Genomic DNA, 54,803 nt, shown 5'->3' with positions numbered 1-54,803 from the left:
TCGCCGCACTAGGAGCGGCTCAGCCGCCGACGTGCGCGGCGAGCGCCGCCTCGACGTCCGCCGCGCCGGCCGCGTCGGCGGCCCAGGCCGCGTATCCGTCGGGGCGGACCAGCACGGTCGTACGGCGGTCGCTCGCCCAGTGCGCCACGGCCAGCCGGTCCGCACGGCCGGGTCCCGCCTCGTACGGCTCCGGGGTGATCAGCACGAACCGGCCGCCGCGCAGGGCCTCGTAGAGGCGGCCGCCACCGGCCAGGGCGACGTCCGGTACCCGGGTGCCGGTGAGGCGGTGGGCGCCGCGCGGTGCCGGGTAGCGGTAGCCGATGCCCGTGACCTGGCCCGCGACCTTGCGCCGGGCGGGGCCGACGGCGTTCAGGAACGTGGTGAGCGCGGCGCGGGCCGCGAGGGTCCAGGGGCGTTTGGCCATGGCGAGGCGGACGATCCCGCCGCTGCTGCGCAGCACCGACCTGCCCACGGGGTGCCGCTCGGCCTGGTAGCTGTCGAGCAGCGCGGGCTCGGCGTGACCGGTGACGACGGCGGCGAGCTTCCAGCTCAGGTTGGCCGCGTCCTGCAGGCCGGTGTTCATGCCCTGGCCGCCGGCCGGGGTGTGCACATGCGCGGCGTCGCCCGCCAGGAAGACCCGCCCGACCCGGTAGGCGGTCGCCTGCCGTTCGTCACTGTGGAAGCGGGACATCCAGCGGGCGTCGTGCATCCCGAAGTCCCGGCCGAGGGCGAGTCGGGTGATCTCCTGGACCTCCGCCAGGTCCAGCGGCTCGGTGTCGGGGACGTTGCGGCCGCGGTGCCAGCCGATCACCCGGTGGTAGCCGTCGCCGAACGGCGCGAGGAAGGCGAAGGCGTCGCCGACGGCGTTGACGGTGAGCAGGGTCGGCGGCTTCTCGGCGAGCCGGACGTCGGCGAGGACCACGGACCGGATCACCGACCTGCCCGGGAAGGGCAGCCCGATCGCGTCCCGTACGGCACTGCGCATGCCGTCGGCGCCGACGACGTACGCCGCCCGCAGGTTCTCCGTACGCCCCTCGGGCCCGCGCACCTCGACGGTCACCCCGTCGGCGTCCTGCGTGAGCCCCGTCAGCTCGGTCTCGTGGCGGAAGCCGGCCCCCGCCTCGACCGCGCGGCGCTCCAGGACCTTCTCGACCTCGTACTGCGGGAGGACGAGGAGGTGGTTGAACCGGGAGGGAAGGGCGGCGAGGTCGACGGTGAGCCGGCCGAAGAGGTTGAGACGGTCGAGGGGTTGGCCGGACTTCTCGAGCTCGTCGGCGAGAGCGCGGGCGTCGAGCTGTTCCAGGGTGCGCGCGTGCAGGACGAAGGCGCGGGAGAGGTTGCTGATCCTGTGGGGGCGCTTTTCGAGGACGGTGACCGGGACGCCGGCGGCGGCGAGGTCGCCGGCGAGGAGCAGGCCGGTGGGGCCGGAGCCGACGACGATGACGGTTCCGGGCGTGCCGGTGCCGTCGGCGCTGTTGGTAGTGCTGGTGGTGCTGGTGGTGGGGCTGATGCCGTTGTTGCCAGTGGTGCCGGTGGTGCCGGTCATGACGGCCTCCTGGATGCCAACGCCTGTTGGCCAACAACTGTTGGTCAACGCTTGTTGGCAAGCCTAGAACCGGGCAGGCGTGACGGTCAACACTTGTTGGCCTACACGCGTTGGCCTACGCTCGTTGGCATGACTGGCACGACCGGCATGACCGGCAGCACGAAGACGGAACAGGCCCGCCGCTCCGACGCCACCCGTAGCGCCATCCTCCACGCGGCCCGCGAGCGGTTCGCCGCCGACGGCTATGAGCGGGCCACCATCCGGGCGATCGCCAAGGACGCGCGCATCGACCCGTCCATGGTGATGCGCTACTACGGCAGCAAGGAGGGTCTCTTCGCCGCGGCCGTCGCGCTGGACCTGCGGCTGCCCGATCTGACGAGGGTGCCCCGGGAGGAGGTCGGGCGGGCACTGGTGGGCCACTTCCTGGACCTGTGGGAGGAGAACGAGGAGCTGACGGCCGTCCTCCGGGTCGGCGCCACCAACCAGGCCGGGGCCGAGCGGATGCAGGGCATCTTCCGGGACCAGCTGCTGCCGCTGGCCGAACAGGTGTGTCCCGATCCCGAGCAGGTCCCGGCGCGGGCCGCGCTGTGCGCCGCGCAGCTGCTCGGGCTGGCCCTGACCCGCTATGTGCTGCGGCTGCCGGCGGCGCGGGAACTGACCCGCGAGGAACTGCTGGCGTGGCTCGGGCCGACCGTACGGCGGTATCTGACCGCGCCGAATCCCTGAGCCGTACAGAACCTCTGAGCCGTACCGAACCCCGGAAAGGGGCCCGAAAGACACAACGCCGAGGGCGCCGGCCTCACCCGGGTACGGCGTCGCGCGCGTACCGGCGGGAGGACGGGCGCCCCCGGCGACAGAACCGGTGTCCGGTCAGGCCTTGGCCTTGGCCTTGGCCCCGGACTTCGCGCCGGACGAGGGCTTGATGGTCCTGACCGTGGACTTGTCCAGCGCCATCACCAGGCCGGCGATGACCACGAACAGCGCGATCGGGAGCAGCACGTAGAGGCCCAGCGTCTGCATGACGTTCAGGCCGGGGCCGGGGTCGTCGCCGTCGTCGCGGGTCAGCGCGAGCGCGGGGGACGACATGAGCAGCATCATCAGCGTCGTACCAGCGGCCAGGGCGCCGGCGCGCAGGGCGTTCTTCTTGTCCACGATCTCAAGTTAGCGAACGCTTCCGAAGGCCGCGCGCCCGGGGTCCCGTACGGGGGGCTCACACGACTCTGGCCTGCTCGAACACTTGGAGCAGTGCCCTCAGCCGAGGGGAGGACGTCAGTTCCTCCAGCGGCACCGGCCTGCCCTCGGGGTCCGCGAGGGGCAGCCGCCAGTTCGGGTACTGGTCCCAGGTCCCCGGCAGGTTCTGCGGGCGGCGGTCGCCGACGCCGTCCGGGAGCCAGACGCCGATCAGCCGGGCCGGGGTGCGCAGCAGGAAGCGGTGGACGGCGCGGATCTCCTCCTCCTCGTCGCTGCCCGGCGGTCCGGCGGCCGCCAGGTCCAGCAGGCCGAGGCTGCCGAGCAGGGCGAGCCACTCGGCGGTGTCGGCCGTGGCCTCGGCGCGTTCCTCGGTCGCGGAGCGGGTGAGCAGGCCGAGCCGGTCGCGCAGGTCGACGTGGTCGCCGGTGAGCCGGGCGGCCGTGGGCGGCAGGTCATGGGTGGTGGCGGTGGCCAGGCAGTCGGCGCGCCAGCGCTCGGGCGGCAGCGGGCGTCCGTCGCCCTCCCAGTCGCGTTCGAACCACAGCACCGAGGTGCCGAGCACCCCGCGCCGCTGCAGCGTCTCGCGCACACCGGGCTCGACGGTGCCGAGGTCCTCGCCGATGACGACGGCCCCGGCGCGGGTGGCCTCCAGGGCGAGGATCGCGAGCATGGCGTCGGCGTCGTACCGGACGTAGGTGCCCCCGGTGGGCGGGCTGCCCTGCGGGACCCACCACAGCCGGAACAGACCCATGACGTGGTCGATGCGCAGGGCGCCGGCGGAGCGGAACAGGGCGCGCAGGAGCTCGCGGTAGGGGGCGTACCCGGTGGCGGCGAGCCGGTCGGGGCGCCAGGGCGGCAGGCCCCAGTCCTGGCCGCGGGCGTTGAAGGCGTCTGGTGGGGCTCCGACGGACATGCCGGCGGCGAACACGTCCTGCTGGGCCCAGGCGTCGGCGCCGACGGGGTGCACGCCGACGGCGAGGTCGTGCACGATCCCGACCGGCATGCCGGCCTCGCGGGCGGCGCGCTGGGCGGCGCGGAGCTGGCCGTCGGTGAGCCAGGCCAGGCGGGCGTGGAACTCGACGCGGTCGGCGAGCTCGGCGCGGGCACGCGCGGTCGCGGCCGAGCGGGGATCCCGCAGGCCCGGCGGCCACCGCTGCCAGTCGGAGCCGTGGATCTCTGCGAGGGCGTACCAGGTGGCGTGGTCGTCGAGGGCCTGGCCGTGGGCGGCGCGGAAGTCGTCGTAGGCGGCCCGGCGGCCGGGGCCGAGGGGGACGGCCAGGACCAGGTCCAGCGCCGCGCGCTTGAGTTCCCACACCGCGTCCCGGTCGATGAGGGCGCCCTTGTCGAGGACGGCGGCGCGCAGCCGCTCGGCCCGCTCCAGCAGGGCGCTCAGCCGCTCGCGGTCCGCGACGTAGGCGTACTCGGGGATGTCCTCGATCCGCAGGTGGACGGGGTCGGGGAAGCGGCGGGAGGACGGGCGGTAGGGGGAGGGGTCGGAGGGGGCGCCGGGTACGGCCGCGTGCAGCGGGTTGACCTGGACGAATCCGGCGCCGGCGGTGCGTCCGGCCCAGCCGGCCAACTCGGCGAGGTCGGCGAGGTCGCCCATGCCCCAGGAGCGGCGGGAGAGCAGGGAGTACAGCTGGACGAGGAGGCCGTAGGAGCGGCCGGGCGGGGCGGGCAGCCGGTCGGGGGCGACGACGAGGTGGGCGTGGCCGGTGCGGCCGTCGGGTGCGAGGGCGGTCACCCGGTGCACGCCGAGCGGCAGTTCCGCGGCGGTGTCCCGCTCCTGGCCGTCCTCGGTCTCGACGCGCAGGCGGGTGCCGGGCGGCAGCGCGGCGAGGGCGGCGGGGCCCTGCGGGTCGCCGGCCCAGTGCACGAGCGTCGGCGGCAGCAGGCGCTCGCGCAGCTCGCGTTCCTGTGCGGTGAGGGCGGTGCGTACGGCGGCGGGGCCGGTCGCGTCGACGCCGAGGGCGGCCAGGGCGGCGGCCACGGCGGAGGCGGGGACCGGGACGTCGCGGCCGGGGGCGGGGCTGTAGGAGGTGGCGACCCCGTGCAGCCCGGCGAGCCGGGCCAGGTCCGCGTCCGCGAGGTCCTCGAACGCCGCGGTCATCTACGACCTCGCGCCGAAGTCACCGGACTCGTACGACTGTGCGCCGAAGGCGTCCGACTCGCTGGTCAGCGGGGTGGCCTCGGCGAGCGGCGGCTCGCTGGTGAGGGGCTCGGCGTCGGGCAGGGGCGGTTCGCTGGTCAGCGGGGCCTGGGCGCAGGCGCTCTCGGCGCTGAACACGCTCAGCGGCGTGTCGCCGGTCGGGGCGGACGGGTCCGCCCCGGGTTTCCACTGGTCCGGGATCGAGAGCGGAGCCGGTGCGGCCACGGGGGCCTCCTTCTGGGTGGCGGTCGGATGCTGCGGTTTTGAACGGATTACGGCAGGCCTACCCCGTGACGGCGCGGGCACTCCCGACACCTGCTCGAACACGAGACGACGGGTGGTGCGCGCCCCCTGGCCTCTGACCTCGCGCCGGGTGCGGCCGGGCAGCGGGCGCGGGCCGGGGCTGCTGTTCGTGTGCTCCTGCCGGTGCTGTGGGCCGTGGCGAACACCTCCGGCACCGGTCGCGGGCGCATGCCGTTGACGGTCTTCGCGCTGGTCCTCGTGGTCGGTGCGGGCGCGGTGTGGCCGGCCGGGGGCACGGCCGGCGCGGTCGGGCGGCTGCCGGCGGGGGGGCGGCGGGCGCTCCTGGCTGTGCTGCGCGGGGACTCGCTCGGCGCGGGCATGACCTTCTGCACGACGGGCATCGGTCTGACGGCCGCCGCGATCCTCGTCGCCCTCGCGATCGCCCTCTACGGCCTCGCCGGCCGGGGGTACACCGCGCTGCTGGTTCCGGTGGGCGTGTACGCCTGCTGTCCGCCGGCGGCGGCCGCCTCGATGCCCCCACTGTGGCGTTCGGCGCGTCCGGGGGAGCTGCGGTACGCGTGAGCCGGACGGCTCCGGGGGCACGGTGGGCTCCCGGAGCCGGTTCGCGTCCTCGGCGCGGCCGGTACGCGAAGGCCCGGATCGCCGTCAGGCAGAAATGCCGTCGATCCGGGCCATGGCGTCGTCCGCGCCGTACGGCTGCAAGTAGGGCAGCCAGCGCGGGTCCCTGTGCCCGGTGCCGATGATGCGCCAGGCGAGCCCGCTCGGCGGCGCCGGTTTGTGGCGCAGGCGCCACCCCAGTTCGACGAGGTGACGGTCGGCCTTCACGTGGTTGCAGCGGCGGCAGGAGGCCACCACGTTGTCCCAGACGTGCTTGCCCCCGCGACTGCGCGGGATGACGTGGTCGACGCTGGTTGCGACGCCACCGCAGTACATGCACCGGCCCCCGTCGCGCGCGAAGAGCGCACGTCGGGTGAGGGGAACGGGCCCCCGATAGGGAACCCGGACGAATCGCTTGAGCCGGACCACGCTGGGTGCGGGGACTGTGACGGTTGCGCTGTGCATATAGGCGCCGGATTCCTCGAGGGAGACGGCCTTGTTCTCCAGGACGAGGACGAGCGCGCGGCGGAGCGGTACGACGCCGAGCGGCTCGTACGACGCGTTGAGGACCAGGACATGCGGCACGGGTGCCTCCTTGGGCGTCGGCGGCGCGTGGCTCGCGCCGGGACGATCTGCAGTCAGTCTCCCCTCATGCCTGGTGGAAGCGCCACCATGTCCCGGTAACGGGCTGGGAGTGTTTTCGACCACACCGGATACTTCCCCCGGATCATGGCCTGTTCAAGCCGACGTGAGTCCCGTCTCTCCTGCGCACCTCCTTGGCGGATCCGCGCGATGCCCACACAATGCCCCGTTAGTGTGGTGGCCCTGTCCGTCCGGTGACCTTTTCGTGACCTTGAAGACCTTGACCGCCCACCGGCACGGACCGCGCAGCACCTGGAGGTATCTGCCGTGTCGTCCTTGCCCGCCGTCCTCCTGGCCGCCGGTGCGTCGCCGACCCCGTCCCCCCCTCCGTCCGAGACGGCGCCGGCCGTGCCGGCGTCGCTGCAGGACGCCCAGCAGAGCGCGACGAACGCGGCGAGCTGGGTCGAGCAGAACTGGTCGACCTGGCTCGCGATGGGACTGCAGATCCTGCTGATCGTGGTGATAGCGGTCGCGCTGCGCGCGATGGTGCGGCGGGCGATCACCAAGCTGATAGACCGGATGGGCCGCACCGCCGAGGCCGTGAACGGCACGGCGCTGGGCGGGCTGCTGGTCAACGCCGAGCGGCGCCGGCAGCGATCGGCGGCGATCGGCTCGGTGCTGCGGTCGGTGGCGAGCTTCCTGATCCTCGGTACGGCCGCGCTGATGGTGCTGTCCACCTTCAAGATCAACCTGGCGCCGCTGCTGGCGTCGGCCGGGGTGGCCGGTGTGGCGATCGGTTTCGGCGCGCGGAACCTGGTCACCGACTTCCTCTCCGGCGTGTTCATGATCCTGGAGGACCAGTACGGCGTCGGTGACGTGGTCGACGCGGGCGTGGCCACCGGCGAGGTGATCGAGGTCGGGCTGCGCGTGACCAAGCTGCGCGGCGCGGACGGCGAGATCTGGTACGTCCGCAACGGCGAGGTCAAGCGGATCGGCAACCTCTCCCAGGGCTGGGCCACGGCGGGCGTGGACGTCACCGTCAAGGCCTCCGAGGACCTGGACCGGGTCAAGGCCACGCTGGACGACGTCGCCGAGCACATGAGCAAGGAAGAGCCCTGGAACGAGCTGCTGTGGGGCCCGATCGAGGTCCTCGGCCTGGACTCGGTGCTGATCGACTCCATGGTGGTGCGGGTCTCGGCCAAGACCATGCCGGGCAAGGCGCTGACGGTCGAACGGGAGATCCGCTGGCGCATCAAGCGCGCGTTCGACCAGGCGAGCATCCGCATCGTGGGCGGCGCGACGTCGGTCGAGGACGCGGAGGACACCCCCGACCCGGCGGCCTCGGTGGCCGCCCCGTCGGTCTTCGCCAACGCGGACTCCGCGCAGGCGAAGGCGACGACGCCGATGGCTCCGCAGCAGCCGGAGCCTCCGGGCAAGTAGCGAGCGGAACGGTTCAGCACACTCGTTCGAGTGAACAGACGGGGCATTCCGGCGCGCAGGGCGCATGGGGTGCCCCATCGTTCTGCCGGGGCGCCCAGCGCGGGCTTAGCCTGGCATCAGCGTGACGAGGAGAACCAGGGACGAGCGCCGAACCCATCATGGAGAGGGTCGTGATGCAGGTGGACCCCATCGACCTGTTGAGCGTGATCGAAGAAGCGTCGCCGACGCCGATTCGACCCGAGTATGTCGAGGGGACGGTCATCGCGCCGCCGCAACCTGACGAAAACCACAACGACGGCATCGGCGAACTGCACTACCAGTTCCGCACAGCCGGTTTCCGCCTCGTCGGCTTCGGCTGCGGCTACCGCGCCGCCCATAAGGACGGCAGCACCATGGCCTTGCTCATTCCGGACTTTTACGTGCGTCGCCGTAAGGCCTCGGAACTCGACGAGTCGTATCGCAAGGCCAACAAGGGCTGGTACCCGGTTGACATGATCGCCCTGGTCGGCGAAGTCACGTCATCCAATCACTGGGCGGACACCGGACCGAAACTCCGCACCTATGCTGCCGCCGGTGTCCCCGCCTACGTTCTGATCAACCGCAACACGAAGACTGCCCACTGCTATACGGACCCCATTCTCCCGAGTGACGACCCCACAAAGGCGTACTACAACGTGGACACCCCGGTCGACCTCGGCAGCCCCCTCCCCCTCCCCGCCCCCTACCCCACCCTCGACACCACCCCCTTCCTCGACAACTGAGCCCCCGGACGATCCCGCCCCCGAGGTAACGACTCCGTCTCCTCGGGGCCGTTGTCTATTGACGCCCCCTTCGTCCTGGGCTTACGTTCCTCGCACCGCGATAGGAAACTTTCCTAACAGTGATCCTCCGGCGTCCGTTGATCAAGGCTGGACGCCACGCCCGGGTCGCTGAAAAGCTGGGTGGCTGGAAAGGCAGGTGTCGACCCCATGGCAGGAACCGCCGGTACGCCGGGCACCCCGCGCGTGCTGCGCGCCATGAACGACCGCGCCGCCCTGGACCTCCTGCTGGAGCACGGGCCGCTGTCGCGCACCCGGATCGGGAAGCTCACCGGCCTGTCCAAGCCCACCGCCTCCCAGCTGCTGGCCCGCCTGGAGGCGGCCGGACTGGTGCGGGTCACCGGCACCAGCGAGGGCCGGCCGGGCCCCAACGCCCAGCTGTACGCCGTCAACCCCGCGGCCGCGCACGCAGCCGGGCTCGATGTGACCCCGGAGCGGATCCGCGCCGCCGTCGCCGACATCACCGGGCGGACCGTGGGTGAATTCGAGCTGCCGACCCCGGGGCGGCGGCCCGCCCGACCCGTCGTCCAGCAGGTCACCGACGCGCTCGACGGTGCCGTCAAGGCCGCCGGACTCGCCCGGTCCGATGTGCACCGGCTGGTCATCGGCACCCCGGGCGCCTTCGACCCCAACACCGGGCGGCTGCGCTACGCCTCCCACCTGCCCGGCTGGCACTCCCCCACCCTGCTCGACGAGCTCGCCGCCGCCCTGCCGATGCCGGTGGAGTACGAGAACGACGTCAACCTCGTCGCCCTCGCCGAACAGCGGCTCGGCGCCGCGAGGGGCCACGGCGACTTCGTCCTCCTGTGGAACCAGGAGGGGCTCGGCGCCGCCCTGGTCCTCGGCGGCCGGCTGCACCGCGGCTGGACCGGCGGCGCCGGCGAGGTCGGCTTCCTGCCGGTGCCGGGCACGCCCCTGGTCCGGCAGGTGACCAAGGCCAACAGCGGTGGCTACCAGGAGCTGGCCGGCTCCCAGGCCGTACCGAAGCTGGCCCGTGAACTCGGCATCCCGGACCTGCCGTCGGGGTCGTACACCGAGGTCGCCGCCGAGCTCGTGGCGCGGGGTGCCGACCACGTCTCCGGCCCCTACCGGGAGCTGCTCCAGACCTACGCGACCCGGCTCGCCACCGGTCTCGCCTCGCTCGTCTCGGTCCTCGACCCCGAACTCGTCGTCCTCAGCGGCTCCGCGCTGACGGCCGGCGGCGAGGTACTGCGCGCCCTCGTCCAGGCCGAACTGGAGGAGCTGGCCGCGGCCCGCCCCCGGCTGGTCGTCGGCGACGTCCACGAACACCCCGTTCTGCGCGGCGCGTTGGAGTCCGCGCTCGTGACCACCCGCGACGAGGTCTTCGACACCTCGCGCTGACCCCGGCAGCACCTCTCTTCCCGTTCACCCGTCCCTGGGAGACCTCGCCATGCCCACAGCCATACCCGAAGTCGCCCGAAAAGCGGCTTTCGCCCTGACCGCCTCCGCCCTGCTGCTCACCGCCACCGCCTGTACCGGACAGTCCGGCTCCGGTGCCACGGACGACGCCTCGAAGGACACGACCATCAACTTCTGGCACGCCTGGAGCGCGCCGAACGAGGTGCAGGCCGTCAAGTCCCTGGTCGCCGGCTTCGAGAAGGCGCACCCCAACATCCACGTGAACATCGTCGGCAACATGACGGACGACAAGATCAACCAGGCGCTGCGGTCGGGCGGTGACAAGGCACCGGACGTGATCTCCTCGTTCACCACCAACAATGTGGGCAAGTTCTGTTCATCGGGCGCGCTGGTCGACCTCAACCCCTTCTTCAGGAAGTCCGGGATCGACCCCGAGAAGACGTTCCCGAAGACGATGAACGAATACACCCAGTTCGACGGCAACCGCTGCACCGCGCCACTGCTCGGTGACGCGTACGGGCTCTACTACAACAAGACGGCGTTCAAGCAGGCCGGTATCGCGAATCCGCCGAAGACCTGGTCCGAGTTCGAGGCGGACGCCAAGAAACTGACCATCCCCCAGGGCGATGGCTACAAGCAGCTCGGATTCATGCCGGACTACCACGGCTGGGAGACCACCACCGAGCACTACTTCGCCCAGTTCTCGCCGACGTACTTCGGCAAGGACGGCAAGTCGGACCTCGCCACGGACCCGGCGTTCGAAAAGGGCTTCACACTCCAGAAGCGGCTCGTGGACGAACTCGGCGGATTCCAGAAGCTGGAGAAGTTCCGGGCGACGCTGGGTGACGAATGGGGTCCCAAGCACCCCTTCCACACCGGTCAGGTCGCCATGCAGCTCGACGGCGAATGGCGGCTCGGGATGGCCGAGCAGACCAAGCCGAAGTTCGAGATCGGGGTCGCCCCGCTGCCCGTGCCCGACGACCAGGCGGCGCAGTACGGCAAGGGCTACATCACCGGCACCATCGCGGGCATCGCCGCCACCAGCCACAAGCAGAACGCGGCCTGGGAATTCGTCAAGTACATCACCACGGACACGGACGCGGTGGTCGGCTTCGCCAACGACATCCACAACGTCCCCTCCACGCTGGCCGCGCTGAAGTCGCCGAAGCTGAAGTACGACCCGCGCTTCAAGACGTTCCTCGACATCGCCGCCGACCCGGACTCCACCACCACGCCCGCCTCGGTCAACGGCGGTGTGTACCTGGTGACGATCCAGCAGTTCGGTTATGACTACGAGAGCGGCAAGGCCACCGATCTGAAGGCCGGTCTGAAGAAGACGGCCGCGCAGATCGACACGGACATCGCGCAGGCGAAGTAGCCGATGAGTACGGTCACTCCGGCGTCGAAGCGCCGCCGGTCGGCGCTTCGCACCCTCGCCTTCATGTCGCCCTGGCTGATCGGCTTCGCGGTCTTCTTCGCGTATCCCCTGATCTCGACGGTCTATTTCTCCTTCATGCACTACGACGGTTTCCGGCCGCCGACGTGGAGCGGCGGGAAGAACTGGCGTTACGTCTTCGAGCACTACCCGCTCTTCTGGCCGGCCCTGCGCAACACGCTGTGGCTGGTCCTGGTGATGGTGTCCTTGCGGGTCGTCTTCGGGCTCGGCATCGGCCTGCTCATCACCAGGATCAGGACGGGTACGGGGGTCTTCCGCACCCTGTTCTACCTGCCGTACCTCGCCCCGCCGGTCGCCGCGACCATGGCCTTCGCCTTCCTGCTCAACCCCGGTACGGGCCCGGTCAACTCGATCCTGGAGAAGGCGGGCATCCCGGCGCCGGGCTGGTTCAACGACCCCGCCTGGTCCAAACCGGCCCTGACCCTGCTGGCGCTGTGGGGCATCGGCGACCTCATGGTCATCTTCATGGCCGCCCTGCTGGACGTGCCGGCCGAGCAGTACGAGGCGGCCGAGCTGGACGGGGCCTCGGCCTGGCAGCGGTTCCGGTACGTCACCCTGCCGAACATCTCACCGATCGTGATGTTCGCGGTCGTCACCGGCGTGATCCAGACCATGCAGTACTATACCCAGCCGCTGATCGCCGGGAAGGTCGCCTCCGGGGTGATCCAGGGCGCGGGCACCCAGTTCGAGCCCGGCTACCCGGACAAGTCCACGCTCACCCTCCCCCAGCTCGTCTACAACCTCGGCTTCCAGCGCTTCGACTACGGCTCGGCCTGTGTGGTGGCCCTGGTGCTGTTCGCCCTGTCGATGGTGTTCACCGGGTTCCTGATGCGGCGCCGGGGCGGTCTCATCCAGGCAGGTGACTGACCATGACCCAAGTACTGGACGAGCCGGTGGAGTTGAGGACGCCCTCCACGGCCGCCGAGCGCACCGCCCGGCGCAGGGCGCTGTTCGAATGGATCGCGGTCCACTCCCTCGGCGTCGCCGCCGCGCTGTTCTTCACCCTGCCGTTCGTGTTCGTCTTCCTGACCTCGCTGATGAGCGACACCCAGGCGCTCAGCCGCGACCTGATCCCGCACACCTGGGAGTGGGGCAACTACCGGAAGGTCTTCGACACCCCCGGCTTCCTCACCTGGTGGAAGAACACGCTGATCTACGCCGGCCTCGGCACCGTCCTGACCGTGGTGTCGTCCATCCCGGTGGCGTACGCGCTCGCCAAGTTCCGCTTCCGGGGCCGCAATCTGTCCCTGATGCTGGTGATCTCGATGATGATGCTGCCCCCGCAGGTGGTCATCATCCCGATGTACCTGTTCTGGGCGAAACAGCTGGACCTGTCCGGCACGCTGTGGCCGCTGATCATCCCGATGGCGTTCGGCGACGCGTTCTCCATCTTCCTGCTGCGCCAGTTCCTGATGACGATCCCGAACGAGTACCTGGACGCCGCGCGGGTGGACGGCTGCGGGGATCTCAGAACCCTGCTGAAGGTCGTCCTGCCCATGGCCAGGCCGGGGATCGCGGCCGTCGCCCTCTTCCAGTTCTTCTACGCCTGGAACGACTACTTCGGGCCGCAGATCTACGCCTCCGAGAACCCCGGCGCCTGGACGCTGAGCTACGGCCTGGAGTCCTTCAAGGGTGCCCACCACACGGACTGGAACCTCACGATGGCCGCGACCGTGCTGGTCATGGCCCCTGTGATCCTCGTGTTCTTCTTCGCCCAGAAGGCGTTCGTCGAGGGCGTCACGCTCACCGGAGTGAAGGGTTAACCACGACATGAAACTCACCGTGGTCGGCGGAGGCTCGACCTACACCCCCGAACTCATCGACGGCTTCGCACGTCTCAGGGACACCCTGCCCATCGAGGAACTCGTCCTCGTGGACCCGGCCGCCGAGCGGCTGGAGCTGGTGGGCGGGCTGGCCCGGCGGATCTTCGCCAGGCAGGGCCACCCCGGCCGGATCGTGACCACCGCCGACCTGGACGCGGGCGTGGACGGCGCCGACGCCGTGCTGCTCCAGCTGCGCGTCGGCGGACAGGCGGCCCGCGAGCAGGACGAGACCTGGCCGCTGGAGTGCGGCTGCGTCGGCCAGGAGACCACCGGCGCGGGCGGCCTGGCCAAGGCGCTGCGCACGGTCCCGGTGGTCCTCGGCATCGCCGAACGGGTCCGCCGTGCCAACCCGCGCGCGTGGATCATCGACTTCACCAACCCGGTCGGCATCGTCACCCGCGCCCTGCTCCGGGCCGGGCACCGGGCGGTCGGCCTGTGCAACGTGGCGATCGGCTTCCAGCGGAAGTTCGCGAACCTGCTCGGCGTGGCGCCGGCCGACGTGCATCTGGCGCACGTGGGCCTCAACCACCTCACCTGGGAGACCGGAGTACGGCTGGGCGGCCCGGAGGGCGAGAACGTCCTGCCCAAGCTCCTGGCCGAGCACGGTGACGCGATCGCCGACGACCTGCACCTGCCGCGCCCCCTCCTGGACCGCCTGGGCGTGGTCCCCTCCTACTACCTGCGCTACTACTACGCCCACGACGAGGTCGTACGCGAACTGCGCACCAAGCCGTCCCGGGCCGCGGAAGTGGCGGCCATGGAGCGGGAGTTGCTTCAGATGTACGGCGATCCGGCCCTGGACGAGAAGCCGGCGCTGCTCGCCCGGCGCGGCGGCGCCTACTACTCGGAGGCGGCCGTGGACCTGGCGGCGGCGCTGCTGGGCGGGGGAGGCAGCCCGTACCAGGTGGTGAACGCGTTCAACCGGGGCACCCTGCCGTTCCTCCCCGACGACGCGGTGATCGAGGTGCAGGCCGCGGTCGGCCCGGCCGGCCCGGTCCCGCTGCCGGTGCCGGAGCCGGCTCCCCTGTTCACCGGTCTGATCGCGAACGTGACGGCGTACGAGGACCTTGCCCTGGAGGCGGCGCTGCGCGGCGGCCGTGACCGCGTCTTCCGCGCCCTGCTCGCCCATCCGTTGATCGGTCAGCACGCGTACGCCGACGCCCTCACCGACCAGCTGATCGCACACAACCGGGAGCACCTCGCGTGGGCCTGACCCAGACCGTCCTCGCCATCGACGCGGGGAACAGCAAGACCGACGTGGCCGTGGTCACCGCCGCCGGGGAGGTGCTGGCCACGGCCCGTGGCGGCGGTTTCCGCCCGCCCGCGGTGGGGGTGAGGGCGGCGGTGGACGCGCTGGCCGAACTGGTGGGACGCGCCTTCGCGGACGCGGGCCTCACGTCCGTCGCGCATGTCTCGGCGTGCCTCGCCAACGCCGATCTGCCCGTCGAGGAGGAGCAGTTGGCGACGGCGCTCCAGGCGCGCGGCTGGGGCGCGTCGGTGCAGGTGCGCAACGACACCTTCGCGATCCTGCGCGCGGGCGTCGCCGAGCCCCGCGGGGTGGCCGTGGTGTGCGGGGCGGGCATCAACTGCGTCGGCATGCGCCCCGACGGCCGTACCGCGCGCTTCCCGGCCATCGGCCGGATCTCCGGTGACTGGGGCGGGGGCTGGGGCCTGGCGGAGGAGGCGCTGTGGTTCGCGGCCCGCGCGGAGGACGGCCGGGGCGAGCCGACGGCCCTGGCCCGCACCCTGCCCGGCCACTTCGGGCTGCCGACGATGTACGCGCTGATCGAGGCGCTGCACCTGGAGCACGTCGGCCACGACCGCCGGCACGAGCTGACCCCGGTGCTCTTCGCGACGGCCGCCGACGGCGATGCGGTGGCCCGCTCGATCGTCGCCCGGCTCGCGGCGGAGGTGGCGGTGATGGCCACGGTGGCGCTGACCCGCCTGGACCTGCTCGACGAGGAGACGCCGGTGCTGCTGGGCGGCAGCGTCCTGACCGCCGGGCACGCCCTGCTCGACGACGGCATCCGCGACCTGCTGACCGCGCGCACCCCCAAGGCCGACGTCCGCGTGGTCACGGCGAGCCCGGTCCTGGGCGCGGCCCTGCTGGGACTGGACCGCCTGGGGGCGGCCCCGCAGGCGCGGGAGCGGGCGCGGAAGCACTGGGAGGGGTAGCCGCTGCCCCACCTCCCCGTCGCCCTCCCCGGGGGAACCGAACAGATGCTCCCGGCGTATTCATGAGCAGCGCACGCTGCGATCCGATCAAGATCCAGTGAAGGCCGGTGCGGATGTCGGTCCGGGCGGCGATACTTGGCGGCGAACGGATGACCATGGGGGAGGTCGAGTGACACACCCGCCGAAGAGCACGGCAGCGCCACCGGTGGCGGGATCCGGCCTGCCCGGAGCCCCCGGCATCCCCGCGCAGCCCGTCCGCCCGGCACCCGCCGGCTCCCCCGCGCCGTCCGCCCGGCGGAGCGCGTTCGCCGAGGGCGTCGACCGGCTGCGGGACGCGGCGACCACCGAGCCGGGGCGGCTGCGGATCATCGGGGCCGTACTGGCACTGCTGGTCGTGGCGTTCGGCGCGGCCGCGGCCTGGCAGGCCAGTGAGCGGGGGGCCGCCGCCGACGACGTGCTGCACCGCAGCCAGCCGCTGAGTTCCGGCGCGGCGGACATCTACCGGTCGCTGGCCGATGCCAACACCGCCGCCTCCAGCGGTTTCCTGGCCGGCGGTCAGGAGACGGCCGTCTCCCGCGACCGGTACGAGAAGGACATCCGTACCGCCGCCGCGGGCCTGGTGACGGCCGCCGCGAACGCCGAGCCGGGCTCCGCCTCCGAGACGACCGTCGCCAGGCTGAACACGCTGCTGCCCGAGTACAAGGGGCTCATCGAGCGGGCGCGGACCTACAACCGGCAGGGCTACCCGGTCGGCGGCGCGTATCTGCGGTACGCCAACGAGAAGATGCAGAAGGAGATGCTCCCGGCGGCGGAGGATCTCTACACCAAGGAGAACCAGCGGCTCGACGCCGACTACGGCGACGCGACGCCGTATCCGTGGGTCGCCATCGCGCTCGGCGTGCTCGCGCTCGCCGCGCTCGGCTGGGCCCAGAACCGCACCTACCGGCGCACCAACCGCGTCCTCAACCACGGCCTGATCGCCGCCTCCGCCGCCACGACCGTCGCCCTGCTGTGGCTGGTCGTCGGGCACGCGGTGGCCCGCTCGGAGCTGAACGGCTCCTACGACCACGGCATCCGCTCGCTGACCGTCCTGCACGACGCCCGGATCGCCTCCCTGAAGGCACGCGGCAACGAGAACCTGAGCCTGGTGGCGCGCGGCGCGGAGACCGTCACGGTCGACGGGCAGACGTACGACGCGTACTACTACGACTTCGACAAGGACATGACCAACCTCGGCACGAGCCTGGCCCGGGCGGCGAAGCTCGCCGACGACCAGGGCGGCAGCACTCCGGTGAAGGCGGCCGAGGGCAACATGGCGGTGTGGAAGCAGCGCCACACCGCCGCCCGCACCGAGGACGAGGACGGCAACTACCAGCAGGCGCTGGACGAGGTGATCGGCGCCAAGGGCGCCACCGGCGAGTGCTTCGACGGCGTCGACACCAATCTCGCCCGGGCCATCGACCACGAGCAGGCCGAGTTCCAGCGGGCCGCCGGCGACGGCCGGGACGCCATGGCCGGGCTGCCGGCCGGCGCGGCCGTGCTCGCGGCGCTCGGCGCGGCCGGCGCGCTGTTCGGCATCGGCCGCAGGCTTTCGGAGTACCGGTGACAGGGGGCATGACGATGTACGCGGCGCGTGTACGGGCCTCCCTGCGGGGCTGGGGCGGGGTCGGCGCGATGGCGGTGCTGTGCGCGCTGGCACTGGCGTTCGTCCTGCTGCTGCCGTGCACCCAGCAGCCCCTGCCGCACCGCCCGGCGCGGACCGGTCAGGCCGTCGCCAACGGTGTGCAGGCCCGCGCCACGGACTGCACGCCCTCCGGGGCGCAGAACCAGACCCTGTCGCCGTCCGGCGCGGACGGCCCGACGATCGACGCGATCAAGGCCCGTACGGGCGCCAAGCGCAAGCTGATCGTCGGCGTGGACCAGAACAGCTACCACTGGGGCTACCGCAACCCCAACACCCAGGGCGCGGAGCTGGAGGGCTTCGACATCGACCTGGTGCACCGGATCGCGCAGGACATCCTCGGCGACCCGGAAGCGGTGCAGTTCAAGGCGATCCCGACCAGCCAGCGGATCTCCGCGATACAGGACGGGCGGGTGGACATGGTCGTGCGGACCATGACCATCACCTGCGACCGGCTGTCCCAGGTGGCGTTCTCCGCCCCCTACTTCAAGACCGGACAGCAGGTCCTCGCGCCCAAGTCGTCGTCCGTCACGGGCTACAACAGCACCCTGGCGCACAAGAGGATCTGTACGGCGGCCGGTTCGACGGCGTACACCAAACTGGACGCCGACAAGAAGGACGGCACCCTGCCCGCCTCCACGGACATCTCCACCACCGTGCCGAACCAGCTCGACTGCCTGGTCAGGCTGCAACTCGGCGAGGCGGACGCGGTGGTGACCGACGGCGCGCTCGCCGCCAGCCAGGCCGCGCAGGACCCGACCGTCGAACTCAAGGGCGGGGCGTTCACCACCGAGTACTACGGCGTGGCGATGAAGAGGGACGCCTCCGATCTGGTACGCCGGGTCAATCGCATCCTGGTGGACTACCGCGCCGGCGGCTGGCAGGTGTCGTACGACAAGTGGCTGTCGGCGACACTGGGGAAGGACTCGAGCGCGTCCAAGCCGCCCGCACCGCAGTATCTGCGCACGAGCTGAGCCACATCCGACCGGAAACCTTAAAGCAGCGAGAGGTGATCGATGGGCGTCACGGACCCCGCCGGGCCGGTGATGGACCGGGACGAGGTGGACCGTGCGCTGGCGCGGCTCGGCCAGGAGCACGAGGCGATCGAGACCTCGCTGCTGGCACTGCAGGACCACGCGGGCCGCAGACTCCTCGAAGGCGCCGAACTGACCGGCGTCACCAGGGAACGCTGGCAGGCCACGGAGGCGCGGATCACCCTGCTGTGGGGGTATTTCGACGCCTACGCCGACGCGCTGCGCTCCGCCCGCGAGATCCGCTCCCGGCGCCGCTGGTCCAGCCGCGAGGACCTGGTGGAGCTGACCGATCTGCTGCGCGGCGAGGCCGTCACCGTGGCCGGCAACGGCACGCTCAGCGAGTCCTTCTCGCTTTCCGGCCTGGTGGACCGGATGAACGAGCTCTACGCGACGAGCCTGGACCTGGTCGTCGCCGCCGACGCGGTGTGGTCGGCGCTGCCCGCCAGGATCGATTTACTCGCCGCGGAACTCCAGCGCACCCGCAAGCTCGCGCACTCCGTCGGCGTACGCCCCGGCGAGCACCCGGCCGGTGACGACCTGGAGCGGATCACCCGCACGCTCACCAAGCTGCGCGAGGACGTCGTCTCCGACCCGCTCGCCTTCTGGGTGCCGGCCGAGGGCAGTTCGGCGCCGGGCGGCGGCCGTCCGGACACCACGGTGTACGACCGCGAGGCGCGCGCCCTGGAGGACGTGCGCCGGGAGATCGACGCCGTGCTGACGGTCCGGCAGGACGCGGAGGCGCGGCTGATCCGGCTGCGGGACGTGCTCTCGCGCGCCGACCGCACGCTCGCCGAGGCCCGCACCGCGCGCGGCGAGGTGCTGGCGAAGATCGCGGCGACCGAGGTGCCGGTGGTCAGCGGCCCGCCGACCGTGCTCCAGGAGCAGCTGGCGACGGCGGCCGAGTACCGCAGGCAGGCCCAGTGGCACCGGCTCTCCCCGCTCCTGGAGTCCCTGGAGCAGAAGGCCGAGGACGAACTGCTGCGCGCCCGTGAGTCGTTGACCGCCGTCACCGCGCCGCTCGCGGTCCGCGCCGAGCTGCGCGGCCGGCTCGACGCCTACAAGGCCAAGGTGGCCCGGCACGGGCTCGCGGAGGACCCGTTCCTGGTCGAGCGGTACGACGCGGCCCGGCGCATGCTGTGGAGCGCGCCCTGCGACCTGCGGGTGGCCGAACAGGCCGTGCTGCGCTACCAGCAGCTGGCGGCCGAACTGCTCGGCGGCGCGGGCGCGCCCGAGGACCGTAAGGGGGACCAGTCATGAGCCAGCCGGGGCAGACCTGTCAGCGGCCGGGCTGCGAGGGGTCGTACGAGGACGTGGGCCGCGGCGAGCTGTACTGCGACACCTGCGGCCTGGCACCGGTGGTCTCGGCGAGCGGCATGGTCGGTTCGCCGGCGACCGGGGTGACCAGGGGTGCGGCGGACAGCGGCAGTTCGCGCAGCAGTTCCCGTACGTCCTCGCAGTCGTCGAAGTCGCGCCGCTCGGTGTCCGGGCGGCTCTCGCGGTCCCTGTCGGGCCGCTCCAGCGGGCGTTCGGTGTCGGTGCGCAGCTCGGGTTCCTCGTCCGGGACGTCGACCCGCGGGCGGCTCGGCGCCGGTCTGGTTCATGTGCCGCAGGTGCCGCGGCCCGACCCGCGCGCGATGGTGCTGGACAACCCGGAGGTGCCGGAGCGCAAGCGGTTCTGCTCGCGCTCGGACTGCGGGGTGCCGGTGGGCCGGGCCCGGGGGGAGCGGCCGGGGCGCACGGAGGGTTTCTGCACCAAGTGCGGGCACCCGTACTCCTTCGTGCCCAAGCTGAAGGCCGGGGACATCGTGCACGGCCAGTACGAGGTGGTGGGCTGCCTCGCGCACGGCGGGCTCGGCTGGATCTACCTCGCCGTGGACCGGGCCGTCTCCGACCGGTGGGTGGTGCTCAAGGGCCTGCTGGACACCGGTGACCAGGACGCGATGGCCGCCGCGATCTCCGAGCGGCGCTTCCTCGCGGAGATCGAGCACGCCAACATCGTGCGGATCTACAACTTCGTGGAGCACCTGGACCAGCGCACCGGCTCCCTCGACGGCTACATCGTCATGGAGTACGTCGGCGGCAAGTCCCTGAAGGAGATCGCCAACGCCCGCCGCACACCGCAGGGCCGCCGGGACCCGCTGCCGGTGGAGCAGGCGTGCGCGTACGGCATCGAGGCGCTGGAGGCCCTCGGCCACCTGCACAGCCGTAACCTCCTCTACTGCGACTTCAAGGTCGACAACGCCATCCAGACCGAGGACCAGCTCAAGCTCATCGACATGGGCGCCGTGCGTCGCATGGACGACGACGAGTCGGCGATCTACGGCACGGTCGGCTACCAGGCGCCCGAGGTCGCCGAGGCGGGCCCGTCGGTGGCGAGCGACCTGTACACGGTGGGTCGTACGCTCGCGGTGCTGACGTTCGACTTCCAGGGCTACACGAACGTCTACGCGGACTCCCTGCCCGACCCGGACACCATCGACGTCTTCCGCCGCTACGAGTCCTTCTACCGGCTCCTGGTCCGTGCCACCGACCCCGACCCGGCCCGCCGGTTCGCCTCCGCGCAGGAGATGGCCGAACAGCTGACCGGCGTGCTGCGCGAGGTCGTCTCCCTGCAGACCGGGCAGGCGCGGCCCGCGCTGTCGACGCTGTTCGGGCCCGAAGTGAGGGTCATCGACCGGGAGTTGTTCCCCCGGCTGGACGGGGATGTGTCCCGGCTGGGGGCGCGGCCCCCGGCCAAGGCCCCGTCACCCGTCCCGGCCGCGCTCCCGGCCGCCCTCGTCAGGCCCGTCGACACCCCCGCCACCGCGCTCGCCCTGCCGGTCCCGCTCGTCGACCCGGGTGACCCCAACGCGGGCTTCCTGGCGGGTCTGATGACCTCCGCGCCGGCCGAGCTGATCGCGGCCCTGGACGCGGCGCCGGCGCAGACCGTGGAGACCCGGCTCCGGCAGGTCCGTGCCCGGCTGGAGAGCGGTGACCACCAGGCCGCGCTGATGAGCCTGGCCAAGCTGGAGGAGGAGCGGCCCGACGACTGGCGGGTGGTGTGGTACCGGGGCGTGGCCGCCCTGGTCACCGGCGACTTCGAGGGCGCCGCGCTCTCCTTCGACGCGATCTACGACGCCTTCCCCGGCGAGGCCGCGCCCAAGCTGGCGCTCGGCCTGTGCGCGGAGGTGCTGGGCCAGCTGGACAACGCGGCCGAGTACTACCACCTGGTGTGGGCGACCGACCCGAGTTTTGTGAGCGCCGCCTTCGGGCTCGCCCGGGTGCAGCTCGCGGCCGGCAACCGGCACGGTGCCGTGCGGACCCTGGAGTCGGTGCCGGAGTCCTCCATCCACTACACGGCCGCCCGGGTCGCCGCCGTCCGGGCGCGGCTCAGACAGCGCACCGCCACCGCCGGTGACGTACCGTTCCTGGACGACCTGACGGCCGCCGCCGGGCAGGTCGAGGCGCTGGACGCGTACGGTCTGGACCCGGCGCGGCGCGAGCAGTTGTCGGCGGAAGTCCTCGGCTCGGCGCTGGACTGGATACTCTCCGGTGGCCAGGGCACCCCGCCCGCCGCCGGCGGACGGGTGCTGCTGGGCAGCGGTCTGGACGAGCGGGGCCTCCGCTTCGGCCTGGAGCGTGCCTACCGCACGCTGGCCCGGCTGGCGCCCGGCGGCGAGGAGAGGATCGAACTGGTGGAACGGGCCAACCGTTACCGCCCCCGGACGTGGGTGTAGTTGATGTCGCAGATGCCCCAGCAGGCCGCACTGCCGAAGTGCCCGAGCTGCGCGGAGCCCGTCGAGCCGGGTGACCTGTTCTGCGGAGCGTGCGGGTACGACCTCTCCGTCGTACCCGCGCCGCCGCAGGACCATCCGACGCTCACCATGACCGGTTCCCCGGGGGACGGCGTGGACTGGCCCGCCCCCGAGCCGGACGGCTCCAACAGCCCGCAGGCGCCCCATCTGCCGGCCGACCTGCCCGGCACCGACTCCGGCGGGTCACCCCTGCCCGAACACGGGGCCGGCCCGGACCCGCACGGCCACGGGTCCGGGCCGCAGCCAGCCGGTTCCGGGGTGCGCTTCGACCGGCCCGCGGAGCTCGACGAGTACCCGTTGCAGGCGCCGGACCCGCGAGTGGCCGAGAGTCCCGGGAACACGGCCGGGCCGGAGGAGCCCGCGCAGGTGTGCGTGGCCTGCCGGGCCGGCCGGGTGGACAGCGACGGCTACTGCGAGAACTGCGGGCACGCCCAGCCCCGCGAACGCGACCACATGGAGCGGGAGTCGGGCCCGGTGGCCGCCGTGAGCGACCGGGGTCTGCGCCACCACCGCAACGAGGACGCCTTCACCGTCGGCCACACCGCGCTGCCCGACGGCACCCCGGCCGCCCTCGCGATCGTCTGCGACGGCGTGTCCTCCGCGACCCGCCCCGACGACGCGTCGACCGCCGCCTCCCAGGCGGCCGGTGACACGCTGCTGGCCGCCCTGCCGCGCGGCACGCATCCGCAGACGGCCATGCACGAGGCGATCGTCGCCGCCGCGCAGGCCGTCAACGCGCTCGCCGAGGAACCCGCCACGGCCCGCGAGCACGCCCCGCACCAGAACGCCCCGGCGTGCACGATCGTCGGCGCGGTCGTCGCCTCCGGTCTGCTGGTCGTCGGCTGGGTCGGCGACAGCCGCGTCTACTGGGTGCCGGACGACCGCAGCGCGCCGGCGGCCCGGCTCACCGAGGACGACTCCTGGGCCGCGCAGATGGTCGCCGCCGGCCTGATGAGCGAGGCCGAGGCGTACGCCGACGAGCGCGCCCACGCGATCACCGGCTGGCTCGGCGCGGACGCCTACGAACTGGAGCCGCACACCGCGTCCTTCAAGCCGGACCGGCCCGGAGTCGTGGTGGTGTGCACCGACGGCCTGTGGAACTACGCCGAGTCGGCCGAGGAGATGTCCGAGGTCGTGCCGGCGGACGCGGCCGAGCGCCCGCTGCACAGCGCCCGGGTGTTGGTCGGCCACGCCCTGGACGGCGGGGGCCACGACAACGTAACAGTGGCCGTCGTGCCGTTCCCGGTGCCGCCGCAGGGGGCAGGATCGGCCTGAGGCCGCGGGTCGGAGGGGACCGGCCCGTTCACAGCCATCGTCCTGCATCGGCAGGGCGGTCAAGGGGGATTTGAGTACGCATGGCCAATTTCGCGAAGTCGCATGTGCCGCAGTTCTCGATGGACGTCTATCAGAACGAGTACCTGCCGGAGGGCGGGCGCGAGGTCAACGCGATCGTCACGGTGACCTCGACCGGCGGCGGCACGGTCGGCAGCGCCGTGGCACCGCTGTACCCGCGCGGCCAGGGCCCGTCGGCCGCCGTGGCGCTCATGGTCGACTGCTCCGGTTCGATGGACTACCCGCCGACCAAGATGCGCAACGCCCGGGACGCCACGGCCGCCGCGATCGACACCCTGCGCGACGGCACGCACTTCGCGGTGATCGGCGGCACGCACGTGGCCAAGGAGGTCTATCCGGGCGGCGGGCGGCTCGCGGTCGCCGACGCCGCCACCCGTGAACAGGCCAAGCAGGCGCTGCGACGGCTCAGCGCGGGCGGCGGCACGGCCATCGGCACCTGGCTGCGGCTCGCCGACCGGCTGCTGAACTCGGCGGACGTCACCATCCGGCACGGCATCCTGCTCACCGACGGCCGCAACGAACACGAGTCGCCGGAGGATCTGAGGGCGGCGCTGGATGCGTGTGCCGGACGGTTCACCTGTGACGCGCGGGGCGTGGGCACCGACTGGGAAGTGAAAGAAGTCACAGGGATCGCCTCCGCGCTGCTCGGCACCGCCGACATCGTCGCCGACCCGGCCGGGCTCGCCGCCGACTTCACACAGATGATGGAGACGGCGATGGGCAAGGAGGTCGCCGACGTCTCCCTGCGGGTGTGGACGCCGGTCGGCACGGCCATCCGGTTCGTCAAGCAAGTCGCGCCCACCGTCGAGGACTTGACCGCCCGCCGCACCGAGGCCGGGCCGCGCGCCGGGGACTACCCGACCGGCTCCTGGGGCGACGAGTCCCGCGACTACCACCTGTGCGTCCAGGTCCCGGCCGCCGGCCTCGGCCAGGAGATGCTCGCCGCGCGCGTCTCGCTGGTGGTGCCGCAACCGGACGGATCGGTACAGAACCTCGGCGCGCAGGGCCTCGTACGGGCGGTGTGGACCGACGACATGGTGGCCTCCACCTCGATCAACCCCCAAGTCGCCCACTACACCGGGCAGGCCGAACTGGCACAAGCCATCAGGCAGGGCCTCGATCTCCGCAAAGCGGGCGATTTCGATGGTGCAACGGCCAAACTGGGGCGTGCCGTTCAGCTCGCCAACGCCTCCGGGAACGCCGATACTGCGAAACTGCTTGCGAAGGTGGTGGACGTGGTCGATGCCGCGACAGGTACTGTGCGGTTGAAGACGAAGGTCGCAGAGGCGGATGAGATGACTCTGGAGACCCGGTCCACAAAGACTGTTCGTGTAAAGAAGTGACCCAGTAGAACATCCGGAGAAGGGGAAGCGCCGACATGCCGACCTGCCCGAACGGACACCAGTCGGGTTCCGACGACTGGTGCGAGGTGTGCGGTCACCGCATGGCCGGTGCCGTACCTCCGCCCCCGCCGCCGCCCCCGCCCGCGGGCGGTTACGGCTTCCCGCCGCCCGGCGGCCCGAACGGCCCCGGCACCCAGGCCGGCACACGCCCGCCGGCCGCGTCGGCCTCGGAGCCGGAGCTGTGCCCGCAGTGCCGCACGCCCCGCGAGGGCGGCGCGCCCTTCTGCGAGGAGTGCCGGTGGAACTTCCTGACCAACACGGCCACCTCGTACACCCCGGCCTCGCCGCGCCCGCCGCAGCCGCGGTTCCAGCCGCCGAGCGCGACGTACGGCGGCAATGACGGGTACGAGTACCAGGGCTCGCGGCCCTCGCAGATGAACCGGCCCGCCGAGCCGATCCCGTCCTTCGGCAGCGAGCCCTCGGGCCCGACGCCGTTCGCCGGCGAGCGCGGCCCGTCGGGACCGCCGACCGCGCCCGGCCCGGGCGGACCTGGCGGTCCGGGCGGTCCGGGTGCCTTCGGTGGCGGCCCGGGTTCGGGCGGTCCGTCCGGTTTCAGCGGCGGTCAGGGCCAGGGTCCCGGCGGCCCCGGCGGCCCCTCCGGCTTCGGCGGTGGCCCCGGGCAGCCTCAGGGCCAGGGCGCCGGCGGTCCTTTCGGCCGTGAGCCCTCCGGTCCCGGGGGCCCCTTCGGCCGTGAGCCCTCGGGTCCCGGCGGCCCCACTCCCCCCGGCCCGCCCCAGGGCGGTCCCTCCGGCTTCGGCGGCGACCCCTCGCGTCCGGTACCGCCGCCGCCCGGTCCGACCCCGCCCGCCGGTCCCGGTGCCGGGCCCGGCGGTGCCCCGCAGGCGTACCAGCAGTCCGGACCGCCCGCGCCGCCCGCGTTCCCGCGGGAGACCGGCCGGCCCCCGGTCGGCGGTCCGCCCGGCGGCACCGGGCTGCCGGCCGGTCCCCCGCCGCCCGGCCCCTCCTTCGGCGGTGACGACGACTGGGTGATCTCCCCGCCGTCGGCCTCCGGCCCGCAGGGCGGACAGACCGGTGGCGGTTACGGCTACCCGCCGGTGCCGCCGCAGCGGGCCACCTGGACGGCGACCATCGGCCCGGACCGCGACTACTTCATGGCGATGATGCAGCGCTCGGGTCCCGAGGCCGCGGGCCTGAACCTGCCCGCGTACTCGCCCGAGCAGCAGCGCACGCTCAGCGGCAACCAGGTCACCATCGGCCGCCGCCGGCACTCCACCGGCGACACCCCCGACATCGACCTGGCGGTGCCACCGGAGGACCCGGGCGTCTCGCACCAGCACGCGGTGCTGGTACAGCAGCCGGACGGCAGCTGGGCGGTCGTCGACCAGAACTCGACCAACGGCACCACGGTCAACATGTCCGAGGAACCGATCCAGCCGTTCGTGCCGGTTCCGCTGCAGGACGGCGACCGGGTGCACGTGGGCGCCTGGACGACGATCACCATCCGCCGGGCCTGAGCGGCACCGGGGACGGTCACCGGAGGGGCCAGGCGTACGGCCCCTTCGGCTCGTCCAGCCACGCCCAGGCGTGCTCGCCGTCGACCGTGACGCCATACCGTTCGCGCTCCGGCATGCCCTCGCGCTCCCACAGCGCGCAGGCCTCCTGCGGATCGAGGATGCCCCGGGTCAGCCCGAGCAGGAAGCGGAGCGTCTCCTGCTCGCGGGCCCGGCCCGGCAGCCCGGCGAGCGACACGCCCTCCGGATCCGGCCTGCCCTCACCGCGCAGCGGCACGAAGTAGGCGGGCGTGGACAGGAAACGGCCCTCGCCGTGGGCCGCGTCGCGCACCGTCAGCGCGAGCAGGCCGGTGGCCAGCGGCGTCAGGATGCGGGCGCCGGCGCGGCACTGGGCGAGCCAGGCACGCGGGACCGTGGGCAGCTCACAGGTGGCGATGATCCGGTCGAACGGGGCGCGTTCGGGCACACCGCGCGCGCCGTCGCCGGTGACGACGGCCGGGCGGTATCCGGCCGCTTCCAGGTGCCGGCGGGCCGACTCGGTGATCTCCGGTTCCAGATCGACGGTGGTGACGAGGTCGCCGTCGCCGAGCCGGTGGGCGAGCAGCGCCGCGTTGTAGCCGGTGCCGGCGCCCACCTCCAGGACCCGGTCTGCGTCCTCGACCTCCAGCGCGGCCAGCATCCGCGCCATCAGGGAGGGTTGACTGCTGGAGGAGACCAGCTCGCCGTCGCGCAGCCGGGTGGCCAGCGGAACGTCCTCGTAGACGCCGCGCACCCAGCGCTCGCGGGCCTCCCGGTCGGGACTCTCGCCCCAGCGGCGCTCGTAGCCGCGCGGTCCGGCGACGTAGTAGTACGGCACGAACAGGTGCCGGGGCACCGCCGCGAACGCCTCCCGCCACACCGGGTCCCCGGCCCAGGCTCCCTCGGCGTCGATCTCCCGCACCAGCGCGTCCCGCGCGGCGGCGGCCAGGCGGTCGATCTCGGCGTCGTAGGCACCCATGGGTCCACAGTAGGGGCGAGCGGCTCCCCGACAGGCCCGAGCCGGGCGGAGCCGGACCGCGGGTCCTAGGCCTTGAGTCCTGGGTCACCCGGTCTGAGACCATGGACGGGTGAATGAGATTCGGCGCGGCACGCTGCAGGAGCAGACCTTCTACGAGCAGGTCGGCGGGGAGGAGACCTTCCGCCGGCTGGTCCACCGTTTCTACGAGGGAGTGGCCGGGGACCCGGAGCTGCGGGCGATGTACCCGGAGGAGGACCTGGGCCCGGCCGAGGAGCGGCTGGCCCTGTTCCTGATGCAGTACTGGGGCGGCCCCACCACCTACAGCGAGAACCGCGGCCACCCCCGGCTGCGCATGCGGCACGCCCCGTTCACGGTGGACCGGGCGGCGCACGACGCCTGGCTGCGGCACATGCGGGTCGCCGTCGAGGAACTCGGGCTGTCCGAGGAGCACGAGACGACGCTGTGGAACTACCTGACGTACGCCGCCGCGTCGATGATCAACACCCCGGAGTGACGAACAGCGGAACGGGATGAGCCGGAAGGAGCCACCTGGGCTCAGCGCACGCTGACGCCCAGCGGGCCGAGGCCCGTCCGCCGTACGGCGACGGAGCCGTACGGGGTGCGCAGCCTGAGCCACGCCCCCGAGGAGAACAGCGCGGTGTCGGCCGGTTCGGTGCCCGGCCGCAGGAAGCCCAGGGACTGGGCCGCGTGCACCGCCCGCACCGGAAGCCCGGTCCGCCCGATCTCCCGGGACCAGATGTCCCGCCCGATCCGGTCCAGCTCCGCGCGGGTACGGCCGTCCGGCGCCAGCTCCTGCGTACGGGACCGGAACTCGGTGACCGCCGCGGTGACGGTCGCCCGCAGCGCGTCCGGCGCGGGCAGCCCCGGCTCGGGCTGCCAGCCGCCGCGCGGCGGCAGCACACCGGCCCACGGCGGACCGGTGACCGCGGCCGGCACGGTGGCGGTGGCCGCCCGTTCGTCCACCGACTCCAGGAACTCACCGGCGGAGACGGTCACGTCGAGGGTGACCTCGAGGCCCTTCTCGTAGGGCTTCGCCAGCCGTACCGCGCGGACGGCCAGCACCTCGAACGACGGCGGCCGGCCGAAGACGGCGAGCGCCGTGCCGGCCGCCTGCAGACGCACCGCGGCTCCACGGTCGTAGTGGAGCAGCCGGGAGAGGAAGGCGGCGAGATCGGCCGCCTCCGTCTCGTCGGCCAGGTGCAGCACGGTCATGCGGCGACGGCCTCCTCGCCGGCGTCGTCCGCTGCGTCGGTGTCGTCCGCGTCGTCGGTGTACCGCTGGAGGAACTCCCGCTCCTCGGCGGTGAGCCGGCGTGGCCGCTGCGTCTCGAAGTCGAACGGGACGACCACGGTGGAGGCCCGGACGTAGATCACGTCCGCGTCCTTCACCTCGTAGGTGACGGTGAAGGACGCGGCCCTGACCTGGGTGACCCACAGCTCGATGTCCACGGGCGTGGGCCGGTGGACGAGCTGGCGCTTGTAGTCGATCTCATGGCGCGCCACCACGGACCCCTGCTTGGACTCCTTGCCGCGCAGGGACAGGAAGTCGATGCGAGCCTCCTCCAGATAGCGGAGGAAGATCGCGTTGTTGACATGTCCGTACGCGTCCATGTCCGACCAGCGCAGCGGGCAGCGATAGATGTGGCGCAAGACCGATCAGCCCCGGGTCAGCTTCTTGTAGGTGGCGCGGTGCGGACGCGCGGCGTCCGGGCCCAGCCGCTCGATCTTGTTCTTCTCGTAGGACTCGAAGTTGCCCTCGAACCAGAACCACTTCGACTCGCCCTCGTAGGCGAGGATGTGCGTGGCGACGCGGTCGAGGAACCACCGGTCGTGGGAGACGACCACGGCGCAGCCGGGGAAGTCCAGCAGCGCGTTCTCCAGGCTGGAGAGGGTCTCGACGTCGAGGTCGTTGGTGGGCTCGTCGAGGAGCAGCAGGTTGCCGCCCTGCTTGAGGGTGAGCGCCAGGTTGAGGCGGTTGCGCTCACCGCCGGAGAGGACGCCGGTCGGCTTCTGCTGGTCCGGGCCCTTGAAGCCGAAGGCGGACACGTACGCCCGGCTCGGCATCTCGACCTGGCCGACGTTGATGTAGTCGAGCCCGTCGGACACGACCTCCCACAGCGTCTTCTTCGGGTCGAGGTTGGAGCGGCCCTGGTCGACGTAGGAGATCTTGACGGTCTCGCCGACCTTGATGTCGCCGGAGTCCGGCGTCTCCAGGCCCTGGATCATCTTGAACAGCGTGGTCTTGCCCGCGCCGTTCGGACCGATGACGCCCACGATGCCGTTGCGCGGCAGCGTGAAGCTGAGGCCGTCGACGAGGACCTTCTCGCCGAAGGCCTTGTTGAGCTTGTCGACCTCGACGACGACGTTGCCCAGGCGCGGACCCGGCGGGATCTGGATCTCCTCGAAGTCCAGCTTCCGCATCTTCTCGGCCTCGGCGGCCATCTCCTCGTACCGGGCGAGACGCGCCTTGGACTTGGCCTGCCGCCCCTTGGCGTTCGACCGCACCCACTCCAGCTCTTCCTTGAGCCGCTTCTGCCGCTTGGCGTCCTTCTGGCCCTCGACCTTGAGGCGGGAGGCCTTGGTCTCCAGGTAGGTGGAGTAGTTGCCCTGGTAGGGGTAGGCGCGGCCGCGGTCGAGCTCGAGAATCCACTCGGCCACGTTGTCCAGGAAGTACCGGTCGTGGGTGATGGCGACGACGGTGCCCGCGTACTTGGCCAGGTGCTGCTCCAGCCAGTTCACGGACTCGGCGTCCAGGTGGTTGGTGGGCTCGTCGAGCAGCAGCAGGTCGGGGGCCTCCAGCAGCAGCTTGCAGAGCGCGACGCGGCGCTTCTCACCACCGGAGAGGTTGGTGACGGGCCAGTCGCCGGGCGGGCAGCCGAGGGCGTCCATGGCCTGCTCGAGCTGGGCGTCCAGGTCCCACGCGTTGGCGTGGTCCAGCTCCTCCTGGAGCTTGCCCATCTCGTCGAGCAGCGCGTCGGAGTAGTCGGTCGCCATCAGCTCGGCGATCTCGTTGAACCGGTCGAGCTTGCCCTTGATCTCGGCGACACCCTCCTGGACGTTCTCCAGGACGGTCTTCTCCTCGTTCAGCGGGGGCTCCTGCAGCAGGATGCCGACGCTGTAGCCCGGGGAGAGGAACGCATCGCCGTTCGACGGCTGCTCGAGCCCCGCCATGATCTTCAGCACGGTCGACTTACCGGCACCGTTCGGGCCGACGACACCGATCTTCGCTCCCGGCAGGAAGCTCAGGGTGACGTCGTCGAGGATCACCTTGTCGCCGTGCGCTTTGCGCGCCTTGCGCATGGTGTAAATGAACTCAGCCAAGAGAAACCGTCCGGCAGCTTGAAATCTGGCAGTGGGCAGATACACCCCATCTTGCCGTACGGCCACCCCTGGGCGGAAACCCGTTGGGTCGAGGGGCGCTGACCTGGGGGTTTCGCTGCTACGGGCTGCGCTCGTCCGTCACCGTCGGCCGATGTCGGCCGATGTCGGCCGGCTCGGGCAGGCTTGCACGGCTCAGGGACGGCCCAGCGGCGATCACTCGTCAGCCGCCCGCCACTCGCAGGACGATGCCGGCGCACCTCGGTGTGCCGGTCCGAGATCTCTCCCGCGGGCTTTGAGCCTGCCGTGCGGTGCCGGTGTCCGCCGTCGGCCTGACACAGAAGCCGTTCACGCGGCCGCCGGGACGGACGCTGTGGGCCGACCGCGGGAAAGCGGCCTTCGCCTGCTCGTGCCTGCGGTCCGGCTTCCGCGCCGCGCAGAACAATCGCCTGGGCATGGCGTACGTACGCGTCCGGGCGGAGTGAGGGGAACGACCGATGGCCGCAGCGGAACACCCGAATCGCAGGTCCCTGCTGGCTGGAGGACTCGCAGTCTCCACGGCCGCGCTTGCGGGGTGCTCGTCGACGAGTGCCATCCCGTTGGCCGCCAGTGCTTCACCGGAAGCGAGCCCGACAACGCCCGCCGCGGCATTCGCGAGGCTGATGGATGGCAACAAGCGGTGGGTGAGCGGAGACCTTCGACACCCCGACCGGGATCCGAACCGGCGCCAGTTCGTAGCCCAGGGGCAGAAGCCGTTCGGGGCGGTCCTTTCCTGCATCGACTCCCGGGTGCCGCCGGAACTTCTCTTCGACACCGGGCTGGGCGACCTGTACGTGATGCGCACAGGAGGAGAGGCGGTCGGGCCGGTGGTCACGGGTTCCGTGGAGTACGGGCCCATGACGAGTGGCACTCCGCTCATCGTGGTCCTCGGGCATCAGCGGTGCGGAGCCGTCGAGGCGGCGTACAAGTCTCTCCAAGGCGGCGAGCCGCTGCCCGGCAACCTCGATGCGATCGCCAAGGCCCTGCGTCCGGCGTACGAACAGGCGGCCAAGGAGGGCGGTGCCGACCCGGTCGAGACCATGGCCCGCGCGCAGGCCAAGCTGACCGCGGCCGACCTGCGCTCCAACCAGGACCTGGCCCCACTCGTGAGAAGGGGCAGCCTCGCCGTGGTCGGCGCCTACTACTCCCTCGACACCGGGAAGGTGGACGTCCTGGCGGGCGCGCCTTCCTGACCGGCCGACGGTGAACCGGGCTTTCAGCCGTCGGCCTGTTCGCGCTTGCGCAGGAGGACCAGGACCGCACCGCCGATCACCACGAAGCCGATGGCCACGCCCGCGATCAGCGGGGTGATCGCGGAGCCGCCGGTCGCGGCGAGGTTGGTGCCAGGGGCGGTGGTGCCGCCGACCGAGGCGGGGCTGGGTTCGTTGTGGATCCGGGCCGACTCCGTGGTGATCGCGCCCTGGGTCCTGCAGTCGAGGACGCCGGTGAAGCGGTGGCTGAAGCCGTGGGGTCCGGTGATCGTGAAGTCGTAGGCCTGGTCCTCCTGGAGCGGGACGGTCACCGTGCGGGAGGTGCCCGCGGGGATGGTGTGCTCGGCGCCCATCAGCTCGAAGGTGAAGGGCTTGTCGCCCTTGTTGGCCGCGAAGATGTCCAGGCTGCCCTTGGCGCAGTTCCTGCGGGCCGACACCGCCGGTATGGCGCCCTCGGCAGCCCAGGTGGCGGTCGCGGTCGCGGAGACCGTGGACTCGCTGGAGCCGGCCAGGATCTGGGTCTGGCTGCGGCTGTCGGAGGCAAACGCGCGGCCCACCGGCACCGTGGTCGACGCCTGCACGGTCAGCTGCGCCGTTCCTCCCCCACTGCCGAAAGCGTGGGAGGGGCCCCCGGATCCCTCCTCCGGAACGGCGAAGTACAGCCGGGTGCCGTCCTGCGCGGACGTGATCGCCTTGCCGGTCCTGTCGGTGATCCGTACCCCGCTGGTGGCCGCGTCCGGCGGCGGACTCACCGAGACCGTGTCCGCGTTGGTGTGCACGGTCACCGGGCCCAGCAGCTCCCCCGGCCGGCCGGAGACCGCCGGCGGGTCCAGGGTCAGCGAGGCCTGCGGTTCACCCAGGTCGCGGGCGCTCTTCTGCAGATAGGCGGCGAGCTTCTCGGCCTGCGGGTCGACGGCGTCGACCTTCGCGTGGTCGGAGTAGCGCCAGATGGCCACCTGGGTGCCGGCCGCCGCGTCCTGCTCGGTCAGGGTGCCGGCGCCGGCCCGGCGGGCGAGCGCGGCGAGGTCGTTGACCTGGGGATAGGAGTTCTGCAGGATCCAGCGGATCCGGCCGGCGTCCTTGTTGCCGCCCAGCGAGGTGCCGCTCCAGGGCGTCTCCTGGTAGGGGGCGTCGCGCTGGGTGGGGTTGTGGAGGTCGACGCAGTACGTCTGGAGGGTGCCGCCGCCGTCGACGGACATCTCGAACAGGCCCGCCTCCACGCGCTGGTCGCCGCCGTCCTCGTGGATCACTGCCTCGCCGTAGGTCTTCAGGCCGTCGATCGTGGCCGTCGCCCCGCCCTGGGTCTGCGGTATCCCGTCGGTCCCGTCGGCCACGGCCGCACCGGCGCCGGACAGCACACCGGCGGCCACCAGGCCGGTCACCGTCGTGGCGGCGGACAGGCGGGCCGCTCCGGTGGAACGGCGGAACCCACAGAACGCAGCAAGCACAGAATTCCCCTTCGAGCAGGACCCGTTGGACGTGGGGGACGGTCCCACCAGCAGAATCGGCGGCCCCTGGGGGCACGCCCGGCATCCTATGGATCAGCCGGAGCCTCTCCTGCCGGTCGGATGATCCGATGGGCGATCCGATCCGTAATCGTTATCGCCGGGACCGTCCATGAGCTGGGCATATCGACAAATCAACCGGTTCGTACGGGGTGTTGGGCAACCGGACGGGCACCGGCCGACGCCGCCGCGCCGTTGCGGAACCGGATGCTGATGTCATGTCACCGCTACTGGTTCCGCCGCCAGTTGAGGCGTGTCGCTGCCCTCGTCCGGGGTGTCGGTGGGACGCGGTGTTTCCCAGTTCGGTTCCGGCCGGGTCGCCGTCGGCGGTGCCTCCGGTTTGGCCGAGCGCTGGAAGGCGGCCGTACCGCGTGAGAGGTCGTGGCCGATCGCCACGGCGTCGATGTCGGCGGAGGCCCACTGCTGCTGCCCGTCGCGCACCTCCGTGCGCACCTTCAGCCGGCCCTGTACGACGACCGGCTGGCCCACCTCCACACACGCGGCCACGTTCACCGCGAGCTGACGGTTGGCCCAGACGGTGAAGAAGTTGGTGTGCCCGTCCGTCCAGGCGTTCTTCTCCCGGTCCCAGTAGCGCGCGGTCACCGCCAGCCGGAACCGGGCCGACGGACCCGCCGCCGACTCCCGGTACACCGGCTGGGTCGCCACGTTGCCCACCACGCACACGATGGTCTCGTTCATGGTCTCTCTCCCCTCCCCCGCCCGGCCCCTTCCGGCCGGGCGAACACGCGCACGGGCCCCTCCCGTACGGCCGTGTCTGTCGTGTGTGTCTGTCACGTTCTGCCGCGTTGGTCTGTCATGCGTGTCTGCCGTGGGGCGCGTACGACCGGCGTACGTGCCCGCACCGCGCGCCGATCGCGCGCACCGTCCGCCGCACCTCCGGCCGGACCGCCGTGCGATCGCCGCGACCCCAGACTGCCTCCGCCCGGCCGGGCCCGCTGAGCGCTGTGGACGACCACCCCACCTGTGGAAAACCCCGCCACTCGCATGAGTGAGCCCCCTCGCATGAGTGACCCCCGCTCGCATGAGTGACCCTCGCTCACGGCGACCCCCTCACCCCCGGAAAACCGCCGAGGGGCCCCGGGAACACCCGAGGCCCCTCGCGCTCACGTCTCGCGCGTTCCGGCTCTCACCCCACTCCGGCCCCGCGCCGCGCGACGCGCCCGTACTGCTCCCGCACCTCCCGGTACCGCAAGAGTTCCGCCGCCACCGGATCGAGCACCCGGGCCCGGCCGCAGCCGGCGGCCGCCTCCCGGAGGCGGCGTTCCGCCTCCTGGCCGTAGCGCCGGGCCGGGCCTCTCGCCGCCATCCGGCACCCCCACTCCACCAGCGGCCCGCCGACGATCCCGCACACCATCAGCAGCACCGGAACCCAGAGGTTGGGCGCCATGACCCCGATGATCTGGCCGAACAGCCACAGGCCGCCCATGACCTGCAGCAGGGTCATCGCCGCCTGGACCAGCACCGCGGCGGGCCACCACCCGGGCCGCGGCGGCCGGCCCGGGGGCAGTCCGGCCCGCGCCGCCAGCTCGTCCAGCGCCTCGGACAGCCCCTGCGACCCGCGTACGGCCGCCTCGCGCACCGCCTGCGCCCACGGCGTCGGCAGCCCGGCCGAGGCCCGGTCGGCCACCGTACGGACCGCCTGTTCCACGCGCTGGCGGGCCGTGGCCTCCTCGTCGAGCTGGGCCGTGCGCACCGGGATGCGGCCCGTGGTGGACTCGCCGCGGCACTGGTACCAGCGCCACAGCCGCAGCCAGGGTGTGCCGCAGGCCCGGTTGGCGTTGCGCAGCCAGGCACGCTCGGCGGCCTCGCCCGCCGCGGTGGCGCCCACCGCGTCCGCGAGCCGCGCGGCGAACTCCTCGCGCGCCTCCTCGCTGAGACCGACGCGCCGGCCCGTGGCGTACACGGGCCGCAGGTCCACCGCCGTGGCGTCCACGTCGGCCGACACCCGGCGGGCCGCCGCGCCGCGCTCCGCCACGAACTGGCCGAGCACCTCGCGCAGTTCCCCGACGCCGTCACCGGTGAGCGCGGACAGGGCGAGCACGGTGGCGCCCGGTTCGCCGTACTCGCCGAGCGCGATCCCGTCCTCGTCCAGCAGCCGGCGCAGATCGTCCAGGACCTGGTCGGCGGCGTCCTCGGGCAGCCGGTCGACCTGGTTGAGGACGACGAACATGACCTCCGCGTGGCCGGCCATGGGCCGCAGATAGCGCTCGTGCAGCACGGCGTCGGCGTACTTCTCCGGGTCGACCACCCAGATCACCGCGTCGACCAGCTTCAGGATCCGGTCGACCTGCTTACGGTGCTCCAGGGCGGCGGAGTCGTGATCAGGCAGGTCGACGAGGACGAGCCCGCGCAACTGCGCCTCGGCCTCGGGACTCTGCAGCGGACGGCGGCGCAGCCGGCCCGGGATGCCGAGCCGGTCGATGAGGCTCGCCGCGCCGTCGCTCCAGCTGCACGCGATGGGGGCGGCCGTGGTCGGACGTCGTACACCGGTCTCCGAAATGGCCACTCCGGCAAGGGCGTTGAACAGCTGCGACTTGCCGCTGCCGGTGGCGCCCGCGATGGCCACGACGGTGTGCCGGCCGGAGAGCTTCCGGCGGGCCGCCGCCTCGTCCAGCACCCGGCTCGCTTCGGCGAGGGTATGGCTCTCCACGCGGGTCCGGGAGAGCCCGACCAGCTCGCGCAGGGCGTCCAGCCGGGAGCGCAGTTGGCCGTCGTACGCCAAGGGCGGCGGCGTCTGGCTGCCGGGGCCGCGGCCGCCGCTGTCCAGGGTGGAGGCGCGTTCGGCGGCGAGGGCGGCGGCCGTCGCCTCCGTGACGCGCCGGGCGATGAGTCCGTCGTCCCAGGGCCCGGAGGAGTCGGAGGAGCCGGAGGAGTCGGGGGACGGCGGCTTCGAGGACTCCGACGATGCCGAAGGTTCCGCCGCCTTGGGGGACCTGCGGGCGGCGGCGTCCGTGTCCGCGATGGCGCGGGACACGGGGCTCGGCAGGAAGGTGGGCATGGGCGGGATCGGCGGAATGGGCGGCAGTGAGGGTACTGGCCTGGTGATGGGGGCCGGTTCGGCCGGGGGGTTGGTGGCTTTCGGGACTCCGGGGGTGTCGGCTTCCGCTGTCGGCTGCGGGAGCGGCCGCGGCAGACAGAGCTGTGCGGCGCCTGCGGTGTCGGTGTACTTCCCCCGCTGCTGGTCCCGGTTCTCGCCGCCCGGGTTGTCGTCGCCCTCGTCAGAGCCCTCAGCCCGGTCCTCGTGGCGCACGCGGGCGTGCCACTCGCTCGACGGGTTCTCGGGGCCCGCGGCGGCGACGTCCCCGCCCTCCTCCTGCCCGCTGTCGGTGTCTGCCTCGTCGGAGCGGGCGGCGGGTCCGGCGACACCAGCACTGCCGGAGGCACCGCGGGCGTCGGAGAGGTCGGCGGTCCCGGAGGCGTCGCGGGTGTCGCAGGCATCGGCCGTGTCGGAGGCGGCCGCGATGCCGGCGCCGGCATCGACCGCCCCGCCGCCGTCGTCCACCCCGTTCGCGCCACCTCGAAGACGCGCTGCACGCTCGGCCATGGCTGCGCTGTACTCCGCGCGATGCATACGCTCCAGGCACTCCACGCGATCGATGTGCTCCAGGCGATCGGTGTGCTCCACGCGCTCCGTACGATCGACGTGCTCGAGCCGGTCCATGGGCTCCACGCGCTCCAGGCGCTCGACGTGCTCGACCCGGTCCATGGGCTCCACACGCTCCCCGAGCCCAGACTCCAGGCGACCGCCGTGTTCCACTTGTCCGGTACAGGTGTCGCCGTGGCTGCCGTGCTCCATGTCTCTCATGCGTCCCACGTGCCTCAAGTGGTCGATGTGATCCGTGTGGTCCTGGTCAGTGACGGCGGTCACCGGTCACCTCTCCTTCTGCAGTACGGACAGCGCGGCGATGAGTGCGGCCTGGGGCTCCGGATTGACGTCCAGGGCTTCGAGCGGGGCCAGGCGCCGCTCGCGTTCGGTGTGCATGACGCGGTCCACGTGCTCGTTGAGCAGCCGCCCGGCCCGGTCGCGCAGCCGCAGCGCGCCGTGCGCCCCGATCCGCTGCGCGAGCCCCTCGCCCGCGCTGCGCGTCCGGCGCCCGCCGAGCAGCGCGGTGGCGACCAGGGCGGCGACGGCCTCCGGGTCGAGCGGCGTGGTGCGTTCCAGCTCACGCGCCTCGTCCTCGGCGTATTCCTCCAGCTCGCGCCGCCAGCGCCGTACGGCGACACCGATGCGGTGTTCGGTGCTTTCCGTGGACGACTCGCCGGCGGCGAGGGCCGGGTCGGCTCCGGCCGGCTCGCTCCGCCAGGCCTCGTCGACGCGCTCGTCCGCGGCGGTGACCGAGCACAGCAGCAGGGCGGCCAGACTTTCCACGAGCGCGTCGAGGAGTTCGCCGGGGGTGCAGTCCAGGGGGAAGGCCCGCCAGCGTTTGAGGGCGTCTCCGGCGAGTACGGCGCCGGACTGGAGCCGGCCGCGCACGCGCGCGTGCTCGCTGTCGTAGGCGGTGTCCACGGCGGAGGTGAGCCGGAGTGCGGCGGCGTGCTGGGCGGCGGCGGCGCTGGCCAGCTCGGGCATGCGGGACTTGAGCGAGTCGAGGAGACCATGGGCCGTACGGGTCATGGCCTGCTCCCTGGCGGAGGGGTCCTGGGCGTGGTACGCGAGCCAGTTCTTCAGCGGCGCCACGGCGGTGGCGGGCAGCAGACCGGCGCCCCAGGCGGACTCGGGCAGCTCGGGCACGGTGAAGCGGGGTACGTCGCCGAGCCCGGCCTTGGTGAGCAGGGCGCCGTACTGCCGGGAGACCTCGGAGACGACCTGGTGGGGAACCCGGTCCAGGACGGTCACGAGGGTGGCGTCGTACTCCTTGGCGGTGCGCAGCAGCTGCCAGGGGACGGCGTCGGCGTACCGGGCTGCCGTGGTGACCATGATCCAGATGTCGGCAGCACAGATCAGCTCGGCGGCGAGGACTCGGTTGTCGGCGATCAGGGAGTCGATGTCGGGGGCGTCGAGGAGGGCGAGTCCGCGCGGGACGGTGTCGGCCGTCTCGACGCGCAGCACGCGCGTGGGGGGCTCGCCGGTCATGAGGAGTTCGTCGGGGTCCTCCTGGGGGGCCCACACGCGCGCGAGGTCGGGCAGCACGCGCGTGTCGCTGAACCAGTGATGGTCCTCCGGATGGCAGACAAGCACCGGGGTCCGCGTGGTCGGCCGCAGGACGCCCGCCTCGCTCACCCGGCGGCCGACGAGCGAGTTGACGAGCGTCGACTTGCCGGCACCGGTGGAGCCACCGACGACGGCCAGCAGCGGCGCGTCGGGCTCCCGCAGGCGGGGTACCAGGTAGTCGTCGAGCTGCGCGAGGAGTTCGTCGCGGTTGGCACGCGCGCGTGGCGCCCCGGGCAGGGGCAGCGGAAAGCGTGCGGCGGCGACACGGTCGCGCAGTGCAGAGAGTGTGTCGAGCAGCTGAGGCCGAACGTCCAAGGTCACCACATGCGAAGAATGCCCAATTTTATGGTGATTCTGAAGCATATAGACATGTCTGCGCGCCGACGGGACAGAAAGGATGCAAGGGACGACTGGGACACAGGAACGGCCCAGGCATAACGAGTGCACAACACCCGGTGCGCCGGAGGTCAAAAGCGGTGCACGATTCGTACCTGCCTGCGATTATCGGGACCGCTTCACCAAACCTCCACATCGAGCCACGGAGGCGAAGCGGCAAGGTCGAGGAGCAGGGAGCTTTATCCTTGGTCCCGCCACCAGGCCCCCGTAGCTCAGTGGATAGAGCAGGCGCCTTCTAAGCGCTTGGCCGCAGGTTCGAGTCCTGCCGGGGGCGCATCCGTCACCAGCAAGAACGCCCTAGAGGGGGTCTCCCCTCCAGGGCGTTTCGTGTCTCTGACGGCAACGCTGACGGCAACGGCCCCGTCACTCACTCGTCCGCCAGCAGGCTCCCCAGCCGGTCCAGCGCGGCTCGCTTCTCGGTCATGTCGGCGTGCGCGTAGATGTTCATGGTCACGTCCAGCGCGCTGTGTCCGACGATGTCGCGCACGATGTGCGGCGGGATGCCGAGGCCGAGCAGCAGGGTCACGCAGGTGTGCCGGAGATCGTGGAAGCGGACGTCCAGACCAAGCCGCTCGCGGATCGGGTAGAAATGCCGGTTGAGGTTCCGAGGCTCGATCGGAGTACCCCGCCGGGTAGTGAAAACCAAGCCGGTTTCCTGCCACTGCTCCCCCACGGCTTCGCGTTCCTCCGCCTGGCGGTCACGGTGCCGGCGGAGCGCGTCGACGCACACGGCCGGGAGCGGTACGGGCCGCTCGGAGCGGCGCGTCTTGGGCGCGGTCAGCGTCAGCTCTCCATTGACCCGCTGCAGCGCCGTACGGATCTCCAGCGATCCCCCGTCCAGGTCAACGTCCGACCAGTGGAGCCCCAGCAGCTCACCACGGCGGAGCCCGAGGTACAGCGCGAGCACGTAGGCCGCGCTCAGCCGGTCGTCGCGCACGTCGGCCAGGAGCTTCTTCGCCTCGGCGACGGACAGGCCACGACCGACGCGGTAACGAGGGGTCTGAACCTGCACCAGCTTGGCGACGTTGCGCTGCACCAGCTCCTCGCGGACCGCATGCTGGAGCGCATTCCGCAGCACCGCGTGAAGGTACTGGACCATGCGAGGCGACAGCCGACGCTCACAGCACCGCTTGGGGGTGGCAGCACAGCAACGGCGGTCACCGGCCGGACGGGCGGCGTCACGCCCCTGAGCGCAGCACTGGCAGGCCTGCCGAGCCCAGTCGAGGAAAAGGCGTACGTCTTTGGCGGAGAGCCGAGCGAGCTTCTTCTTGCCGAGGCGAGGGACGATGTACGCGTTCACGCACTTGCTGTAGCTGTAGACCGTCGAAGGCCGCACCTTGTGGCGCACGATGTGCTCAAGCCAGTAGGCGAGGTAGGTGCCGAGACTCTCGGTCGTGTCGGCCGCAGGTATCCCCTGGTCACTCTTCGCGAGCAGTTCGGTCAGCTTCTTCCGGGCCTCTTCCCAAGTCTTGCCGTAGACCCGTCGGCGCTTGTACGTGCCGTCAGGCATCAGGACATAGCCCGCTCCCTCGTACCGGCCGTCCTTGCGACGGTAGATGGTGCCCTCACCGTTGGGGTTTCGTTTGGCCATCAAGCAGCCTCCTCGATCTGGCGGGTGATGAAGTCGCGTAGGGCATCCGCCGGGACGCGGCGGGAACGGCCGACGGTGATGGAAACCAGTCGGCGGGAGCGGATCAGGTCGTAGACGGTGGAGCGGCCGAGCTTGAGCCGCGCCATGACCTCGGGCACGGTCAGCAGTTCGGGAGTGGCAGTGGTCATGCGGCGGCTCCTTCCTGGGCGAGCTGGTCGCGTAGGGCTTCGCGGGCGGTTTCGCGGTTGATCTGGAGGTCGCGGGCGATGGTGGCGGCTAGGACGGATTCGCCGGGGGTGTGGCCGTGTCCGGCGTACTGCCAGTCGGCGAGGACCAGGACGGTGTCCGGCTCCTGGTCCTCGAGGCCGAGGGCGGCGTGTTCCTGGGCGGCGCGGTAGTCGGCTCGGGCCTGGCGGAGGGCGCCGAGGGTGGTGGAGTAGCGGCGGGACTTGGAGGAGAAGTGGCCGCGGAAGCCGAGCATGTGGGCCCAGGCCCACAGGCGCCGGTCCGGGTAGAGCGGGTCGAGTTCCTTGCAGGCCTTGATGAGGCGGCGGGTGTGGTCGGGTACGCCGTGGCGGTCGAGTTCGGAGAGTTCGCCGATGCGGCGGTCGAGGGTGCCGGTGTTCTCGGCGGCTTTGGTGGCGTACTTCGCGACGTAGGAGGCGACGGCCTGTTCGGTGATGTCGGAGCCGTCCCCGAAGGCCTTGACCGGGCGGACGTCGAGCTGTCGGCCCCAGCGGAAGGTCCGGGCCGGTTGGTCGGCGGCGGCCGGGACGGAGACCGAGGTGTAGGAGTGCGCGGCGGCAGCCCGGATCGCGTCGGAGAGGAGGTCGACCGTGGCCCAGGTCGGCGGCGGGGTGCCGGGTCCGTCCGGTCCGTCGATGCGGATCACGGCATGGAAGTGCAGAGCCCCGCGCTTCTGGAACTCCGCGACCTTGCCGTAGGAGAGCCGGGCACGTTCCTTCAGCTCCCGCTGAGAGAGGCCGGCGCGGGCGGCGACCTCCCGGCGGAGCCGGTTGGTGAAGCGCTGCCAGAGCTGCCCGGCATGGTTGTTGAACAGCACCGCGCCCGCGTAGTCGTACGTGTCCGGGTCGAGGGCCGTGCCGAGGACGGGATCGTCATCGGCGTGGCGGGTGCCGCAGCGGCAGACGCCTCGATCGGGCCGGTTGTGCACCCGGCCGAACGAGGGGGCGGTAAAGGTGCCGAAGACGCGGGGATGGTCGCGGACGGTGGCGGGGATATCGCGGCGGTCGTCCCCGGCGAGCCCGGCGCGGATGAGGTGGTAGGTGTCGCCCGCGTACGTCCAGGCGCAGGACGGGCAGCGGGAGGCCCGGCGGTTGCCGCAGGCGAGGCGGAGCCGTCCGGCCGGTTCGTGTTCGGTGGAGTAGTGGTGCAGGGTCTCGCCGGTCGTCTTGTCCTTGTGCAGAACCCAGCCGCTCAGGTGGATCGGGTCGGCGCAGCCGCCGGTACGGCGGATCTGCTCGTGCCAGCGGGTGTAGTCATCGGCCGAAGCCACCCTCAGCAGGTCGCCGAGGGTGGCACGGTCAAGCAGCTGCTCAGGCACGGGCACCCTCCCGGGCGCGGCGGGCGGGGGCGGTGCCGGTGCCCTGGCAGGCCGGGCAGTGGGCGGTGATGGTGCGCAGGTGGCCGCGGACGTCTCGGCCGCCGAGGGTGATGGCGACGGAGGCGAAGCCGTCGCAGGCCGGGCAGATCCTCGGCGGGGGCGGGGTGCGGTGGGCCATGATGGTGGTGCCTTTCGATTGCGGTTGGAAGGAACGGCCACCGGGTGGCGGCGTGCTTGGCGGCTTGTGCGCCACCCGGTGGCCTTTCAGCGAGTGGTGCGGGAGCCCCGGCGGGTGCGGCCCTTGGCCGCGTACATGGCCGCGTCGGCGGCGGCGAGGGCGTCCGTCAGAAGAGGCACCGCCAGCTCTGCGACGGGGCAGACGCCGATCGAGGCGGCCAGCGGGAGGAGCGTCCCGGCGTAGGGCAGAGGCCGGTGCAGTGCAGCGGTGAGTGCGCCGAGGTCGGCGGCGGCCAGGTCCCGGATCACGGCGACGAATTCGTCCCCGCCCAGGCGGCCAGCGATGCCGTTGTGTCCGCACCAAGTGCGCAGACGGTCGGCGGTGGCGACGAGGGCGGCATCCCCGGCGGCGTGGCCGTAGGTGTCGTTCAGGTTCTTGAAGTGGTCCAGGTCGACCAGGAGAACGGCCGCGTCAGGGTGCCGGCGGATGAGGTGTTCGGCGCGGGCGGTCCATCCGGCGCGGGTGTGCAGACCGGTGAGCGGGTCGCGTCGGGCGCAGGCGAGACGGCGGGTGAGGATTCCTCCGTGTACGGCCCAGCCGAGTAACGGCACGATGCTCGCGGCTATGTGCAGGTCCATGACGTTGTCCCTTGACGATGGCGGTTGGTTTGGCGGAACTCCCAGGAACGGCGGCGTGCTTGGCGGCTTGTGCGTCGCCCTGGGAGCCGGTCAGCGGCGCTTGGCGTCGGCGTTGACGAGGGAGCGGATCACCAGGGCGCAGATGGCGAGGGAGACGCCGGTGATGGCGACCGCGAGGAGCATGGAGACGAGGACGGCGCCGACGACCAGGACCACGGCGGTGCCGCCGCCGACGAGGGCGAGGGCACTGCCGGGCGTGAGCTGAACGGTCGGGCGGGACGGCGCTACCGGGGCCGAGGCGGGTGCGATGGGCTGGTGGACCGTGTCCGTCTGCTCGGTGACGACCGCGGGCGGGTTGGTGAGGCTGGTCACGGTGGGCATGGTCGGGATCTTGGGGCGGAGCATGGTCGGTCTCCCTTCAGCGGGGGGTTACTTGACGGCGGTGTCGATGGCGGGGGCGAAGAGGCTGTCGGCGAGGAGGTAGCCGCCGAGGAGGAGCACGGCGACGAGCCACCAGGGCGGGCGGATGAGCTTGACGCCGAGCCAGCCGACGGCGAGGAGGGCGAACCAGAGCGGGACCTGCATGGCGGCGGCTCCTAGCGGACGCGGCAGCGGTGGGTGCGGGCGGCGAGCTGGGCGGCGGACTGGCTGGAGTAGTCGGCGGACCAGCCGCAGCGGTCGGCGGTGCACACGGCGGCGTGCTTGGTGTGGCCGTGGCGGTCGCGGTGGGTGCCGATCTGTACCGGGCCGATGCTCATGACGGAGTGGAAGTTGTCGCGGGCGGGCATGTCAGTCGGTCTCCTCACGGGGCGTCGTGGGGTCGGGGAAGCTGGCGCGGATACCGGCGGCGGTGGCCGGGTCGGTGGTCCGCCGGGCGGCTTCCTCGGCGAGCAGGTGGGCGAGGAAGGGGCGGTCGGCCGCGGTCATCTCGCGGGCACCGTCGAGGTAGTCGGCGGCGGTCAGGTCGGCGGGGTCGGAGGTCATTGGTCGTTCCTTCCGGTCAGGCGAGCTGGGCGGCGATGGCGTCGGCGAGGTGGGGCGGGACGCCGAGGCGGGTGCGCAGGGTGTCGGTGTCGATCGGGACTCCGGTGCGGTCGCGGTAGTCGGCGGCGACCTTGCGGGCGTGGTCGATGAGGACGGCGGGAACCGCGGGCGTCGGGTCGGCGGGCGGAAGCGCCGGCGGTTCCTCCACCGGGGCGGGCTCCGGATCCGGCACGGGTTCGGGGGCCGGTTCGCGGTCGTCCGCGATGGCGGGTTCCGGGGTTGGGGCAGGTGGTGAAGGAGTCGGTGTGCGGTGTTCGGCGGAGTGAGCGAGGAGTGTGCCGCCGAGGAAGGCGAGGGCGGGCCATCCGGCGATACCGAGGCGGAGCAGGGCGGGCGGGTTGGCCAGGTTGAGGAATCCGGCGGTGGCGACGTTGGCCCCCAGGGAGGCGACCAGGGCGATCAGGAACCAGCACCAGGCCAGCCGGGACGGGCCATCCGAGCGGAGGCGTCGCCAGGCGGCGACCAGGAGCAGGTCGACGGAGACCGGATAGGCCCAGGCTTTCCAGCCGTCCTGTCCGGCGGCTGCGGCGAGGTCGTGGAGGTGTGCGAAGGACAGGGCTCCGGCGATGACGGCCTGGACCAGGACCGCGTCCACTCGCAGGGTGGGGCGGGCCATCAGGACTCACCGCCGGGGTAGGGCGGGCCGCTGTTGGGGTCGTAGCCGGGCGGGAACGTCCCCGGCGGCGGCTCGGGCAGCGAGGCAGCCAGGGACGTGCCGACGATCTCGATGAAGTCCTGGTCGGCTCCAGTGGTGTCGCCGTAGAGGGCGAGCTGGCCGAGCAGGAGCACGGTGCGGGCGAAGTCCTCGCAGTTCGGACACATGGCGGGGCTTCCTCCCTTCATGAGGCATGGCGGGGGTAGGGACCTGGCGCGAAGGCGGTCGCGCCGACCGGAGAGCGGGAGGAGTCAGGCCGTGACGGGAACCGTCTTCGACAGCGGCACCGGGGCCTCAGAGGAACCGATCACCTCAGGCCGGAAAGGTGCCAGTTCGGGCAGGTCCGGGGTGCGGTCGGCGTGCCGGTTGCAGGTGTTCACGGCTTGGCGCAGGGAGGTGTGTGGGGCGCGGATGCGGTGCCAGCCGCCGGTGGAGTCCCCGGCGATGGCGAGGCCGCGCAGTTCGGCCGGGATCTGGATGGCGGCCAGGACAGCGTCCGGGGAGATGTCACCGAAGGCCATGTTCGCCGAGGTTTCGTCGTTGACGCGGTGGGCGGTACGGCCGGTGAGCTGGGCGCGGAGCATGGTGATGCCCTTGCCGAGTTCGGAGCCGAAGCGCTGCCCGCAGATCTCCAAGTAGATGCCGGCCGCGCGGCCGAGCTGGGCGAGGCGGACCAGGGCGGTGATGATCCGGTCCCGCCGCTTCTCCTCGTCCTTGCTGGCGAACAGGGCGAGTTCGGCGACCTCGTCGACCAGGACCACGACCGGCACCGGCCGCAGATGTTCGGGCAGGTCCCAGATGTCGGCGGCTATCTCGGCATCCGGCACGGCGGCGGTGATGCGCTGCTCGGCCCGGATGACCTGGTAGACCCCTTCCATGCGGGACACGAGCGCTTCCAGCAGCTCCAGGGCGGTGTCGGGGTTGTCGGCGAGGGCGGAGAAGCGGCGGGCCAGCGGGAACAGCTCGACTCCCTGTTTGCAGTCGATGCCGACCAGGGCGACGTCCATCGGGGCGAGCCCGGCAACCAGGTTCCGCTGGTAGACGGACTTGCCCGACTCCGTGGCGCCGAGGGTGAGCGCATGCGGAACAGCCCGGTAGTCGCGGTAGTGCACCGAGCCGTCCTCGCGCAGGGCGACGGGGACCCGCATGGGGCGGGTGTCGACCTTGGCGGGCATCTGCACCCGCTTGAGGACGTCGTAACCGGTCATCCGCACTTCCACGACACCCGAGCGCACTTCACGCGAGGTGACGCCGTACATCGAAAAGGAGTGACGCAGCCGGTCCGAGGCGGCGGTGACGTCGAAGGCGTCCTGTCCGGGGCGCAGGCCCAGCCGCAGGACCAGGCCGGTCCGGGTCGGGCGGAAGCGCAGGATGCGTGGCGGGCGCGAGTCCGGCACGGGCCGGTTGGTGAGCCGCGCCAGGGTCAGGCGCCAGCGCGAGGGCGGGACCGTCAGGCCGCAGGCGTCCATGACGGAGGCGTAGCGGAGGCGGACCCGCAGCGTGGCGAAGGTGACCCCGAAGGTCATCCAGTACCAGGCGGGGCGCCGCCACCGCAGGAGACCCGCAGCGGCGACGACCAGCACCAGCGCGACCGTGAAGGCGGTCATGATCAGGCCGCCTTGGAGTTCGCGGCAGCGGCGACGAGGGACGTGACCGCGACGGCGCGGAAGGCGATGCCGTGCCGCTTCTGGCCGTTGAAGTCGTTCTCCCACGGGCGGGCGATCAGGCCCGTGAGCGCGACCGGCGTGCCCATGGTCAGCTCACCGGAGATGCCCGGCTCCGGGACGGTGATGGACAGGATCTCGACCTCGTCGTTGGCCGCGAACATCACGTCGACGCTCATCATCCTCGCGCCGGTCTCGGCGTCGGTGGCGATCTCGCCGGTACGGCGGTCCTTCACCTTGGGCTGAGGGTTCTTGGCGACCATCACGGTAGCGGCGGAGGTGTCCACGGGGATCTGACGCATCTTCTTGTCTCCTGCTGTGGTGGGTTCTTGACCGACGTCCCGTCGGTGAGATCAGGAGACCGCGAGATGGGGTGGACGCATCACGGCCCGTCTGGACGTTTAGGGACGTCTGAGCTACCGTCAAAACGTCCCTAGGGGTCCCGAGGAAGGGCACGTCATGGCGAACGAGCGTCTGCGCGCAGCGATTTCGGCGAAGGGCGAGACGATCCAGTCCGTTGCCGAACACGTCGGAGTCGACCCCAAGACCGTCGAGCGCTGGATCACCACGGGCCGGACTCCGCACCGGGGGCACCGCTGGAAGACCGCGAGCTTCCTCGGGGCCGACGAGGTCTACATCTGGCCGTCAGTCGAGAAACAGGCCGAGAAGGCGAGCGCGTCGGAGCTGATCACGTACTACCCGCACCGTGGCGCGGTCCCTGCTCCGCTGTGGTCCTCCCTGATCGAGAAGGCGACGGACCAGGTCGACATCCTGGTGTACGCGGGACTGTTCCTCTTCGACAGCCACCCGGACCTACCTGACCAGTTGGCCGAGAAGGCGAAGGCCGGCGCCCAGGTCCGCATCCTGCTGGGCGACCCGGAATCCGCGGCTGTCCGGCAGCGTGGCGAAGAGGAAGGCATCGGCGACGACCTGGCGGCGCGAGCGCGGATCACTCGCCGGTACTTGCAGCCCGCCATGTCGACGCCCGGCGTCGAGATCCGGCTGCACGACACGATCCTCTACAACTCGATCTACCGGTTCGACGACGACGTCCTGGTGAACCCCCACGTGCTGGGAGCTCCCGCCGGACAGAACCCGGTGATGCACTTTAAGTACCTGCCGGGAGCGCGGACGTTCCGGCACTACATGCGGAGCTTCGACTACGCATGGGAGCAGGGCCGGGCGGCGTAACAGGCTCCCGGCGTGCGACGCTGAACGCATGGCACGCGTCGACTACTTCAACGATCCGAACGCCCCGAAGGCGAACAGCCTGGTCCCCTCTGTGACCGCCGTGGCCCGCAACGAGGCCGGGGCAGTCCTGCTGATTCACAAGACCGACAACGACCTGTGGGCTCTGCCCGGAGGCGGCATCGACCTGGGCGAGTCAGCTCCCGACGCGGCTGTACGCGAGACCAAGGAAGAGACCGGGTTCGACGTCGAGGTGACCGGCCTGGTCGGGATCTACACGAACCCCGGGCACGTCATGGCGTACGACGACGGCGAGGTCCGCCAGCAGTTCTCCATCTGCTTCCATGCCCGCATCGTCGGCGGCCAGCTGCGGACGAGCAGCGAGAGCAAGGAAGTCGCGTTCGTTGACCCGAGCAGGCTGGACGAGCTGACCATCCACCCGTCGATGCGTATGCGGATCGACCACGGCCTGGCCGACCGGGCCGAGCCCTACATCGGCTAAGCGGCCATACGGTCGAGGGTTCGCTCGACGGCGGCCTGGAGGTACGGGCGCGCTTTGCTGATCGCGTTGTGCACCTCGCTGCCCGGCTCGTAGCGAACCAGGATCTCGTCGATCCGGGTGTCGAAGGCGAAGGACTGCCCGGCGGGGCCGGTCGTCATGTCGGCGAAGATCAGTGCGTCGAGGACGGGCGAGTCCTCCCGCTCGTAGACGGCCAGCTCTGCCGAGAGACCGCGCTGCTCTGCTTCGTACACGGCCCCGGAGTGGTGGGCGACCAGCCGCACGAGACGCGCCGGCGCACCCAGCGTTTCCAGGTGGCGGGCACCGTCGAGGGGATGGAACCCGGTGTCACGCAGCTCGGGGGCGTAACCGATGTCGTGCAGCCACGCTGCGGCGACGAGGAGACCCCGATCAGCCTCGGACACAGCCGCGGCAGCCTCTTGAGCCCGAGCAGCCACCGCCTGAGTGTGCAGCCAGCGGTTCCCGAGCTGAGGAAGCAGAGACTCGGCGAGTGCGGCCGCTCCCTGAGGCGTGTCCAGTGCAGAAGGCATGCATGGAACGGTAGCCGAGTCGAGCGGTGAGCCGACAGGCCACGATCGAGCGATATCGATCATGGGTGCGGTACAACTTTCCCTACATCATCAAGCCCCGGCTGCGCTCCGCTCCGCCGGGCGCGCTCCCGGCTCCGCTGCGGGCGCCGCTCCTGCCTCCGGCCCGCTCCGCCCGCGCTGCGCCGACGCGCGCCCACGTGTGAATAGGGCCGGTGGCCGAGAGTCGATCACCGCACATCGCGGCCACGGTCAGAACAGTGCCTCCGGCGGGGGATCGGCCGGCACCGGGATGGAGAGAGCGCCGTTCCCGACTGCGGGTCCGTAGGGGCGTGCGAGGGGTGCTCTCATCCCGTCCACCGTCGACCCAGGCAGAGCCGAGCAGACGCGGCCCATGGCGTCCAGGTCGTTCGTACAGTGGCGCGCTCCACCTGGACGCCATGAACCACGCCTGCTCCACGGTGTGTGGGTCGACGGCGGACGGGATGGGAGCTGGGGAGGTGGTGGGCGGGCTGGAAGGCCCCTCTGCGGCTATGAGTAAAAAATTAAAGCACTTTACCGTGGGCGATGATGATCTGTTCTGAGGTGAACCGCATCAAGGGGATTTCCTTCGAGAGTTCATCATCGTGTGCGAAGGGGGCGTACTTGGGAAGGTCGCCATCTTTGGCGTGGACCAAAGCGTTGCGTACTTTATAAATTCGTTTTGCCATGGATGATCGCACCGCTTCCTCATCCGTAAGCGAGAGGTCCAGCTTGCCAGCGCCAGCGAATGGAACGCCATTCTCCTTGTAATGGGCGACCAAATTTCCATCGTAACTGTCGAGATCGGTCACTAGGCGTCCAATGTCAACGAACCTTTCGAGCACTAGGTGGAGAGCCCGCTGTTCGTTCACTCCGCCTTCCTCTCTGACCTGACGCTGCGCCTTGTTTACCGTGCGAATGATGGCTTGTATGTCCTTCGCGCGTCGAGCCGAGAAGGAAGGATCCGTTATCCCTTTGCGTACCTGTTCGACCAGGTCATCGTTGAATACTTTTTCGAAGTAATGTTCGGCAATGTGATAGAAGGAAAGGTACTCAAGCAAGGGTATTTCTGCTGCAACCCCCATGAGATAGTGCTGAATTAGGTCCGAGCTGTAGGTCTGCCTGGGAGGGTCAAATGCCGCCCCGGAGATCCTTCGAACCTTCTGGATGCTGCTCGCTGCGAAGAGGGGGTCTATCCCGATACGTGCTGCGAGATCCATGTTGTAAGCGGCGTGAAATAGGAATGAATTGGCAAGAGTCTCGTAGTCCAGGCCTCCCTGTGTCGATTCGATCCGGAGGGTTACGGTGTACAAGATCTCAGCCACTACATCCAGCAGCGAGATTGGTTCGTCGGCTTCGCTTGCTATACGTGCCGCAACTCTTCTGACACGATTCCTCATCATCGCCCATCTCGGTAGCTTCACGATGCCCGGATTTTGGGAAAGGAGGCAAAGGAGATATGCGACGACTTCCTTGGATGGAGCCCCCACTGTGTACGTGACAGGATTGTCGCCCTGCCCTGTGAAATCTATGCCGTCAAGGGACCTTTCGAAAAGGCCGTGAGAGTTCAGTGGGACTAGTGTGAACTCGGCCTTGTTGGGCCATATGAAAGAACTCTCGGTGTTGGATTTGAGCGCCTTGAGGTTCTGGATTACGTTTTCGATTTCACCTTCACTGAGGGTGGCGACACTGTCGTTTTCTTGGCCGTAGCCGGGAATCGGAATTGCGAATCCGTCATCGATGGCCGTCAATTGGCGAATGATTAGCCTCAGGCCGTCGAGGAGGGATTCCCTGCTAACCACTGGCGCGATAGCTGTGCCCATTACTTTCTCCTTCGGAGGCGGGGGAAGCCATGTTGCCAGGAAGAGGCGGGGGATGTGGCAAGAATGGCTGTTCCATGCGGCGTGAGATGGATAGATGCCACCGACGTACCCGGGGGCGCCACGGGAGGACTACGCCATCATCGGCCTGTGAGTGGGGCCGTCTGTGGACCGTCCAGGCGCGCTCAGCAGTGACCCGCAGCGACCGGCAGTGACAGTTCTCCACCACGCCAGCCCCAGGTCTCCCAAGTTGATCTGCGACACCCCGAAACCGTCAGGGTTCCTGCCAGCGTGCCCGTCAGCCATTCCGCGAGGTTCACGCCCTGGGACCAGCACTCGCCTTCGTGGTTGCACCACATGACGCCCGCAGGATCGCGGAAGTCGACCAGCGACCAGATAGTGCAGCCCCAGTCGTAGATCAGCACCAGGCCGGCCGGGATGCGGCCGGACGGATCCGGGCCGTCCTGGTACAGCTCGGCGATGTCCGCAAAGTTGCCCTGAGCGGCCCCACCGCTCACGCCCAGGATTCCTTCGTTCGGGCCGAATCCGCCGTTGGCGACCTCGACGTACAAGCGCCGCAGGAGAGGAGGCAACGGGAACCCGATGGCCTCTTCCGCCGCGGCGACAGCCTCCGGTGTTGCGGGCGGTGGCAAAGTCCCCGCCCGCGCTACGATCCGCAACGCCTCGACAACCTCATCATCAGTCACGGGCTCAGACTCTCAGCCCGGAGTGGTCGGACGTGCCAGATGTGTGCCAGATCCTGCGGAGAACCACGGGGAACAGCGGGGAACAAGTCGGCGACCGCCTGCGCACCGTTCAAGGCCCACCGCAGGTCAGCAGAGCAACCGCCGCCAAAGACCCCAAGCTTCCCAAGCTGATGTACCTGAGAACCGCGGCTGCGGAGCGCAGCCAGGCCGGCTGAGGACGCCTCGTCCTTGCCAACCAGCACCTGATCCAGCAGTTCCCGCTCCTGGACTGCAAAGCACGTCCGGCCGAGGGCTCGCATCGAAGCGCGTGTGTACCCGTCGCGTACCATCCCGCCCATGAGCGCAACGGTCGTCACCATCGCTTTGGCATTCGTCGGCTACCTCGCTACCTACCTCAACAACCTGCGACTGTCGCAGCGGCAAGAACGACTCTCACGCGTGAACCGACAGCTCAGCGAGTTCTACGGGCCCATGCTCGCTCTCACGGAGACTGGCACGCAAATATTCAACGCTTTCATGGAGCGTGCCGCGACCCGCCCTGACGGCCGATCACCCTTCGCTGCGGGCGGGGAACCTCCAACAAGTGAGGAGTTGACGGAGTGGCGACTGTGGGTGAGTACGGTGTTCCTGCCGAGCATCCAAGCCATGCGTGACATTGTGGTCACCAAAGCGGACCTCCTTGCTGAGCGGCAGGTACCGCCGGTGTTGCTTGAGCTGAGTGCGCACGTCTCCGGCTATGAGATCACTGCAGCCAAATGGGCAAACGGCGACTACACGCAGCACCTCTCCGTCACACCGTTTCCTGGCGAGGAGCTCACACGCTACGTGCGAACCAGCTTCACCCGGCTCAAGGAGGAGCAAGCCAGTCTTCTGGGCCACCGTCGGAGATGGTCACGCAGCCCGGTACCTGACAACGGCACGGTTCCAACGGCTGGTTGGCGTCGCCTCGAGCCGGCACCAATGACATCACCAGGTGACATCAACGGCCGCGGACAGCAGCGGGACTGAACGCACAAGGGTGGTCACACCCAAGCAGGAGCACAACAGCCCAACTGCGAAAACTCAGCCCCTGGATCGAACTCCTAAAGCCGGTGTCGCAGGTTCGAATCCTGCCGGGGTGAGAACGCCTCGTCGATTTGCAACCCGCCCCGCTCCAGCCCGCGTGAGCAGCCCTCACGGCAAGTCCCCGCCTGCGCTGCCACAGACGGGTACTCCGCCCTGTGCGTTAGTTCCTCCGGCGACGCCCCTGCGCATAGGGGCCGCGGCGATCATGTTCCCGCCATTCCTCCTCATGGGGGTCACGGTCTTCGCCGCCCGCGTTGTCTCCAGGAGTCGAAATGTGTTCCCCCTTGTTGACCTTGGCCAGCAGCGAGGCGAGGGGATCGGGGGGATCGTCGCTGAAGCGATCGGAGCCGCGCTCGGGCGGCGGCCCCGGCTCCGTCCTGTCGTGACGCGACCGTGACGTACCGCTCATGAGTAGCCCCCTCCGAACTCACTGAAATGCACCCGAGATCTTTCCCTGGAAGGTCGCGGGTAACCCGACCTCGACCTTGCCAGTGCTGTGCAATCTTGCCGGAAGCCGACCGCAATTGGACACACTCCAGACCTCAACGTCTGTCCGTACCTGGAGCTTCTTCGCACAAGCTCTACGAGCTGCGACCACCTACGAGTAGTCCGTGGCTCAAGGCAGACGTACAGATCGGACGGCCGATCCCGTGCCAGACACGTGCCAGATTGTGCGGGGAACCACGGGGAACTGCGGCGACCAGGCCGCCGGTCAGTCAGGCCCCGCGCCCGCTCCGCCGCAGTTCAGCCAAGCGGCCCTCGACCGAGAACCCAAGCTTCCGAAACTCAGGGCGCAAGCCCGAAGTCTGCCTGTAGAGCTCCCAGGAACGGGCGTCCTAGGCTCATCCGCCATGGAGTGGATATCACTGGCCAGCACGGCACTTGGCGCGGTCATTGGGGTCGGTTCGACGTTGATCACCGATCGACTCAGTTGGCGAAGGGAGCGCGCCGGCCAGAGCTTCGATACGCGGAGGCAGCTCTACGCCGACTACACCGCCGCACTCTCCCGCATGCGAACGGCACTCAACGAGGCTGCGCAGGCAGACATTCCTGAGGAGGAACGCCCAGGAAGGTTACGCGAGCTGTTCCTGGCACCCGGGGCCTACGAGATTCGCCACCAGCTAGCGATCACCGCTCCGCAGGATGTTGTTGAGGCCGCACGCACCGCGTTCGTGGTCCTGAGGGACACGCGAGACCTGCTCATCGATGGCGCTGCGATCGAGAGCCCGGCTTACACCGAGCTGGAAAACAGGTTCGATTCGGCAGTGGCCGAACTCCGCAAGATCATGCGCCGAGACCTGGGCGTCGCCGAATAGACCACGAGAGAGACAGGCATCAGAAGCTCGCCCGTGCGCCTTCGTGCCCCACTGCCGGAGGCCGCGGGGAACCACTGCGACGAACGGGCACGGCCCAACGCAACGAGGCGATCCTGCGCTCCCCTCCACCCACTCAAGAAGACTCTGCAATAGGCCCTGCGAAGCGCGAGGTGCAGCGGCCGGCCCAGGACAGTGGCCACACTTCCTGCGGAAGGTTCAGGCCGCCTGCGACTGACCAGGTCAGCGACCGCTTCCCTCGTCCGCCAGAGACAGGTGCAGTACAGCAGCGGAGTACAGCAACCACCGCAACCCCAGCCGACCGACAAAGGACTCCGAAGACCCCACGACCAGCGTCCTGGACCGCAATGACCGTCCGGCCGACAGTTCGGGAGGAAGAGGTCGTGCCACCAGCTCCCGGTGACCCCGGCCGAAGCAGCCGATATCAGAGCTCGATGAGAATGTCTCCGCCACGGAGACGCCCAGTGCCCCGGACAGCGGGGACGACGAGCACGCCGTGATCGCCCACTTCCGGCTTGCCGCTGACGGTTTCGGCGACGCCGACCAACGAGAGCAGGTCTACGCCGCTGAGGAGGTGATGGCCGCAGCGATCGATGAGGCCGAGGTCGGGGAGTTCGACGGCAACGAGTTCGGCGCGGGCGAGGCCGTCCTCTACGCCTACGGACCGGATGGAGACGCTCTCTTCAAAGTCATGGAGCCGACGCTGCGCGGTCTGCCGTTCCGGCCGGCACACGTTGTCGTCAGCCGAGGCGACAGTGCGTCCCGCATGGACCTATAAGCCCGCGAGACAGCTACGAAGACGGTCCACGGTCCGGCGAAGCCGGGGCCGTCCCGGGGCCGTCCGAGGTCACCCGATGCCGACCAACAACGACAGAAGCCCACGGCATCCGAGCAGCTCAGGGCCGTGGGCTTCGTCAGTCCCGCTGGTCAGCGAGACCCGTGCTTAATAGACCGGCAATTCAGGTGGAACAGGTGACGAAGCCCCGGTCATCAGCCCAGCCACCAAACCTGATTGTGGCCGTCGACGTGCCAGTTCGGACAATCCCGGAGCGGGAGAACGAGCCTCTGTACGAGGATGCTCCCGTGGACGCAGGGGTGTGGATAGGCGCTGCCGCTGGGCTCGCCGGTGCGCTGGTAGGCGCAGGAGGATCGATCGCCACGACGCTGGTCACTCAGCGACATCAGAAGGCCGAAGCTCGCAGAGAAGAGCGGGTGAAGCTTGCGAGGGAAACAGTCGATGCGATTACCCAAGAGCTCATCGCGCTCAGAGAGCTTGCCTGGACATACCCGGCAGCGGACGCCTCGGAAGGAACTATGCGGCACTTTGGGTCTGCCGCACGATCGGGTGACATCTGAACTGGCTTGCCCTATGGGGCTGGTGGGAAGGATGTCGCTGTGCCCAAGCCTTATCCCGAAGAGTTCCGCGAGGACGTCGTGCGGGTCGCGAGGAACCGCGGCCCGGGGGTGACG

General features: G+C 70.9%; 55 protein-coding genes and 1 tRNA gene (1 of these 56 running past the window's edge). 27 read left to right on the top strand and 29 right to left on the bottom strand.

The window, feature by feature from the left end:
- A protein-coding gene (locus tag ACWDEN_RS29045) for a MarR family winged helix-turn-helix transcriptional regulator (RefSeq protein ID WP_351609455.1) crosses the window boundary here: on the top strand, positions 1-12 show its final stretch. 495 nt of this gene lie to the left of the window's left edge; 12 of the gene's 507 nt are visible here — the last part of the coding sequence; the start codon falls outside the window, past its left edge; it ends in the stop codon at positions 10-12.
- A 7-nt stretch (positions 13-19) separates the two neighbouring features.
- On the opposite strand, the gene ACWDEN_RS29040 is transcribed toward ACWDEN_RS29045, so the two are convergent.
- Complete coding sequence (locus ACWDEN_RS29040; RefSeq protein WP_450860680.1) at positions 20-1,546, bottom strand: FAD-dependent monooxygenase; 1,527 nt, start codon at positions 1,544-1,546, stop codon at positions 20-22.
- A 129-nt stretch (positions 1,547-1,675) separates the two neighbouring features.
- Here ACWDEN_RS29040 and ACWDEN_RS29035 point away from each other — a divergent pair, with 129 nt between their 5' ends.
- A complete protein-coding gene (locus ACWDEN_RS29035; protein WP_351609450.1) occupies positions 1,676-2,272 on the top strand; it encodes a TetR/AcrR family transcriptional regulator in 597 nt (198 codons plus the stop codon).
- A gap of 144 nt (positions 2,273-2,416) precedes the next feature.
- Here ACWDEN_RS29035 and ACWDEN_RS29030 read toward each other — a convergent pair whose 3' ends face one another.
- The 3 genes from ACWDEN_RS29030 to ACWDEN_RS29020 are packed head-to-tail and all read right to left on the bottom strand — an operon-like array spanning position 2,417 to position 5,111.
- The gene (locus tag ACWDEN_RS29030) at positions 2,417-2,698 is read right to left on the bottom strand and encodes a hypothetical protein (protein WP_450860678.1); all 282 of its coding nucleotides are present in this window, start codon (positions 2,696-2,698) and stop codon (positions 2,417-2,419) included.
- A gap of 58 nt (positions 2,699-2,756) precedes the next feature.
- Positions 2,757-4,847 (bottom strand): 4-alpha-glucanotransferase, encoded by a 2,091-nt coding sequence (malQ, locus tag ACWDEN_RS29025; protein ID WP_450860676.1) that lies wholly within the window; start codon positions 4,845-4,847, stop codon positions 2,757-2,759.
- Positions 4,848-5,111: a hypothetical protein gene (locus tag ACWDEN_RS29020; protein ID WP_351609443.1), complete on the bottom strand. Its 264-nt coding sequence runs from the start codon at positions 5,109-5,111 to the stop codon at positions 4,848-4,850.
- Between the two features lie 213 nt (positions 5,112-5,324).
- Here ACWDEN_RS29020 and ACWDEN_RS29015 point away from each other — a divergent pair, with 213 nt between their 5' ends.
- Positions 5,325-5,711: a hypothetical protein gene (locus ACWDEN_RS29015; protein WP_450860674.1), complete on the top strand. Its 387-nt coding sequence runs from the start codon at positions 5,325-5,327 to the stop codon at positions 5,709-5,711.
- Between the two features lie 84 nt (positions 5,712-5,795).
- On the opposite strand, the gene ACWDEN_RS29010 is transcribed toward ACWDEN_RS29015, so the two are convergent.
- Positions 5,796-6,332 carry an HNH endonuclease gene (locus ACWDEN_RS29010; protein ID WP_228625160.1) on the bottom strand — a complete coding sequence of 179 codons (537 nt, stop codon included), beginning with the start codon at positions 6,330-6,332 and terminating at the stop codon, positions 5,796-5,798.
- A gap of 324 nt (positions 6,333-6,656) precedes the next feature.
- Here ACWDEN_RS29010 and ACWDEN_RS29005 point away from each other — a divergent pair, with 324 nt between their 5' ends.
- The 15 genes from ACWDEN_RS29005 to ACWDEN_RS28935 all read left to right on the top strand — a co-directional run bounded on the left by ACWDEN_RS29005 (position 6,657) and on the right by ACWDEN_RS28935 (position 26,161).
- The gene (locus tag ACWDEN_RS29005; protein ID WP_450860673.1) at positions 6,657-7,769 is read left to right on the top strand and encodes a mechanosensitive ion channel family protein; all 1,113 of its coding nucleotides are present in this window, start codon (positions 6,657-6,659) and stop codon (positions 7,767-7,769) included.
- 173 nt (positions 7,770-7,942) lie between these two features.
- Positions 7,943-8,530, top strand: coding sequence for a Uma2 family endonuclease (locus ACWDEN_RS29000; RefSeq protein WP_450860734.1), 588 nt, complete (start codon positions 7,943-7,945; stop codon positions 8,528-8,530).
- Positions 8,531-8,737: 207 nt separating this feature from the next.
- Positions 8,738-9,949, top strand: a complete 1,212-nt coding sequence (locus ACWDEN_RS28995; protein ID WP_351609434.1) for an ROK family transcriptional regulator — start codon at positions 8,738-8,740, stop codon at positions 9,947-9,949.
- A gap of 49 nt (positions 9,950-9,998) precedes the next feature.
- Complete coding sequence (locus tag ACWDEN_RS28990; protein WP_351609431.1) at positions 9,999-11,345, top strand: ABC transporter substrate-binding protein; 1,347 nt, start codon at positions 9,999-10,001, stop codon at positions 11,343-11,345.
- 3 nt (positions 11,346-11,348) lie between these two features.
- A complete protein-coding gene (locus ACWDEN_RS28985; RefSeq protein ID WP_450860670.1) occupies positions 11,349-12,290 on the top strand; it encodes a carbohydrate ABC transporter permease in 942 nt (313 codons plus the stop codon).
- A 2-nt stretch (positions 12,291-12,292) separates the two neighbouring features.
- Positions 12,293-13,186 (top strand): carbohydrate ABC transporter permease, encoded by an 894-nt coding sequence (locus ACWDEN_RS28980; RefSeq protein ID WP_450860668.1) that lies wholly within the window; start codon positions 12,293-12,295, stop codon positions 13,184-13,186.
- A gap of 7 nt (positions 13,187-13,193) precedes the next feature.
- Entirely contained in the window at positions 13,194-14,459 is a 1,266-nt protein-coding gene (locus ACWDEN_RS28975) for a 6-phospho-beta-glucosidase (RefSeq protein ID WP_450860667.1), read from the top strand.
- A complete protein-coding gene (locus tag ACWDEN_RS28970; RefSeq protein ID WP_450860665.1) occupies positions 14,450-15,421 on the top strand; it encodes an N-acetylglucosamine kinase in 972 nt (323 codons plus the stop codon). Before ACWDEN_RS28975 ends, ACWDEN_RS28970 begins: the two co-directional genes overlap by 10 nt.
- A gap of 169 nt (positions 15,422-15,590) precedes the next feature.
- Entirely contained in the window at positions 15,591-17,027 is a 1,437-nt protein-coding gene (locus ACWDEN_RS28965; RefSeq protein ID WP_450860663.1) for a hypothetical protein, read from the top strand.
- A gap of 14 nt (positions 17,028-17,041) precedes the next feature.
- A complete protein-coding gene (locus ACWDEN_RS28960) occupies positions 17,042-18,076 on the top strand; it encodes a glutamate ABC transporter substrate-binding protein (protein ID WP_351609498.1) in 1,035 nt (344 codons plus the stop codon).
- A 42-nt stretch (positions 18,077-18,118) separates the two neighbouring features.
- Positions 18,119-19,393, top strand: a complete 1,275-nt coding sequence (locus ACWDEN_RS28955; protein WP_351609413.1) for a coiled-coil domain-containing protein — start codon at positions 18,119-18,121, stop codon at positions 19,391-19,393.
- Positions 19,390-21,852 carry a tetratricopeptide repeat protein gene (locus ACWDEN_RS28950; RefSeq protein ID WP_450860661.1) on the top strand — a complete coding sequence of 821 codons (2,463 nt, stop codon included), beginning with the start codon at positions 19,390-19,392 and terminating at the stop codon, positions 21,850-21,852. The genes ACWDEN_RS28955 and ACWDEN_RS28950 overlap by 4 nt, the downstream gene beginning before the upstream one ends.
- Positions 21,853-21,855: 3 nt before the next feature.
- On the top strand, positions 21,856-23,205 hold the full coding sequence (locus ACWDEN_RS28945; protein ID WP_351609407.1) for a PP2C family serine/threonine-protein phosphatase: 1,350 nt from the start codon (positions 21,856-21,858) through the stop codon (positions 23,203-23,205).
- Positions 23,206-23,285: 80 nt separating this feature from the next.
- Positions 23,286-24,626: a vWA domain-containing protein gene (locus tag ACWDEN_RS28940; protein ID WP_351609404.1), complete on the top strand. Its 1,341-nt coding sequence runs from the start codon at positions 23,286-23,288 to the stop codon at positions 24,624-24,626.
- 35 nt (positions 24,627-24,661) lie between these two features.
- Positions 24,662-26,161: an FHA domain-containing protein gene (locus ACWDEN_RS28935; RefSeq protein WP_450860658.1), complete on the top strand. Its 1,500-nt coding sequence runs from the start codon at positions 24,662-24,664 to the stop codon at positions 26,159-26,161.
- A 16-nt stretch (positions 26,162-26,177) separates the two neighbouring features.
- Here ACWDEN_RS28935 and ACWDEN_RS28930 read toward each other — a convergent pair whose 3' ends face one another.
- Positions 26,178-27,155, bottom strand: a complete 978-nt coding sequence (locus ACWDEN_RS28930) for a methyltransferase domain-containing protein (RefSeq protein ID WP_351609399.1) — start codon at positions 27,153-27,155, stop codon at positions 26,178-26,180.
- Positions 27,156-27,264: 109 nt separating this feature from the next.
- Here ACWDEN_RS28930 and ACWDEN_RS28925 point away from each other — a divergent pair, with 109 nt between their 5' ends.
- A complete protein-coding gene (locus ACWDEN_RS28925) occupies positions 27,265-27,669 on the top strand; it encodes a globin (RefSeq protein ID WP_351609396.1) in 405 nt (134 codons plus the stop codon).
- A 41-nt stretch (positions 27,670-27,710) separates the two neighbouring features.
- Here ACWDEN_RS28925 and ACWDEN_RS28920 read toward each other — a convergent pair whose 3' ends face one another.
- The 3 genes from ACWDEN_RS28920 to ettA are packed head-to-tail and all read right to left on the bottom strand — an operon-like array spanning position 27,711 to position 30,496.
- Positions 27,711-28,388 (bottom strand): hypothetical protein, encoded by a 678-nt coding sequence (locus ACWDEN_RS28920; protein WP_450860656.1) that lies wholly within the window; start codon positions 28,386-28,388, stop codon positions 27,711-27,713.
- On the bottom strand, positions 28,385-28,825 hold the full coding sequence (locus tag ACWDEN_RS28915; RefSeq protein WP_351609390.1) for an acyl-CoA thioesterase: 441 nt from the start codon (positions 28,823-28,825) through the stop codon (positions 28,385-28,387). Before ACWDEN_RS28915 ends, ACWDEN_RS28920 begins: the two co-directional genes overlap by 4 nt.
- A 6-nt stretch (positions 28,826-28,831) precedes the next feature.
- Positions 28,832-30,496 (bottom strand): energy-dependent translational throttle protein EttA, encoded by a 1,665-nt coding sequence (gene ettA / locus ACWDEN_RS28910; RefSeq protein ID WP_351609387.1) that lies wholly within the window; start codon positions 30,494-30,496, stop codon positions 28,832-28,834.
- A 680-nt stretch (positions 30,497-31,176) separates the two neighbouring features.
- Between ettA and ACWDEN_RS28905 the strand changes: the two genes are divergently transcribed.
- On the top strand, positions 31,177-31,725 hold the full coding sequence (locus tag ACWDEN_RS28905) for a carbonic anhydrase (protein WP_351609385.1): 549 nt from the start codon (positions 31,177-31,179) through the stop codon (positions 31,723-31,725).
- Positions 31,726-31,748: 23 nt separating this feature from the next.
- Here the strand turns inward: ACWDEN_RS28905 and ACWDEN_RS28900 are convergent, their stop codons facing one another.
- The 4 genes from ACWDEN_RS28900 to ACWDEN_RS28885 all read right to left on the bottom strand — a co-directional run bounded on the left by ACWDEN_RS28900 (position 31,749) and on the right by ACWDEN_RS28885 (position 38,745).
- Positions 31,749-33,191: a Cys-Gln thioester bond-forming surface protein gene (locus tag ACWDEN_RS28900; protein WP_351609383.1), complete on the bottom strand. Its 1,443-nt coding sequence runs from the start codon at positions 33,189-33,191 to the stop codon at positions 31,749-31,751.
- A gap of 273 nt (positions 33,192-33,464) precedes the next feature.
- Positions 33,465-33,947 (bottom strand): single-stranded DNA-binding protein, encoded by a 483-nt coding sequence (locus ACWDEN_RS28895; RefSeq protein ID WP_450860653.1) that lies wholly within the window; start codon positions 33,945-33,947, stop codon positions 33,465-33,467.
- A 448-nt stretch (positions 33,948-34,395) separates the two neighbouring features.
- Positions 34,396-36,267, bottom strand: a complete 1,872-nt coding sequence (locus ACWDEN_RS28890; RefSeq protein WP_450860731.1) for a YfjP family GTPase — start codon at positions 36,265-36,267, stop codon at positions 34,396-34,398.
- Positions 36,268-37,140: 873 nt separating this feature from the next.
- Positions 37,141-38,745, bottom strand: a complete 1,605-nt coding sequence (locus ACWDEN_RS28885) for a dynamin family protein (RefSeq protein ID WP_351609374.1) — start codon at positions 38,743-38,745, stop codon at positions 37,141-37,143.
- 273 nt (positions 38,746-39,018) lie between these two features.
- Here ACWDEN_RS28885 and ACWDEN_RS28880 point away from each other — a divergent pair.
- Positions 39,019-39,091 (top strand) — tRNA-Arg (locus tag ACWDEN_RS28880).
- A 93-nt stretch (positions 39,092-39,184) separates the two neighbouring features.
- Here ACWDEN_RS28880 and ACWDEN_RS28875 read toward each other — a convergent pair.
- From ACWDEN_RS28875 to ACWDEN_RS28815, 13 genes are all read right to left on the bottom strand, one after another.
- Positions 39,185-40,408 carry a tyrosine-type recombinase/integrase gene (locus ACWDEN_RS28875; protein ID WP_450860651.1) on the bottom strand — a complete coding sequence of 408 codons (1,224 nt, stop codon included), beginning with the start codon at positions 40,406-40,408 and terminating at the stop codon, positions 39,185-39,187.
- A complete protein-coding gene (locus ACWDEN_RS28870) occupies positions 40,408-40,596 on the bottom strand; it encodes a helix-turn-helix domain-containing protein (protein ID WP_450860649.1) in 189 nt (62 codons plus the stop codon). Before ACWDEN_RS28870 ends, ACWDEN_RS28875 begins: the two co-directional genes overlap by 1 nt.
- Positions 40,593-41,972, bottom strand: a complete 1,380-nt coding sequence (gene repSA / locus ACWDEN_RS28865; RefSeq protein WP_450860647.1) for a replication initiator protein RepSA — start codon at positions 41,970-41,972, stop codon at positions 40,593-40,595. The genes ACWDEN_RS28870 and repSA overlap by 4 nt, the downstream gene beginning before the upstream one ends.
- The gene (locus ACWDEN_RS28860) at positions 41,965-42,150 is read right to left on the bottom strand and encodes a hypothetical protein (protein ID WP_450860645.1); all 186 of its coding nucleotides are present in this window, start codon (positions 42,148-42,150) and stop codon (positions 41,965-41,967) included. Before ACWDEN_RS28860 ends, repSA begins: the two co-directional genes overlap by 8 nt.
- Before the next feature lie 86 nt (positions 42,151-42,236).
- Positions 42,237-42,788, bottom strand: coding sequence for a GGDEF domain-containing protein (locus ACWDEN_RS28855; protein WP_450860643.1), 552 nt, complete (start codon positions 42,786-42,788; stop codon positions 42,237-42,239).
- A gap of 90 nt (positions 42,789-42,878) precedes the next feature.
- Entirely contained in the window at positions 42,879-43,193 is a 315-nt protein-coding gene (locus ACWDEN_RS28850) for a SpdD-like protein (RefSeq protein ID WP_450860641.1), read from the bottom strand.
- Positions 43,194-43,217: 24 nt separating this feature from the next.
- Positions 43,218-43,373 (bottom strand): hypothetical protein, encoded by a 156-nt coding sequence (locus ACWDEN_RS28845; protein WP_450860639.1) that lies wholly within the window; start codon positions 43,371-43,373, stop codon positions 43,218-43,220.
- Between the two features lie 11 nt (positions 43,374-43,384).
- Complete coding sequence (locus ACWDEN_RS28840) at positions 43,385-43,576, bottom strand: mobile element transfer protein (RefSeq protein ID WP_450860637.1); 192 nt, start codon at positions 43,574-43,576, stop codon at positions 43,385-43,387.
- A 1-nt stretch (position 43,577) separates the two neighbouring features.
- Complete coding sequence (locus tag ACWDEN_RS28835) at positions 43,578-43,772, bottom strand: hypothetical protein (protein WP_450860635.1); 195 nt, start codon at positions 43,770-43,772, stop codon at positions 43,578-43,580.
- Between the two features lie 16 nt (positions 43,773-43,788).
- Positions 43,789-44,448 (bottom strand): DUF2637 domain-containing protein, encoded by a 660-nt coding sequence (locus tag ACWDEN_RS28830; protein ID WP_450860633.1) that lies wholly within the window; start codon positions 44,446-44,448, stop codon positions 43,789-43,791.
- A complete protein-coding gene (locus tag ACWDEN_RS28825) occupies positions 44,448-44,654 on the bottom strand; it encodes a hypothetical protein (protein WP_450860631.1) in 207 nt (68 codons plus the stop codon). The genes ACWDEN_RS28830 and ACWDEN_RS28825 overlap by 1 nt, the downstream gene beginning before the upstream one ends.
- An 84-nt stretch (positions 44,655-44,738) precedes the next feature.
- Positions 44,739-46,094 carry an FtsK/SpoIIIE domain-containing protein gene (locus tag ACWDEN_RS28820; RefSeq protein WP_450860629.1) on the bottom strand — a complete coding sequence of 452 codons (1,356 nt, stop codon included), beginning with the start codon at positions 46,092-46,094 and terminating at the stop codon, positions 44,739-44,741.
- 2 nt (positions 46,095-46,096) lie between these two features.
- A complete protein-coding gene (locus ACWDEN_RS28815) occupies positions 46,097-46,453 on the bottom strand; it encodes an SCO3933 family regulatory protein (RefSeq protein WP_450860627.1) in 357 nt (118 codons plus the stop codon).
- Positions 46,454-46,610: 157 nt separating this feature from the next.
- Between ACWDEN_RS28815 and ACWDEN_RS28810 the strand changes: the two genes are divergently transcribed.
- Positions 46,611-47,342, top strand: coding sequence for an XRE family transcriptional regulator (locus tag ACWDEN_RS28810; protein WP_450860625.1), 732 nt, complete (start codon positions 46,611-46,613; stop codon positions 47,340-47,342).
- A gap of 28 nt (positions 47,343-47,370) precedes the next feature.
- Positions 47,371-47,841 carry an NUDIX hydrolase gene (locus ACWDEN_RS28805; RefSeq protein WP_450860623.1) on the top strand — a complete coding sequence of 157 codons (471 nt, stop codon included), beginning with the start codon at positions 47,371-47,373 and terminating at the stop codon, positions 47,839-47,841.
- Here ACWDEN_RS28805 and ACWDEN_RS28800 read toward each other — a convergent pair.
- The 3 genes from ACWDEN_RS28800 to ACWDEN_RS28790 all read right to left on the bottom strand — a co-directional run bounded on the left by ACWDEN_RS28800 (position 47,838) and on the right by ACWDEN_RS28790 (position 50,934).
- Complete coding sequence (locus ACWDEN_RS28800) at positions 47,838-48,389, bottom strand: HDIG domain-containing metalloprotein (RefSeq protein ID WP_450860621.1); 552 nt, start codon at positions 48,387-48,389, stop codon at positions 47,838-47,840. The genes ACWDEN_RS28805 and ACWDEN_RS28800 overlap by 4 nt on opposite strands.
- A gap of 542 nt (positions 48,390-48,931) precedes the next feature.
- Entirely contained in the window at positions 48,932-50,230 is a 1,299-nt protein-coding gene (locus tag ACWDEN_RS28795; protein WP_450860619.1) for a hypothetical protein, read from the bottom strand.
- Between the two features lie 182 nt (positions 50,231-50,412).
- Positions 50,413-50,934: an SMI1/KNR4 family protein gene (locus ACWDEN_RS28790; protein WP_450860617.1), complete on the bottom strand. Its 522-nt coding sequence runs from the start codon at positions 50,932-50,934 to the stop codon at positions 50,413-50,415.
- A gap of 336 nt (positions 50,935-51,270) precedes the next feature.
- Here ACWDEN_RS28790 and ACWDEN_RS28785 point away from each other — a divergent pair, with 336 nt between their 5' ends.
- The 4 genes from ACWDEN_RS28785 to ACWDEN_RS28770 all read left to right on the top strand — a co-directional run bounded on the left by ACWDEN_RS28785 (position 51,271) and on the right by ACWDEN_RS28770 (position 54,689).
- Positions 51,271-51,942, top strand: coding sequence for a hypothetical protein (locus ACWDEN_RS28785; RefSeq protein WP_450860615.1), 672 nt, complete (start codon positions 51,271-51,273; stop codon positions 51,940-51,942).
- 908 nt (positions 51,943-52,850) lie between these two features.
- Positions 52,851-53,315: a hypothetical protein gene (locus ACWDEN_RS28780; RefSeq protein WP_450860613.1), complete on the top strand. Its 465-nt coding sequence runs from the start codon at positions 52,851-52,853 to the stop codon at positions 53,313-53,315.
- Between the two features lie 514 nt (positions 53,316-53,829).
- A complete protein-coding gene (locus ACWDEN_RS28775) occupies positions 53,830-54,111 on the top strand; it encodes a hypothetical protein (RefSeq protein ID WP_450860611.1) in 282 nt (93 codons plus the stop codon).
- 194 nt (positions 54,112-54,305) lie between these two features.
- Positions 54,306-54,689 carry a hypothetical protein gene (locus tag ACWDEN_RS28770; protein WP_450860609.1) on the top strand — a complete coding sequence of 128 codons (384 nt, stop codon included), beginning with the start codon at positions 54,306-54,308 and terminating at the stop codon, positions 54,687-54,689.
- Positions 54,690-54,803: the final 114 nt, after the last annotated feature.

It is taken from the genome of Streptomyces sp. NPDC001153 (assembly GCF_053598315.1).
Note: the sequence above shows the minus strand (reverse complement) of the source record. Positions and strands in the feature narration are given on the sequence as shown.

What these genes read in the sequence shown, in the direction of transcription:
- ACWDEN_RS28810 (WP_450860625.1), top strand. Translation starts at nt 46,611, where the DNA reads ATGGCGAACGAGCGTCTGCGCGCAGCGATTTCGGCGAAGGGCGAGACG.
- ACWDEN_RS28785 (WP_450860615.1), top strand. Translation starts at nt 51,271, where the DNA reads ATGAGCGCAACGGTCGTCACCATCGCTTTGGCATTCGTCGGCTACCTC.
- malQ (WP_450860676.1), bottom strand. Translation starts at nt 4,847, where the DNA reads ATGACCGCGGCGTTCGAGGACCTCGCGGACGCGGACCTGGCCCGGCTC.
- ACWDEN_RS28990 (WP_351609431.1), top strand. Translation starts at nt 9,999, where the DNA reads ATGCCCACAGCCATACCCGAAGTCGCCCGAAAAGCGGCTTTCGCCCTG.
- ACWDEN_RS28850 (WP_450860641.1), bottom strand. Translation starts at nt 43,193, where the DNA reads ATGCTCCGCCCCAAGATCCCGACCATGCCCACCGTGACCAGCCTCACC.
- ACWDEN_RS28780 (WP_450860613.1), top strand. Translation starts at nt 52,851, where the DNA reads ATGGAGTGGATATCACTGGCCAGCACGGCACTTGGCGCGGTCATTGGG.
- ACWDEN_RS28820 (WP_450860629.1), bottom strand. Translation starts at nt 46,094, where the DNA reads ATGACCGCCTTCACGGTCGCGCTGGTGCTGGTCGTCGCCGCTGCGGGT.
- ACWDEN_RS28975 (WP_450860667.1), top strand. Translation starts at nt 13,194, where the DNA reads ATGAAACTCACCGTGGTCGGCGGAGGCTCGACCTACACCCCCGAACTC.
- ACWDEN_RS29000 (WP_450860734.1), top strand. Translation starts at nt 7,943, where the DNA reads ATGCAGGTGGACCCCATCGACCTGTTGAGCGTGATCGAAGAAGCGTCG.
- ACWDEN_RS28985 (WP_450860670.1), top strand. Translation starts at nt 11,349, where the DNA reads ATGAGTACGGTCACTCCGGCGTCGAAGCGCCGCCGGTCGGCGCTTCGC.
- ACWDEN_RS28945 (WP_351609407.1), top strand. Translation starts at nt 21,856, where the DNA reads ATGTCGCAGATGCCCCAGCAGGCCGCACTGCCGAAGTGCCCGAGCTGC.
- ACWDEN_RS28860 (WP_450860645.1), bottom strand. Translation starts at nt 42,150, where the DNA reads ATGGCCCACCGCACCCCGCCCCCGCCGAGGATCTGCCCGGCCTGCGAC.
- ACWDEN_RS28805 (WP_450860623.1), top strand. Translation starts at nt 47,371, where the DNA reads ATGGCACGCGTCGACTACTTCAACGATCCGAACGCCCCGAAGGCGAAC.
- ACWDEN_RS28835 (WP_450860635.1), bottom strand. Translation starts at nt 43,772, where the DNA reads ATGACCTCCGACCCCGCCGACCTGACCGCCGCCGACTACCTCGACGGT.
- ACWDEN_RS28890 (WP_450860731.1), bottom strand. Translation starts at nt 36,267, where the DNA reads ATGCCCACCTTCCTGCCGAGCCCCGTGTCCCGCGCCATCGCGGACACG.
- ACWDEN_RS28800 (WP_450860621.1), bottom strand. Translation starts at nt 48,389, where the DNA reads ATGCCTTCTGCACTGGACACGCCTCAGGGAGCGGCCGCACTCGCCGAG.
- ACWDEN_RS28855 (WP_450860643.1), bottom strand. Translation starts at nt 42,788, where the DNA reads ATGGACCTGCACATAGCCGCGAGCATCGTGCCGTTACTCGGCTGGGCC.
- ACWDEN_RS28875 (WP_450860651.1), bottom strand. Translation starts at nt 40,408, where the DNA reads ATGGCCAAACGAAACCCCAACGGTGAGGGCACCATCTACCGTCGCAAG.
- ACWDEN_RS28920 (WP_450860656.1), bottom strand. Translation starts at nt 28,388, where the DNA reads ATGACCGTGCTGCACCTGGCCGACGAGACGGAGGCGGCCGATCTCGCC.
- ACWDEN_RS28980 (WP_450860668.1), top strand. Translation starts at nt 12,293, where the DNA reads ATGACCCAAGTACTGGACGAGCCGGTGGAGTTGAGGACGCCCTCCACG.
- ACWDEN_RS28895 (WP_450860653.1), bottom strand. Translation starts at nt 33,947, where the DNA reads ATGAACGAGACCATCGTGTGCGTGGTGGGCAACGTGGCGACCCAGCCG.
- ACWDEN_RS28825 (WP_450860631.1), bottom strand. Translation starts at nt 44,654, where the DNA reads ATGTGTCCGAACTGCGAGGACTTCGCCCGCACCGTGCTCCTGCTCGGC.
- ACWDEN_RS28815 (WP_450860627.1), bottom strand. Translation starts at nt 46,453, where the DNA reads ATGCGTCAGATCCCCGTGGACACCTCCGCCGCTACCGTGATGGTCGCC.
- ACWDEN_RS28960 (WP_351609498.1), top strand. Translation starts at nt 17,042, where the DNA reads ATGTACGCGGCGCGTGTACGGGCCTCCCTGCGGGGCTGGGGCGGGGTC.
- ACWDEN_RS28935 (WP_450860658.1), top strand. Translation starts at nt 24,662, where the DNA reads ATGCCGACCTGCCCGAACGGACACCAGTCGGGTTCCGACGACTGGTGC.
- ACWDEN_RS28955 (WP_351609413.1), top strand. Translation starts at nt 18,119, where the DNA reads ATGGGCGTCACGGACCCCGCCGGGCCGGTGATGGACCGGGACGAGGTG.
- ACWDEN_RS28940 (WP_351609404.1), top strand. Translation starts at nt 23,286, where the DNA reads ATGGCCAATTTCGCGAAGTCGCATGTGCCGCAGTTCTCGATGGACGTC.
- ACWDEN_RS29035 (WP_351609450.1), top strand. Translation starts at nt 1,676, where the DNA reads ATGACTGGCACGACCGGCATGACCGGCAGCACGAAGACGGAACAGGCC.
- ACWDEN_RS28795 (WP_450860619.1), bottom strand. Translation starts at nt 50,230, where the DNA reads ATGGGCACAGCTATCGCGCCAGTGGTTAGCAGGGAATCCCTCCTCGAC.
- ACWDEN_RS29040 (WP_450860680.1), bottom strand. Translation starts at nt 1,546, where the DNA reads ATGACCGGCACCACCGGCACCACTGGCAACAACGGCATCAGCCCCACC.
- ACWDEN_RS28930 (WP_351609399.1), bottom strand. Translation starts at nt 27,155, where the DNA reads ATGGGTGCCTACGACGCCGAGATCGACCGCCTGGCCGCCGCCGCGCGG.
- ACWDEN_RS28845 (WP_450860639.1), bottom strand. Translation starts at nt 43,373, where the DNA reads ATGCAGGTCCCGCTCTGGTTCGCCCTCCTCGCCGTCGGCTGGCTCGGC.
- ACWDEN_RS28840 (WP_450860637.1), bottom strand. Translation starts at nt 43,576, where the DNA reads ATGCCCGCCCGCGACAACTTCCACTCCGTCATGAGCATCGGCCCGGTA.
- ACWDEN_RS28870 (WP_450860649.1), bottom strand. Translation starts at nt 40,596, where the DNA reads ATGACCACTGCCACTCCCGAACTGCTGACCGTGCCCGAGGTCATGGCG.
- ACWDEN_RS28995 (WP_351609434.1), top strand. Translation starts at nt 8,738, where the DNA reads ATGGCAGGAACCGCCGGTACGCCGGGCACCCCGCGCGTGCTGCGCGCC.
- ACWDEN_RS28830 (WP_450860633.1), bottom strand. Translation starts at nt 44,448, where the DNA reads ATGGCCCGCCCCACCCTGCGAGTGGACGCGGTCCTGGTCCAGGCCGTC.
- ACWDEN_RS28950 (WP_450860661.1), top strand. Translation starts at nt 19,390, where the DNA reads ATGAGCCAGCCGGGGCAGACCTGTCAGCGGCCGGGCTGCGAGGGGTCG.